Raw genomic sequence first — 48758 nt, forward strand, 5'->3', positions numbered from 1 at the left:
ACCTTGAGATCCATTTTTGCATTTTGTCTCCCAGAAACATTTTCGGATCGAGAAAGGCGGCGAGCCGCAAGATACCCTGCGGTGACCAGGATGATTCCAATGAAAGCCATTGGAGCCCGCCAGCGCGCCGTCCACCGTTTGGGCGAAGGACCCGGAGCCGTTTCCGACATCCCTTCCGGTTCGGTGAGAAGTTCTTCGTCCCAGAGCAAGGTTTCGGTCTCGTGAGAGCGAATTCCCAACACACGTTGGACGTGCGTCGAAAGTTGCGCCGCCAATTGAGGATGAACTTCCGCAGGCACGATGGGTTCGAGGGCCTTCAAAAACTCTGTTGCCGTCTGGAATCGCTCATTTCGATTCACTCTGAGACTTCGGATTACCGTATCTCTCAACAGCTGGGCCTTGTCCTCCCGGAAATTGAGGGCTTCGAAGAAATCTTCAAGCAGCAACAGGTCGAGGAACTCCTCTCGCGTGGTGGTTTCTGTGATGAAGCGCTGCGACAGGAGATAAAGCAGAAGCGCGCCAAGGGAAAAAAGATCGGATCTCCGGTCGATGACCCCGCCTTTAAGCTGTTCCGGAGAGACAAAAAACGAATCTCCTTTTGGCAAATTCGCCGAACCCAACGAGGGAGCATCCAGGAAAACGCGCGAGAGCCCATAGTCCGTCACCTTGATTTTTCCGTCCATCGTTACAAGGACATTCGATGGCTTGATCCCCTGGTGCAAAATCGGTGTGTGCTCGCCCTCAACATCGACCCAGCCGTGGGCATACGTTAGTGTCGCTAAGACTTCCTGGACAATGTAAACCGAAAGTTGCGCCATCAGCTTGTCCGAATGTTCGACCTGCCGCCGAAGAAGGTGACTGAAATCGACCCCGATGACGTACTCCGTGGCTGTGAAATACGACCCCTCCACTTCGCCAAAATCATGGAGACGGGCGATATTCGGATGCTGGAGATTTCTCGCGAGTCGGGCGCGGCGAATGAAATTGTGAACCAGATCGCTCTGTTTCGGTACTTTCGCCCGGAATCTTTTGACGACCAGATTTCGTTCGCGTGCGGGACCGAGCCGTTTGGCCTCAAAGAGCTCGGCACGTTCCCCGGACGCAATCTTCCGAACCAACAAATAAAAGCCAAACCGGATCGGTTCCACGGCGGCGATTATGTCCGGAATCGAATCCTAACGCCAAAAGCAGGCGGCGGATCTCTCTGAATCAATCGTCATCCTGACCCGGCCGAATTTTTCGGCGATCGGACTTCTTCGTCGTCCGTTTCTTTTTCGACCGCAAGCGCGTTTCGCGAGATGCCCGCGACGGCTTGGTACCGATCCTCGGCACGGGTTTACGCATCCGGGCTTTAAGCTTTTCCTGAAGCCGTTTGAGTGCCGCCTGAAGATTTAGGTCTTGGGAGCGACGTTCCGTGGCCAGAACGACGATTCCCGTCGGAAGATGCGTGATGCGAATTCCAGTTTCTCTGCGGTTTCGGTGTTGCCCGCCGGGGCCGGAGCGGCGAAGTCTCTCAACGATGAGATCTCTTTCGTAGATTTGAACCACGCTCCAAATATGAACATTTTCATCGTAAAAACAAGGGGTTGGAGAACAATGCGGAGAAGAATGTGGAATAATCTCTTGAAATCCAGTGAGCTTGTTGCTAGTTACCATTAAACAGGACTAAACTAGTACTGTTTAATATGGTCCGCTTAAGTCGATTAACCGATTACGGAATTGTTTTGATGACGCACTTTGCCGGTCATACCGAACGTCTAACGCACACCGCTCGCGACCTGGCGGCGGAGACCCATATTCCTCTGCCCACCGTGAGCAAACTGTTGAAACTGCTCGCACGCCAGGGCCTGTTGCTCTCGCATCGGGGCATGCGCGGCGGCTATAGCCTCGCGAAAAAGCCCGAGGAGATCTCCGTGGCCCATATCGTGGGCGCTTTGGACGGTCCTGTCGGATTGACCGATTGTACGGTCCATCCGGGAAAATGCGGCCAGGAAGAGACCTGCCCTTCCCGCAGCCATCTTCAATTGATCAGCAGTGTGGTGCACGGCGCTCTCGACCAAATCGTCCTTTCGACAATGACCCGGCCCGCCGCAAAACCGATTCCGCTGGGGATGTGGAACCGATAGTTCCGAGGAGAGAAGTGAATGCCCGACGATTCAAACACGCAGACGCTCGAAAATCTCGCCAACCGGGAATACAAGTACGGTTTCGTCTCCGCGATTGAATCGGAAGCTTTCCCGAAAGGGTTGAGCGAAGAGATCATCCGCGCGATCTCCGCGAAAAAGAACGAACCGGAATTCATGCTCGATTGGCGCCTTCGTGCTTACCGCCACTGGCTGACGATGAAGGAGCCGAATTGGGCCAACGTTCACTACCCGGCCATCAACTATCAGGACATCATTTACTATTCGGCTCCGAAATCGAAAAAGGAAGGCCCCAAAAGCCTCGATGAGGTCGATCCCGAGCTTCTGGCCATTTACGACAAACTCGGAGTTCCGCTCAAAGAGCGGGAGGCGCTCGCCGGCATCGCCGTCGACGCCGTTTTCGACAGTGTTTCCGTGGCCACGACCTTTAAAGAACAGCTTAACAAGCTTGGAATCATTTTTTGCGCATTCTCCGAAGCGGTTCAAAACCACCCCGATCTCGTTCAAAGATATCTCGGCTCGGTCGTGCCTTACACGGATAACTTTTTCGCCACCCTTAATTCGGCGGTCTTTTCCGACGGCTCGTTTTGCTACGTTCCCAAAGGGGTCCGTTGCCCGATGGAATTGTCGACGTATTTTCGAATCAATGCGGCCAACACCGGGCAATTCGAACGAACTCTGATCGTGGCGGAGGAAGGGGCGTACGTGAGTTACCTCGAAGGCTGTACGGCGCCGATGCGGGATGAAAATCAATTGCACGCGGCCGTGGTTGAATTGGTGGCCCTCGATAACGCCCAGATCAAGTATTCGACGGTGCAGAACTGGTATCCGGGAGACAAGAACGGAAAGGGCGGCATTTTCAATTTTGTGACCAAGCGTGGAAAGTGCGTCGGCATAAACTCGAAAATTTCGTGGACCCAGGTGGAGACCGGCTCGGCCATCACCTGGAAATACCCGAGCTGCATTCTGCAAGGCGACAACTCGGTCGGCGAATTCTATTCCGTCGCTTTGACGAACAACTACCAACAGGCCGACACCGGAACGAAGATGATTCATATCGGAAAAAACACACGAAGCACGATCATCTCGAAAGGTATCTCCGCCGGACACGGCCAGAATTCCTATCGCGGCCTCGTGAAAATTCTCAAGGGCGCTTCGAACGCGCGCAACTATTCGCAATGCGACTCGCTTCTCATGGGCGACAAGTGCGGCGCGCACACGTTTCCGTACGTGGAAGTGAGCAACAGCTCTTCTCGGATGGAACATGAAGCGACGACGTCCAAAATCGGCGACGACCAGCTCTTTTATTGCCGCCAACGGGGGATGTCGGAAGAGGATGCCGTGACGATGATTGTGAATGGGTTCTGCAAAGAAGTGTTTCGCGAGTTGCCGATGGAGTTCGCCGTGGAAGCGCAGAAATTGCTCGGAGTGAGCCTGGAAGGAGCCGTAGGATAATGCTGGAGATCAAGAATTTACACGCGCAGGTGGAAGGGAAAAAGATCCTCAAAGGGATCAATCTGACGATTTTACCGGGGGAAGTTCACGCCATCATGGGCCCGAACGCCTCGGGCAAAAGTACGCTCGCCAACGTTCTGGCCGGCCGGGAAACGTTCGAGGTCACGGCCGGTGAAGTCATATACTTAGGCAGGAACCTCCTCGCCATGTCTCCCGAAGATCGAGCGCGGGAAGGCGTATTCCTCGCGTTTCAATATCCCGTGGAGATCCCCGGCGTGAACAATCTTTATTTCCTAAAAGCGGCCGTCAACGCCGTCCGCAAGCATCGAGGCCAGCCGGAACTCGACGCCATGGATTTTCTCACTCTGGCAAAAGAGAAAATGAAGTTCGTGGAACTCGACGAGAGTCTTCTCAACCGGCCCGTGAACGAGGGGTTCTCCGGAGGAGAAAAGAAACGGAACGAGATTTTTCACATGGCCGTGTTGGACCCGAAATTCGCGATCCTTGACGAAACCGATTCGGGACTGGATATCGATGCGCTTCGCGTCGTGGCGAACGGAGTGAACAGGCTTCGCAATCCCCAGCGGGGCATTCTTTTGGTGACGCACTATCAGCGGCTGCTCAACTACATTGTCCCCGATAAAGTGCACGTTCTCGTGGACGGGCAGATCGTCCTGTCGGGAGATAAGAGTTTGGCGCTCGAGCTCGAAAAAAAGGGTTACGGCTGGATCGTCCAGGAAAATCACGGCAAGCCGGAACGGATGTCGGCATAACGATGACCATGGAACGCGACCATTATCGGGCTGAATTCGAATCCCAGGCGTTCGCGCCCGGACCGGCGTGGTTGAAGCCGATCCGGCGAAAAGCCATGGACCGTTTTCTCGACCTCGGCTTTCCCACAACGCGAGATGAAGAATGGAAATACACCAATGTCGCCCCGATCGCCCGCCTCCCCTTTCGATACGCGGCGAATGGTTCGAACCAAGTAACGAAAGATGTTCTTTTTCACTTTACGTTCGGCGATGCGGTGCCGAACCAGCTGGTGTTCATCAACGGCCGCCTCTCGAAGCAATGGTCGAAGCTCGGAAACCTGCCCTCGGGCGTGCAAGCGACATCCCTTTCCGAAACATGGGAGAGCGAGCGCAAGGTTCTGGAAGACCACTTTCAGGATTCCGCCGGAACCGACGCGTTTTATGATCTCAATACTTCCTTCTTTGAGGATGCGGCTTTGGTCGTACTTCCGAAGGGAACCGTCTTGAGCGAACCGATTCATCTTATGTTCGTGTCGGCGCCGGGCCAAAATGAGACGGTCTCCTACCCTCGAATTTTCTTGTGCCTGGAAGAAGGATCCAAAGCGACGGTGATTGAGAGTTACTTTGGCCTGGATCATCAGATCTATTTCACAAACAGTGTTACCGAGAGTTTTCTGGAAAACGGAGCCGCTCTCGACCATTACAAGATTCAACGGGAGAGCGAGACGGCGTATCACGTCTCGAGTCACCGGGTTCGGCAGGAACGGAACAGCCTCTTCTCCTCGCATTCGATTTCCTTGGGGGCGGCTATTACGCGAAATGACATTACGTCGGTTCTTGCGGCGGAAGGGGCCGATTGCACGCTGAACGGTCTCTATATGGTATCGGGGAAGCAATTGGTCGATAACCACACGACGATCGACCACGCCAAACCGCATGGGACGAGCCGGGAATTGTACAAAGGGATCCTGGACGAAGAGGCGCGCGGCGTTTTCAACGGCAAGATTTTGGTCCGAAAGGACGCCCAAAAAACCAACGCTCAACAGACCAATCGAAATTTACTTTTGTCCGAGCATGCGTTGGTCGACACCAAACCCCAGCTTGAAATTCACGCCGACGATGTAAAATGCGCTCACGGCGCCACGATCGGCCAGCTGGACGAAGAAGCGCTTTACTATCTTCGTGCCCGGGGAGTCGGCTTGGAAGCGGCCCGAAATCTTTTGACCTACGCCTTTGGAAATGAATTGGTTCACGATATCCCCGTGGCGCCGGTGAGGGTCAACCTCGAGTGCCTTCTCGCCTCCCGCTTCGCCCAAACGCATCACAAATCCGCGGCATGAGATCAGCTCCACAAATGAGTTCGGTTATCTCCAAAACAGGTATCGGGCGCGCGCTGGATGTGGAACGAATTCGGCGCGATTTTCCGATTCTCCATCAAAAAGTCAGGGGAAAACCGCTGGTTTATTTGGACAGCGCCGCCAGCGCCCAAAAACCGCAGGTCGTCATCGATGCCGAAACGAACTTTTACGAAACCTATTATTCGAATATTCATCGCGGCCTTCACACACTGAGTGAAAAGGCCACCAAGGCTTACGAAGACACCCGCGCGACGTGCCAACGGTTTCTGAATGTAGCGGACGAAAGGCAAATCGTTTTTGTCCGAAGTACGACGGAAGGTATCAACCTTGTAGCGCAAACCTTCGGGCGACAGCGGATTCAAGCCGGAGACGAAGTGTTGATCACGGCGATGGAACATCATTCCAACATCGTTCCGTGGCAGATGCTCTGCGAGGAAAAGAAAGCCCATTTGAAAATCGCGCCGATCAACGATGACGGCGAGATTCTCTTGGACGAATTCGTAAAGCTCCTGTGTCCACGAACCAAAATCGTTTCCATCGTGCATGTTTCCAACACGCTCGGCACGATTAATCCCGTCAGAGAGATGATCCAAGCGGCACATCGAAAAGGGATTCCCGTCCTCGTCGACGGCGCTCAGGCGGTCCCTCACCTTGCCGTCGACGTCCGGGATCTCGATTGCGATTTTTATGTTTTTTCCGGTCATAAACTTTTCGGCCCGACCGGTTCGGGCGTCCTTTATGGAAAGACCGAACATTTGGAAGCCATGCCGCCGTATCAAGGCGGAGGCGACATGATCCTTTCCGTCTCGTTCGAAAAAACCATTTACAAAGTCCCGCCCGGGAAGTTCGAAGCCGGCACGCCGAACATTGCCGGCGTGATCGGATTGGGAGCCGCAATCGATTATGTAGCGCAAATTGGGTACGAAGCGATCGGGGCCCATGAACGCGAACTTCTTCAGTACGCCGTCAAACGGCTTTCCGGCATTCGCGAGTTGCGGCTCATCGGAACGGCCAAGGAGAAAAGCGGAATACTCTCGTTCGTTTTGAAAGGAATTCATCCGCACGACATCGGCACCATTCTGGATCAGGAAGGGGTCGCCATTCGCGCCGGACATCATTGCACGGAACCGCTGATGAAACGCTTTCAAGTGCCGGCCACGGCGCGCGCATCGCTTTCCATCTACAACACAAAAGCGGACATTGATGCGTTGGTGGCGGCGGTTCAAAAAACCATTGAGGTTTTCGGCGCATGACGGACGCGCGCGATCTGTATCAGGAAGTCATCCTGGATCATTACAAGCGTCCCCGGAATTTCGGCCCCTTGCCGGACGCCGATCACAAAGCCAACGGCCATAATCCATTGTGCGGGGACCGAGTCACGATTTATTTATCTTTGAAAGGCGACACGCTGCGGGAGGTTCATTTTGAAGGGAGCGGATGCGCGATTTCCACCGCTTCCGCTTCCATCATGACCGAAGCGCTCAAGGGAAAGACCCAAAAGGAAGCGGAGAAGCTTTTTGATACGTTTCACAATCTCGTCACAGGTAAACCGGCGGAATCGTCCAATCTTGGGAAACTCGCGGCGTTCTCCGGCGTAAGTGAATATCCCGCGCGGGTGAAATGCGCCAGCCTCGCGTGGCATACACTGAAAGCGGCTCTCGAAAACAAGAACGCAACCGTCACAACCGAAAAAGAGATTTGAACCCACTCTGCCGATCGCTCGATAGCGCCCCATTTTACTTCCGTTTGGCCTTCTGCGAACCTATGAACCTTCATGGCCGAAAGGGGAGATAAGATCCCGCATCTTAATTACGGCGCCATTGGGAACGGCCGCGTACTCGCTTTGGTCTCCCCGGAAGCGAGTATCGACTGGCTCTGCCTGCCGCGATTTGACAGTCCATCGATCTTTGCCCGCCTATTGGATCAAGACAAAGGCGGCTCCTTCAAGATCGAAAGCGCGGGGGAAGCAAAAAGCTCGCGAACCGATTACATCCAAAATACCAACGTACTTCGCACGCGGATCGAATGTGCGGACGGGAGTTTCGACGTCATCGATTTTTGTCCTCGTGTGAATCGGGGCTTGACGATGGAGGTTCCACTCGAGCTCCATCGTCTTGTCGTACCGCGAGAAGGAAGTCCTCCACTCCGAGTCCATTTCGACCCTCGGCCCGATTACGCCAGATCCCCGTTTGAAGTGATTCCGGGCCAGGGGGTGATCGAGCTCCGTAACGGATCGGCTCGCTTTTATCTGCATACCAATGCGCCGGTCACTTATGTGCGGAATCGCCAACCGTTTCAGCTTTCAGAACCGACCTATTTCGTTCTCGCGTATGGCGCCCCCAGTAGCATCAACTCGTCGGCCGCAGTTCAACAGCTGCTCGATCTCACAATCGCCACTTGGCGGACCTGGGTGAAGACCTGCGCGTTACCCTCATTTGCCGCCGAAACAGTCTTGCGCTCCGCCCTCTGCCTCAAACTGCACATTTTTGAAGATACGGGTGCCATCATTGCAGCCGCCACGACAAGCATTCCCGAAGCTTTGGGAACGGAGAGGACGTGGGACTATCGCTATTGTTGGCTTCGTGACGCGGCTTTTGTCGTGGAGGCACTCCGGCGTTTGAGCCATCTCGCAGAAGGAGAAGCCTTTGTAAGATTCCTTCTGGAGGTTGCGCAAGAGGGTCCGCTCCAACCGGTGTACGGGATCGGAGGGGAAAAAGTCTTGCCCGAAGAACGGCTGGATCACCTGCACGGCTTTGCGGGTTGCAAACCGGTTCGGATCGGCAATGCAGCCTACCTTCAGAAGCAACACGATCTGATGGGAGAAATTATTCTCTGTCTTGAAACACTCATGACCGACGAGCGCATTGTGCATGAAAAGACCGACAGGCTGATGCGGCTGGTGGAAAGGTTGGTGGAGGAATCGATTAAGCTTGCACCCTTGAAAGATACGGGCCCTTGGGAATTTCGAACCTTGGAGCAGGATCATACGTTTTCCAAAGTCATGTGTTGGGTTGCGGCTCATCGAGGAGCGGAGCTCGCGGCGCGGTTTGGAAACCCGGCTACGGTCGAGCGATGGTCATCGTGGGCCAAGGCCTTTGGAGAGGAGATTCTTCGGCGGGGATACAACCCGCGGCTTGGCTTTTTCACACAGATCTTGGACGGAGAAAATCCCGATGCATCGAATCTCCTCCTCCCGACATTGGGGATCATCGATCCGCGCGATCCACGTTTCCAGTCGACCGTCGAAGCATACGAACGCCTACTTGTCCGGAACGGCTGGATGCTTCGTTACAAGAACCGGGACGATTTCGGCGAAACCACGAGTGCTTTCTCGATCTGTTCCTTTTGGTGGGCGGAAGCTTTGGCGCTGGCCGGCCATCTCGACCGGGCAGTGGAACTTTTCCAACGTCTCGTTACGTACGCCAATCCGCTCGGCCTTTTCTCGGAGGATGTTGATCCGACGACGGGTAAACTGCTGGGAAATTTTCCGCAGGCCTATACTCACGTCGGTCTGATCCATGCTGCCATTACGATCGGTGAGCTTCTCGAAGCTAGAGACGCAAAGTTCCGTGCCTGGACTTAAATTACGTGAGTTGAGAAAGTTCATTCAAGATCTCGAGCACCTCGTCCGAACGTCTCAAATTAAAACGGGCGCGGGTTGGAGCAACGCCGACACGGCAAGTCCACGTGGTTGGGGGTAAGGCCTCGAACATCTCCTCATCCGATTGATCATCTCCCATCGCGAGGACGAAAGAAGACGTGGTGTCCACCTCTTCCCAGATGTGGCGAATGAGCAAACCCTTGTTGATGCCCACCGGCCGAACCTCGACCACTTTATTGGCCTGCATTACGGTCACCGGAAGATTGGTTAATGTCTCTTCCAAATGAATCTTAAGTTCCAAGGCCTGCCATTCGCCGAATTTTTCGTTCACGGCCCGGTAATGCCAGGCCAAACCCGTTTTCTTTTCCTCCACAAATGAGCCCGGGATGCGGTCCGCGTGGTCTTTTAAGATTTTTGCGACCTGTTCCTTCCATTCGGTTACGAGGGAAGTGAGCGTTTTCCACTCGCCGGATCCCATCTTCCTCAAAAACATTCCATGTTCCGCGGCCAGACCGGTTTGGGATTGGCCAAACCATTTGTCGAGGTCCTCGGTGGTTCGGCCACTGATGACATAAACCAGATTCTTGGGATTCCCCGACAGACGGCCGAGAATGGCGAGAAGCTCTTTGGGCGGCTTGGCATCCTTGGGGTCCATGGCGAATGGGACCAGCGTTCCATCGTAGTCGAGAAGAATGAACCGTTTCGCCGCCCGTACGTAATCGATCTTCAAATTGAGAAAGTGCGCCCGTAGATCCTCGGTTTCAGAGATGATCGAAATGACCTTAGTCCGCAGATCACCGAGGAATCGTGTCGCCCATCCCTTGGCACTAAACGTTTTTGCGTACTGGTAATTTTCGGCCGCCCGTTTCGCCCGCTCCGGCTCCTCCATGGCGAGTGCCTGATGAATCGCGTTGGCCACACCTTGCGTCTCCCAAGGATTAATGAGCAGCGCGCCCGACAGGGAACGTGCGGCACCCGCAAACTCGCTTAGGACTAGAACACCGTGACGCTTCCTCTGACATACAGAGTATTCGAGACATACCAAATTCATACCGTCCCGAATCGAAGTTACGAGCAAAACGTCGGCTCGTTCATACAGTGCGCAGAGTTCCTCGAAAGAGAAATCGCGGACAAAGTACTGGATCGGCGTATATCCCGGTGCGCCGAACCTGCCGTTGATTCGGCCGACCAATTGATCGAGTTCATCCTTCTGGCGTTGGTACTCGCGAACGTCCGTGCGCGACGGAACAGCCACTTGGAGTAATACGACCTTTCCCTTCCATTCCGGATGTAATTCCAGAAATCGTTCAAATCCTCTCAGTTTGTGGGGTAGCCCCTTGCTGTAGTCCGACCGGTCCACGCCCAGCACCAATTTCACGCTGGAATATCGTTCGTTGAGTTCCGTGCGCAAGGGGCTCTCCCTTTTTCGATCGATTTCCTTGCCGAAGATCTTCGGATCAATGCCGATGGGATAAGTTCCGTAAAGAATTTTTCGGTCTCCGTAGCGCAGTTCCGTCGGATGGATTTCCAGTCCTAAAATCCGCGAACATGTGACGGCGAAGTAACGAGCGTAGTCGTGGGTTTGAAAACCAATCAGGTCGCTTCCCAAAACCCCTTCCAGAAGCTCCCGCCTCACCGGAAGCAGGCGATAGAGTTCGGACGAAGGAAAAGGAATATGAAGAAAAAAGCCGATTCGCAACTTTGGGCGCGCTTCGCGAAGAAGCTTGGGAAGCAATAGGAGGTGATAGTCGTGAACCCACACCAAGGTGTCGTCCTTGCATGCGTCGAGGACGACCGCGGCGAACTTCTCGTTTCCTTTCTTGTATTCATCCCAGAAAGGGAGAGAGAAATCGACTCGCTCCGGAAAATAGTGGAAGAGAGGCCAGAGGACCGAATTTGAAAATCCATTATAAAACTTTTCCACTTCTTCGTTGGAAAGAAAAACCGGCTGGTAAGCGGAGGAACGATTGAACATTTCTCTCACCGACGGCTGTTCGTTTTCCGGAACGGCGGCTCCGGCCCAACCGATCCAAAGGAACTTCATCTCTTGCTTCAAAGGGTCCAAGGCCGAAACAAGTCCGCCCGAGCTCGGCGAAGACATCCAATCGGATTCGCGTTTCTCCAAATGGATCGGAAGCCGGTTCGATACGATGATGAGTTTGGGGTCCATCCCGCTCACGTCCCGGAAGTCGTCTTTAGAATCCTAGAGCGAGGCGCGCGGACTCGGACATTTTCTCCGGCGTCCAGGGGGGGTCGAACACGAGATCGATCTTGGCCTCTTTGACCCCGGGTACCGCCTTGGTTTTCATCTGCACTTCTGAAGGCAGCTGTTCCGCGGCGGGGCAATTCGGCGCCGTCAGTGTCATCCGCACGGTCACTTGATTGTCCGAACCGATAACGACGTCGTAAATCAGGCCGAGGTCGTAAATATTGACCATGGGGATTTCAGGATCGAAAACCGTTTTGATGGCGTCCAAAATATTCGCCTTCAGTTCTTCGGGCGTGCTCGGAGGAATCGGACTGTTCGGATTGAGAACGGAAAATCCGGTCTTCCCCGCCTCTTCTTTCCAATCGACCGTGGCCCCGTTCAGGCATTTCGCACTCTCCGGATCGATGCGGGTGACGAATCCCCCATCCCGAATCAGGGCATCGTTGGGTTTCTCGGCATCGTAATCTTCCAACGAGAAATTGTACGTAAAACCAGCCCCACTGGGGTGGGCAATAATCCTCAACGCCGCACCCGGTTTGTTGTTCGCGGCCATGAACGCCGTGACTTTGGCTCTCGCTTTTTCCGTGAATGTGATCATCAACGTCCTACAGGACATAGTTGAGCCCAAAACCCATGCGCCAGTCAAATCGCTTGTCGGAGGTCACGGGCATTTCGCCCCGGAGCTGGAGCCACAGTTGCCTCGTAATTCCAAGATAAAGCTCCGGTAAGACTGACAAATACGTCGTGCCGCGCTCCTCGGCTTCCAAAACCGTCTGGCCCTGAAGGGCGAAAGCTGCCGACAGCCGATCAAAAAATGGCACCACCGTTCCGGCCCTATATACGAACTCATTCCCAGAATGCGGATCCAGCACCGAACCGTGCAGGAGATGAGAGGATTCCGGTGCCGTCGGGCCAGCGGAACGACTGCCGTCGTCTCCGCTGAAAGAGATACGCCAACCGCTTTGCACGTAATGCATCGTTTGGCCGGTCATGACGTGAACCGCGGCATAAGGCAACCATTCATAATGTCCTGCCCCCAAATGAGCGTCCTCGTCGCCCGTGGGAAACTCGATTTGAGAACCGACGAGGATCTTGCTCTGGTTCTGATTCCAACGAAAAGGGAGGAACGTGGTCTCCATGGCGATATCGGAAAGACCGAACGTGGATTCATTGTTCTCCGTTACCATTCCAAAGGGGATCACCAGAGAGCTTCGAAACCAAGGGGTCAAGACCGCCTCGCCGCGGACGTGCGAGGACCAATAATCGATCTTGTCCCGGTCCTCGGCAACCGATCCGTAGACGGTCGAAGCGTCCAAAAGGCCGTGCACCTCTTCGTTGCGGCTCGCCTCATGCCCATCGATCGGGCAGCCGTTCAGGCCGCATGTAGCCCAAGCTGAATCCGATATCGCTGGAATCGCCAGGGACAATAAAATCCCCGCTCGGAAAGATCGTCTTAGTCCATTCATAATAAAAAACGGGCGCACCTTACCAAAATAGGGCCAACTGTAAAGACAGGGCCCGAATCGCCACTCAATCCGTTTTCGGCTTCCTTTCCTCGTCGGTGGCGGCGTCATCATCGTCAAATTTTGCGCGTGCTAAATCTTCAAACTGCTCCCGGCGATAGCCGCAAGCCTGCTCGTAGTGGTCTGTCAGGCGTTTCATGTTTTGTTTATCGAGGTCATCGAGTCCATATCGGGAGGGCAGACTTTCCCCGGTCGTGAGAAGTTCCAGCCCTTCCTGCACCTTGGCCGGTTTCTTCTTATCGATCCCGTAACATATGGTTGTGGCGGCCAACTCCAGAATGCCGGCCGGTTCCTTGGCCACTATTCCCACGACACCCTCCTTCGCCCATCGGTAGGCCCGTTCCTTATTCCCTCGGATCCCGGCGAAAAAACGAAACCAGAATGAATCCGGAAGAATTCGGTGAAGCGCCCCGCGAAAAACCGCGGCGTACTGCCTCGTGGTGTACCCGTCCGGATGATGGAAGTCCGACGGAAGCTCCATCGCCTTTTCCCACGCCAAATCCATCGGCTTTGCGATGCGAAGACTCTTGAGCTTCGCTCCCCACGTGGACGCCTGCATGGAGTAACAGGCTCCCTTCACGAGGTAACATTCGGGGTTCTTGGGGGCCAGCCGAACGCACTCATCCGCATGCCGATGACAATCGCCGGCCAGTTCCAATTTACGCCTCGTGTATTGGTTGCGTGTTTCCGGCGTTTCCAAAAGGTAGAGTTCTTCCTTGCGCCAAAACGCGCATCGCCCCCTTGCCCAGTGCAGGTAAGGTTCGTTCGAACCGATCTGCTCCAATCGATCCAAAACGCTTTCGACTCGATCGATATGATCGGGAACGGAAAACGCATAAAACCAATGTTCGGCTTCCTCCACCAAGGCGGAAGTCGAAGCGACGTCCTGTCCGTATGCGCAACAGCTGCTCCACGACCAGATCGTCATCGCGGGTACCAGGACTCGGGCACTTCCGTTCATCCATTTAAATATCGGGCGCATTCGGTCTCGCAACAATCCCTTGACATTGTACCGATACAGCGATACAAAACCCCGCCACAATCGAATATGCACGCGGAAATCATAACCCCAAAAACCAGAAGCCATAAAGGCACTTATCCCTTGAAATCGTATGTAAAACAACTGAGAAGGATCTTCACCTGTCCGAAATCACCGGAGGAAATGGAGGACTTTATCGAAGATTTTATGTCCCCTTCGGAGGTCCGGCAGTTCGTGGAACGATGGCTTATCGCAGAGCTGCTTCTGAGAGGCCAGAGCCAGAGGAAGGTAAAGCAGAATCTGGGGGTCAGCATCTCTAAGGTTTCCCGGTGCGCCAACGTCGTCAATTATGGAAACGGCGCGTTCCGGCGGACGTTTCTTCGCCTCCACCCTAAAACGACTCCAACAACATAAACCGAAGTTTTTCGTTGACAGTGTATCGCCGTACCGATACGTACGTATATAGCGTATGGTTGTACCAGTACGTTTTTCCGGGTAGGCGAAAAACGGAGGTGCACGATGCTCGAGGTCCTTCTCTCTCTCCTCGGAGGGGTCCTTCACGGAGCAATTCTGGCTGCGTTCCGCTGCGAGAAATCGCTTCGCCGGTTCGACCGGCTTCTTCTGCCGAGCCTCTTCATCTTCCTTTTTTTTATCGGGTACTCCGTCGGTTGTGATGCGAAGGTGATCGCCAAATTTGGAGCGCTCGGATTTAACGCCACGATCCTCGCCCTCAGCGGAATCTTGGGAAGCCTTGCCACCGCTCCCTTGGCCAAGCGAATCGTTCTCAGCAACAAACGCCTCTCTCACATGATTTCCGAACGGAGGATCTCACGGAAAACGGAGGCTCCTTTCGCCGGTCTCCGGTCCTCGGCATCGATCATGATTTCTTTCATCGTCGGTCTCGCACTGGGCGCCAGGATTCCCTTCGGCGCGAGTTCATGCACGATCAGCGCCCTCACCGTATGGTCTCTTTATCTTCTGATGTGGGTGGCGGGCGTCACCACCGGAGGCGATCGGAACGCGATGAGAACGCTGAAAACCACGCATCCACTCACCCTCGTCGTTCCTCTTTTGATCATGGTAGGGACCCTGGCCGGTACGGGAATCGTCGCGCATGTCCTCCCTAATGTCTCCCCAAGCCAGGCCATGGGCGTGGGCGCGGGAATGGGCTACTACAGCCTTTCCTGCGCCCTCATCACGAACAAGGTCGGTCCCATGTTGGGAGTCACGGCCTTGTTGGTGAATCTCATACGGGAAGTGGTGACGATCGGCTTCGCTCCGATCATCGTTCGTTTTTTCGGCCCCTTTGGTTTGCTGGCCGTCGGGGCTACGACTACCGCCACGTCTTCCCTGGCCTCGGTCAGTATTTGCGCAGGACGAATCTATGTTTTTCTAGCCGTAATAAACGGGCTCGTTCTGACCGTGGCTGTTCCGTTCCTCATTACGATGATCCTTCAGGTGGGCGGATAACATCTTCCGGGATCATGATGCCCCTCAAGTTCTTATAAAGCTCCGCACGTAGAAATCGACAGTCCGAAAAAAGATACGTAGTTTTGTGTTTCATGACATCGAAAGGGTCTTCTCCGTCTCCACAAGACAACAGGTCCAAAAAACCTCCGGATCTTCGGGAATTCACGCCTCGTTCGGTGATCGTCGGAATTCTGGTGGCGGTCCTCATGGGAACATCCTATCCCTACGTCGTCTTGAAGCTCGGTTTTGGGCCGAATATTTCCGTCGTTTCGGCGTTTTTTGGGTTCTTGGCGCTTGGGTTTGTCTTCAAAGATTACAACCGCTGGGAGAACAATATCGTTCAAACGGCTGGCACTTCCGCGGGACAACTGGCGTTCATGTGCGTCCTTCTCGCTGCATTCGACATGTTGCGCGCCAGCAAAACAGTGCATTTCGATATGGAATTGACGTGGCTTCAGTCGTTCCTCTGGCTCATGACCGCCGGCCTGCTGGGTGTGTTTTTATCCGTCCCGATGCGGCGCCATTTTGTCGTGGACGAAAATCTTCCCTATCCGGACGGCACGGCTGCCGGCACGACGCTCATCGTCTTGGACCAACGCGGGTCCACGGCCAAGCGAACCACGCAAGCGATGTTGTTCGGTTTGGCGGCTTCCGCCTTCCTCATGTTGATGACGGAGGACGCGTATGTATTGAATTGGTTCCCGTCCGTTCTTCCCCTCGGGACCGTCCTGATGCAGACGATGGGGGTCGGTGTGAATTGGAGCTTACTATCCGTCGGTTCCGGAATGCTGGTGGGACTTCGAATTGACGTCAGCATGTTGATTGGAGGCACGCTTTCATGGGTGATCGCACCCTATCTCCTTTCCCGCTATGGATTGCTGCCGGAGGTCAAGCGAAACAACGTTCTTTTTTGGGTCATGTGGCCCGCAACGGGGATGTTGGTCGCGGGCGGAATTACGGCGCTCTTTTTGCGTTGGAACATTCTGGTTCGTACGTTCAAGAATCTTTCGTCTCCGACGGTCGCAGGGCACGAATTCCCCCTGCGCTGGGTTTGGACCGGTGCAACCCTCTCGGCCATTGCCTTGGTGATCGTGCAAAAGGTTTTTCTCGGCCTCGAGGTGTGGGCAACGGTGGTTGCCATACTTCTTTCGGTCCCGCTCATGCTTGTTTGTCTTCGAGTGCTCGGCGAAACGAACTGGGCGCCCATCAGCGCGCTCTCGAACATGATGCAGGGGATCTTCGGCGTTCTTGCACCGGGGCACATCCAGGCCAATATGCTCGCCAGCGGAACCACGGGAACGATCGCCGCCGGATCCGAGGCTTTGATGCAGGACTATAAAGCCGGCGAACTGATCGGTTCGACCCCCAGATACTTGACGTACATGCAGATCATCGGCACGCCGATCGGCGCCGCCGCCGTTTCCTTCATATATCCGATTCTCCGAAACACGTACGGGATCGTCGGAGAACATGCCGGCCTCACCTCGCCGATTTCCCGAAAGTGGGCCGGCTTTGCGGAAATCCTCTCGCGAGGTTTTGAGGCGCTGCCGCCCGGCTCGCTCGTCGCCTTGGCGATCGGGATCGGTTTGGGAATCCTTCTGCCGATTCTCGAAGGCCGTTTCGACAAGAATTGGGTTCCGTCGCCCACAGGCCTCGGAATCGGAATGTTGGTCCCATTTTCCGTCATTTTCATGATGTTCGTCGGCGGATTTCTGGATATCCTATGGAAAAAAGCCGCGCCAAAAGCGCACGGGGTGTTATCCACACCGCTTGCATCTGGTTTGATCGCAGGGGAAGCCATTGTCGCCGTGGTAGTTCCACTACTGGTGCTTTTGGGGATCGTCCATGCGTCATAGGTAATTTTACGAGGAGGCTTGAATGAATCAATTTCGAATTCTATTTCTTTCTCTGGTACTTATCGCACTTCCCACGGCGTCGCTCGCGTATATCGGCGCCGGAATCGGCGTCGTGGATGAGGACCACTTCGGCTATGCCCTGGTGTTTGGAGCGCAGCTCCCCCTCAACTTCGGTCTCGACTTCCAGGTCGTCAGTTTCGCCGATACCGGAACGCCCGATAATTATTGGGTCCAGGGAAACGCGGATCTTTCGTACGATTTCAATTCGTACTGGAAGAAAGTCAGTGAGACCATCGAGCTCCACCCCTATGTAAAGGGAGGATTCACGTACGGCGCATCGTTGTTGGACAGCAGCGGTATCGATATTCAGGCGAGCCACGGCCCGGGATTTAATTTCGGCGGCGGTGTGGATTGGAAAATTCTTGGTTTCATCACCGTCGGTGTCGATTTCACGGAAACGATCGCACATCTCGACGGAATATCGGTCGCCGGTATCACGCTTCCCGACAAAACAGCCAAGGTTTTCACTGTTCTCGGCCTCGTAAAATTTTTCGCTTACTAAGGACCCGTGACAGCGGCCTTGAACTCCGGCATGAGGGCTTGGGACGTCATGCCGGGAACGAAGAGTGTTTTGTTTTTATTTTTCGCGCCTGCGACAATTCGAATGAACGTCTTCGGAACGTGAAATCGATCGGCCAGAATTTCAATCAATCTCCTGTTCGCGGCTCCCTGGACGGGACGCGTGTTCAGACGAACCTGGAGGATTCCGTTTTTCATCCCCGCAATCTCCTCCCGCTTGGCTCTTGGCTGCACACGAACGGGAATATAGACTCCACCGTCCGCCTCTCGGATCTGCGATGTCACAATCGCGAACCGGGTTGGGGCTCAGGATTCTGTGTGGCCATTTGAAGCGGCATTCTGCACAACGGATCTTTCCAATCCTCGGGGATATTCGAGCCGCCTCGCGCCACGAATGTGCTCTGCAGAATCTTCTTCAAAACATTCGTAATGTCCGAGCGATATTTTAAGGACGGCCGCAAGCTGTATCACGTTTATCTCCTTCGGACGCCTGCGGCAAATGCTCGCGATCTATACCGGCGTGCCGCCTGCCGTAACCGGAGGTGTGTTCGCCCTGTGGCTGTCCACTAATGACGATGGCGATGGTGGATGTCGGGTAGATGGGGATGGGAATGAGTCAGCGGCTGATGAACATGAAAGTGTTCATGCGGCTCGGGTCCTTCCGTTCCATCATGCTCATGTTGATGATGTTCATCACGAACATGGCGATGACTGTGACCCGCGGATTCGTGCGTGTGCCCATGTTCGTGGCGTTCTCGATAAAGTGCCCAGACACCCGCAGCCATCAAAAGGGAGGCCATCCATTGATACGTCGCCGGATGATCTCCCAGAAGGAGAACGGAAAGAACCATTCCCATGAAAGGGCCGCTCGCAAAGTAGGTACTTGTACGCGCTGAGCCGATGATCCTCAGAGCTTGCACAAAAAGCACGAGACTCAGGCCAAAACTTACGGCTCCAATTCCCAGGACTCCCGCCAGGCGCCAGCCTAAGGCTGCAGTTCCACCGAACATCCATCCGAGTGTCGTGTTGAATATTCCGGCGCCCAAACCTTTGACGCCGGCAAGCACAATCGGTGGAAGATCTTCAATATCTCGCGTGAGATTGTTGTCGATCCCCCAGAACAGGCAGGCGCTCAAAATCCAAAGAGCCGCGAGGGAAACCCGTGAGGAGCTGAATTGAACACTGACGATCACGGCTCCCGCCACAACCAGAGCTTTTCCAATCCAGACTCGCCGACCGACATGTTCATGAAATACGAGCCACGCTATGAATGTGGTGGCGACGGTTTCAAGGTTCAACAGTGCGGACACTTCAAAAGCAGAACCGTAGGAGATCCCCATCGTGAGACATACGGGAGCTACGATACCTCCCGAAATAATGGCTCCGATCAACCGCTTCTGCTGTCGTGGGTTGAGATTTTTCAGTGGAGCCAGTATGGGTTTTCGCAAAGCGAATCCGAGTCCCAGCAATCCAATGCCCGATCCGATGTAGAGGAGGCCCGCCATCAGGAGCGGAGGTACTTCGCCGATCATTATTTTGATTAGGACCGGCGAAATTCCAAAAAGCGCCGCGGAAAGAAGCGCTAGGAACGGGCCACGATTCATCATGATGGCAGTATAATTACTTCAGAATGACTAGAATATGAACGGTCTCACCTGCGGGACGATTAGCTTGCGCTCAATTCGCCCGCTTTTTCCGTGGCCTGCGCTGCGAGAGCTAAAAAACCGGGAATCCGACGCCGGTCCGAACACGTGTCGCCTATTTGTCCGGAGGAAGCTGAACTTTTACGGCTGTTGGAGATTCTCCTTCGTTATAGTAAACCACAGCACGGGCACCGACTTTCACGTCGGATAAAGTCGCGGGCTTGGAGTCCTTGACGAAATGGGTCTCTTTGGCAAGTTGAGCGGAGAAGAGTTTTCCCTCCGTCGTTTTCAATTCAACATGCGCGGAATCGATGGCTGTAACGCTCCCCATAACATGATGTTTTGCTTCATGCGCATAGGCGCCGGATACGAGCATGAATGACAACAGAAGGATTGCTTTATACATCTTTCTCTCCTTTCAATGTTGATGTTTGCGTGTTTCGGGAGCCTTCTTTCCCTCTCCCAAAAATTTTAAGATCTCTTCGTTCTCTTTGAACTCCTCAAAGCTTTTTGGATTCAGGTTTTCCATCTCCTCCGTCTCTTCCTGAGAAAGATTCGGGAGATGCCGGATGAAATGAACGAGATGCCACGATTGGACGTCCGATTCGGGAGTGTCGTCTCCCCACGCCGGCATTCCGGTCAGGCGAATTCCATTCTTGATCGTGTAGAACAGTTCGCCGTCCGAAAGGGACTGAGTGGGAGACTTTCGCATGTCCGGCGCCTTGGGATACATATTTCGTCCCATCTCGGTCCCACCACCTCCATCGTTGGCATGACACGAGGCGCAGTGATCCGCGAAGTGAGCCATTCCGGACTTTACGACTTCGGGTGTCGCGGGGACCGGATTTTTCATCTCTCTTGCTGCGCGCGGCACGGCCCAACGGCGAAACTGTCTGGCCATGAATTTCTCGATCTTTGTCGGCTGATCTTTCGCGCTGAACCCGTAAACTACGATGTGCACGAAGGCCGCCGAACCACCCAAGACCATCAAAATAAGAACGGCCAACCCTATTTTCGTCCGGAGTTTCATTTACTAGGCGGCGGGAGGGGGACCACCGTTCCCTCGCGCATCTCGAACTTCCATTTCCAAATCGAGTACAAAACAGGGTAGACCAGAAGCTCCAGTGTGAAAGAGGTAAAGAGTCCGCCGACCATGGGTGCGGCGATCCGTTTCATCATGTCGGCCCCCGTGCCGATCGACCACATGATCGGCAAGAGCCCCATAAACGCCGCCATGACCGTCATCATCTTGGGCCGGATTCTCCGGACGGCGCCGTGGAGGATCGAATCCTCCAAATCCTTGTATGTTCGCATCTCCCCTTTCCGCACTTTTTCCTCGTACGCGAGATCCAGAAACAGCAACATGAAGACCCCGGTCTCGGCATCCAGCCCCATGAGGGCAATCATCCCGACCCACGCGGCGATCGAAAGGTTGTAGCCGAGAAGATACATGAGCCAAATGGCGCCGATGAGGGAGAAGGGAACGGCCAGCATCACGATGCCGGCCTTCACCATCGACTTCGTGTTCATAAAGAGAAGAAGGGCAATCAGAAAAATGGTCAGCGGCAGAACGACTTTAAGCCGCTCGCGCACACGCGCCATGTTTTCGTACTGGCCGCTCCATACGAGGTAATACCCCTTGGGCAGCTCGAGCTTTTTCTTGACGGCAGCTTTCGCTTCATTGACATAGCCGCCGATGTCCCGCCCGGTCATATCGACATATACATACCCCGCAAGTTGGCCGTTCTCGTTACGGATCATGGCGGGGCCTTCCATCATCTTGATGTCCGCGATCTGAGCGAGAGGGATTTGCGCCCCCGAAGGCGTGGGGACGAGGACCCGTTTCAATCGCGGAATGCTGTCCCGGAATTCCCGGGCGTAGCGGACGTTGACGGAATAGCGTTCGCGTCCTTCCACGGTGGTCGTGATGTTTTCACCCCCGATCGCCGACATGATGATCGTTTGCGCGTCCTCCACGGCCAGGCCGTAACGGGCCAATTCGTCCCGGTTCAAGACGAAATCGAGGTAATAGCCTCCGGCCGTCCGCTCGGCGAGGATGTTCCGCGTCCCTGAAACTTCCCGGAGAATCCCCTCCAGATCTTCGCCGATCTTCTGGATGACTTTGAGATCCGCCCCCAGGACTTTGATTCCGATCGGCGTTCGCACGCCGGTCGAAAGCATGTCGATCCGGTTCTTGATCGGCATCGTCCAAATATTGGGAATCCCGGGAAGCTTGAGCTTGGCGTCCATCTCGTTCTGAAGTTCCTCGAACGTAATGTGGTCGGGCGTGATCCGGGAAAAAACGGATTGGAGAAAACCGGGCATCCACGAATACCAGCGCTTTACCTTCCGCCATTCAGCCGGCGGTTTTAAAATGACCGTCGTTTCGACCATCGAGAACGGCGCGGGATCGGTCGGCGAGTTGAATCGCCCCGATTTTCCGAACACCCGCTCCACTTCGGGAAAGGTCCGGAGGATTCGATCCTGAATTTGGAGAATCCGTTGAGCTTCGGTCACCGACATTCCGGGGAGCGCCGTCGGCATATAAAGGAAGGCCCCTTCGTTGAGCGGAGGCATGAACTCCGAGCCGAGTTTCAAATAGACGGGAACCGTGGACGCCATCAGGAGCCCCGTGATGACCAACGTCTTCCATCGGTGTTCCAAAACCCATCGGCAAACCGGTTCGTAGACTTTGAACAGAATCCGGCTGATCGGGTGTTTTTCCTCCGGGTAATACCGGCCCACGGTCACGGTATTGACGATCCACGAAAGCCAGCGCGGCTTCCAATGAACGTAATCCATTCTCGTGAACATCATCCGCATCGCGGGATCGAGTGTGATCGCAAGAAGCGCGGCGATCGCCATCGCGAGATTCTTCGACCAGGCGAGCGGTTTGAACAAACGCCCTTCCTGATCGATCAGCGTGAATACGGGCACGAACGCCACGGCGATCACCAGAAGGGAGAAGAAGACGGACGGGCCCACCTCCTTGAGAGCCTGGAGACGAATGAGATGAAAATCCCCCTTGCGACCTCCGGCAATCCACTGTTCGAGGCGCTTGTACGCGTTTTCGACCTCCACGATCGCCCCATCCACGAGAACACCGATGGAGATCGCGATCCCGGCCAAAGACATAATGTTGCTCGTCAGTCCCATCAAGTAGAGCGGAATGAACGCCAACAATACGGACACGGGTATGGTGACGATCGGAATGATCGCGGAAGGGACATGCCACAAGAAAAGCAGGATCACGAGGCTGACGATGATCATCTCCTCCTTGAGGGAATGAATCAGCGTTTCGATGGAATGCCGGATCAATTCCGATCGATCGTACGTCGTGACGATCTCGACCCCTTCCGGCAACGTGGGTTTGAGTTCTTCGAGTTTGGCTTTCACGCGGTTGATGATGGTCAAGGCGTTTTCGCCATGGCGCATGACGATGACTCCGCCGACCGTATCGCCGATGCCGTCGAGATCCGCCACGCCACGGCGAATATCGGGACCCAGCGCCACATTCGCCACGTGCTTGAGCAAGATCGGCGTGCCTGAAGCGTGGTCCACGGCGACGACGATCTTGTCGATGTCTTCCACCGATTTCGCGTACCCGCGCCCCCGCACCATATATTCCGTGCCGGCGAACTCCAGAAGGCGCCCGCCCACCTCCTGGTTTCCTTTGCGGACGGAATCGATGACCTGTGTGAGAGGAATATTGTAGGCAAGGAGCAAATTCGGATCGACGTTGACCTGATATTGCTTAACAAAGCCGCCGATGGCGGCCACCTCCGATACGCCGGGAACGGCCTGCAGATGGTACCGAAGGTACCAATCTTGAAGTGTTCGCAGTTGCGCGAGGTTGTTCTTCCCCGATCGGTCCACCAAGGCATATTGGTAAACCCAGCCAACGCTGGTGGCGTCCGGGCCGATTTCCGTTTTCACTCCCTCGGGAAGGGTAGGAAGGATCTTGCTTAAATATTCAACAACGCGGGAACGGGCCCAATAAATGTCGGTCCCATCCTGGAAAATGACATAGACGTAGGAGTAACCGAAATCGGAAAAGCCCCGAATCGCCTTGATCTTAGGGGCGCCGAGAAGCGCGGCGACGATGGGATACGTGACCTGATCTTCCAAAATGTCGGGGGAGCGGTCCCAACGAGAATAGACAATGACCTGGGTATCGGAGAGATCGGGGATCGCATCGAGCGGAATGTTTTTGACGCACCAAAGCGCTCCGAGCATCGCCGCGATCACGAAAATCATGACGAGCGCTCTGTTCTTCGCGGAAAATTCGATGATCTTCTCAACCATGATCGCGTCCTTTAGTGTCCGGCATGTGGGGAGGTGGCCGGAGGGGTGGCTGACGGGCTTTTCTTCAAAAACGCATTGAGCGCTGCTTTGAAACGGGATTCGGAGTCAATGAGGAAGTTCGCGGAGGTCACCACCTCCTCCCCTTCCGAAAGGCCGTTCATGACTTCGTAATACCCGACCGCTTCGCGGCCCAGGACGACCGGTCTCGGCTCAAACTCTCCCTCCCCCTTTTTCACGAAGACGATCTGGGTCTCCCCGGTGCTGAGAATCGAGCTGTCGGAAACCGCCACGACGTTCCCCAGCGGGATTCGGATTTTGATGTGAACGAAGGTCTCGGGCCGGAGACGCTCGTCCGGTGTTTTGATTTCGGCGCGCACCTTCACCGTCCGGGTCATGGCGTTCAAGACCGGATCGATCGCCCTAATACTCCCCCGAAACGTGCGACCCGGAATTGAGGGACTCGTGACAACGACCTCTTGCCCGGAACGAAGGAGGTCGACTTCGTACTCATAAACTTGCGCGTAGACCCAGACCGTTTTCCCGGGCAACAAGAGATTGAGCGATTCCGAAGCACCGCCGGCAATCTGGCGGATCTGTGAATCCGAAAGACCCAGGAGGCGGAGCTTGAGCGCCGCGGCCTTGATGAGGTTCTCCGCCTCCTCGCGGGCCGTGGGCCAGGGGCTATTCTTGATTCGCTCCTTGGCCGCCACCGCCTCGCGGTATTCGGCCATCGCGTTGTACAGTTCCGGATCGAACGCCACACGGCCCACGGTGCGAATTTCCAAATCGAGCGGCCGCCGCGTCACCGTTTCGGTCGTGACACCGATCAACTGCTGTCGCTCCGTCGGAATAGTCACCGCCGCGTGCCCTCCGACCGACCCGCCTCCTCCCGTTGCTTCATCCTCGTACACGGGAATGAAATCCATCCCCATCTCGTCTTTGGATGGCGTGGGAGAGGTCACATCGAGGCGCATCGGGTGGCGGTAGAAAAGGATTTTCCGCTCCCCTGGTTCCAGTTGAGATTGCACGGGCGCTTGAGAGGGAGGAGCGATCTCGTCGACCGCCTGGAGCGGCATCTGGCAGATGGGGCAATTGCCCGGCGTATCCGAAACAATTCCGGGATGCATCGAGCACTGATAACGCTTTTTGATTTGGGCGGTTGCCGCGGTTTCTCGGCTTAGCCTCCATGCCCACCACGTAACCGTTCCGGCCACGAAAAGGACAAGCAAACCACCCGCCGCAATCACGACTCGCTTTTTCAAGGCCGGCCTCCTGTAAATTCGTCCGAATCAACTCCCAGGACCCGCTCCAGATGCGCCGTGCCCCGGCCGTATTCGGCGAGGTAACGGTAGTATTCCAGCCGGAAATCGATGAGTGTCCGGTCCGAGTCGAGAAGGTTCAAAAAATCCACTCGATCCGACTGATACGCGGCTTCGGCCACGCGGAGAGACTGCTCCGCTTGAGGCAAAAGGGTGGTCAGATAGAGTTCGACGAGTCTTCTCGCCGTATCCACATGCACGAAAAACTCCTGAATCTCCGATCGGGTTGCGGCCTGCGCGCCGCGCAGCATCTCCGCCGCCCGCTGCCGTTCGCTCTGTGCCGAGCTCACCTGCGACTTTTGCCGCCAAAACCAGAGGGGGACATTCAACTTAAAAAGAACGGAGGAATCATTTTGCGCCTGGAGGGATCCCCCGTAATCCCGCCATCCGTATTCGATCTGAAGGTCCGGCAAAAACTCGCTCTTCATGGCGCCGACCTCAGCTTGCATTTTTTCCAACTCTCGTTGGGCGCCGCGGATTTCGGGTCGCTCCTTGAGCGCGATCGATTCCATCTCCGCATAGGTCTTGTTCAGGGGGAGAACCCGGGGCTCTTCCAGTGGACCGAACGGATCATTCGGCTTTCGGTCGAGAAGCGCGTTGAGCCTGGCTTGAACGGTTTGAAGTTCCTGCTCGAGAGTCACGACCATGTTGTTGGCCTTCGATAGCTCCACCTGCGCGCGCAAGACATCGGACTGGGAGGTCTTTCCGACGCCGTAGCGACTGGCGGCAATCCGCGTGAACTTACGAAGGATCTCGACGTTCTCCTTCGAGATCTGCACCGACCGATCCGCGAACATGAGCGCGTAGTACGACTCCTTCACTCGGGCAAACACGTCCCGTTCCGCGGTTCGATACGCCGCCTCTTCTCTTTGAGCCGCAAAAGACGCGGCTCGTCCTTTGTAAACAAGCTTCGAGGGAAAAGGAATTGTCTGCCCGACGCGGTACCAGGTCTCCATGGCCGAGCCGAAGTCAAACGTATTTTGGTTGATCCCCTCGTATTCGACGCCGAACTCAAGATCGGGAATCGACCGCGCCACGGAGATTTGGGCGCGCGCGCTCTCCCATCGCTTTTGGGCCGCCGCGATCTCCGGATTTCGCTGCTTCGCGATTTCAAGGACGTCGCGAAGAGCGGCCGGCGGCGGGGCGTCCGCGTTCGCGTCGGCAGATGGCCCTAGGGAAAGCATCGGAACCCCCACCCACACAAACAGAGACAAAAGTGCTCCCTTCATCCGCTTGCGTTTCGAGGAATGCCTGAAGGGACGCGGCTGTTTTCTCTGTTGGATGAAGATCACCACTCCTGCCAGCACTAGCGCGGTGTCCATGGCAACCTCCCGATATCGTTCATTTGCCGCATCACCGTAAATCCTTGTTGGGCCATCTAAAAGGAATTACGTTGCAAATCCCCCGTTTGTGACACTGTCACAAAATCCGGTCGGGCGACGTATTCCTTTATGAAGAGAATTGAAGCAACAGAATGCAAGCCTGAGGAGGCGCAAGCCGACGAGGAACTGATGTCCGCGTATCAAAAAGGACAGGAGGAAGCATTTCGGATTCTTTACGACCGCTACTCCGGCCGAGTCTATGGCTACCTCCGCGTCAAACTGAGAAACCGTGACGTGGTGGATGACGCGTTCCAGACCGTTTTCTTGAAACTCCATCGGTTTCGAAGCAGGTATCTCGCAACGCTTCCCTTCGCCCCGTGGCTGTTCACGATCTGTCGGAACGTCATGTCGGATATCGGTCGTAGCCGGGCTCGCACCCGAGAGGACGTGGATGCGGTGGCGATCGAAAAGGCGACGGCCAACGAACTTGTCCCGCCAGCCGGGCTGCCCGACCTTTCGGCACTCGCTCCGGATCGGCAAATGGCTCTCAAGCTCCGGTTTGGGGAGGATCTTTCCTATGAAGAGATCGCCGAGCGGCTTGAGACCTCTCCGGCGAATGTCCGGCAACTCGTGAGCCGCGCCGTCCGGCAGCTTAAGAAAGTCTTGAAATCTGGGGAGGAAAAACCATGACCGGTCTTTCATCCACAGAAAAATGGTTCAAGGAGTTCCAGGAATTCATGACAGCGGAATCGATGGACCCGCCGAGGGGGCTCACGGAAAGCCTTTTAGTAAAAGTGCGGGCCGATTTAAATCCGCCGGCCTGGAAGGTCTTCTTCAAGTTGGGCGGGATTCATACGATCGTCGGCTCGTTGACGCTCCTCATCTGCCCTCAGTTCGGACTTGGCCCGAGCCTGGGCCTTATGAAATACCTGATGAAATTGGGACCGCACGCCTGCATGTTCGGATGCGGAATCCTGTTCCTCGGCGCCTCCGCTCTCGTCGCAAGCCTCGTGTTGAGACTGGAGGAGATCCGCGTGCTTCGGAAAACGGTTCTTCTCCAATTCGCCCTTCTCGGACTTGCCTCGATCGGCGTGTTTCTCTGTCTGGGCGCTGACGTAATTTTGGACTTGGGACTGGTCTGGATCTTGGGATCCATCCTCGGGGGGATCGCGACCCTTGAGTTGGGATGGCTGATTCGTTCGGGATTCCGCAAGGTGGATTCGTATGGCTTTTAGGAAAGTCCTGATCCCGGTCATGGTACGGAGACCATACTGCGCGCAATAAATACAAAAAGGAGATGCTGACATGAATCTATTTAAACTTGTTTCGATGGGTTGGCTGGCGTTCGCGGTAAGTCCATTCCTCGGAGGCTGTTCGGGTCATGACGAAATGGGAACGATGGGCCAGCTGTCCTCTCAGATGCAGACGCGGGAGAGCGCTTACCACGATGCCGTAGCAAGTCTTTCCGACGCGGACCAGGTCCGCGAGGAGACGAATCAATACGCGACGGACATGAACGATATGCTGTCCCAAATGGAGAGTACCTGCTCGGAGAAGATGACGGAGCATAACGGCATGATGGGAAACACCGACGTCTCTCAACTTTGCGGCATGCAGGATGACATGATGATGGCGGTCAGCGACCACCAGGAACGAATCAACGGGATGACCGACGTCGCCACCATGAAGGCGGAGTGTGGCGAACACTATCAAACGATGCAGGGAATGCTGGACACGATGGACTCGATGATGTCCGGCGACATGATGTGAAGGAACGTGATGCCAAAGGAAGAACTCTCAAAACCGGGCCATCCTCGGACAGAAGGTGGATTGAGCAAGCAAAAACTCCTCGCTCAATTCAGCGACATTGTAACGCGCTGTCCGTTTGGCCCGGCATTTTTTCTCACGAGCCTGGGAGGCCTTGTCCGGGACCGGTGTCCGGATCCCTCCGAACACCTTTCCATCGTTGAACTCCGGCTGCATAGCGGTGAGGTCCTCGATCTCTGCCATGTGATCGGCATAAGCCCTCAATGGGAAGCGCTGGCGGTCAGAGAAAAGCATGAAACAACGCACGGACGGCGCGCCATGCGCACCGATGAAGCGGCCCTGTGGGCCGTGGCTTGTCACCAGCCTAAGAGCTGACGATCGAGATCGGGACTGAAAAAACGATTCATCTGTTGTCGATTCCTAAGGAAGAACGTTGCGTTGAATCGATCTCGGTTCCTGATTTGACCTTGGATGATTTCCGCCCGCGTTTCTTTAGAAGTTCGCATTTCGCGTACATTACGTGGCGATGGCCGACCTCGGAGAATTTGAGTCGCTTGAGGATGGTCTCTTGGTGCACTTCGATACTGTCGTCATGAAATTCAATGATGTGATGGCAGTCGACGCAGACGATGTGGTCGTGGTGGTAAACGGTGGCTAACTCATAAAGGATCTGGCCTTTTTCGTTCGTAAGGCTCTCCCGCAGAATACCTGCGGCTACAAAAATCGGGAGGTTCCGGTAAACGGTCGCCGGGCCGACCGACGGATTTTTAGCCTGGACCTTTTTGGAAAGCTCTAAGGCGGTGAAGTGGCGGTCCATGGCCAGGATGACATTGAGGATCATCTCCCGGGCCGAGCTTCGGTTTAACTGATGGGTCACCTCGTAGTCGGAAAGACGCGTGGAGTAACGGTCGGCTCGCGAAGTGCCATGCTGCGCCTCTGACCGATCGATCGTCCGGCCGCAGGGCAATGTCTTCTTTATTTCCACGAAACCCTGTTTATCCCGTCCGCGGATCCTTTTCCAGAACGAACGCTTGACACCGGACTGAATTGAAATTAAGAATCATTCTTGTTTTATGGATCCGGTAACGAAAGCACGTTAATGGACAACGCGGAACATCGCCTCTCTTGGAGCGTGGGAGTCTGCTCCGGTGGTTGCGTTCACCTCACGTTCGGCTGCACCGTGGTTCATTTGTCGAGGGAGACCTTCTTGGAAATCGCCGCAAGAATGTCCGACGTCCGGGCCTTCTTGCTTCAGGATGAAAACGTCGAGCGAAAGGAGCCCGCCCATGTTCACTAAGGATTCGATCGCATCTGCCAAGGAAAATCTCCTCGGAGTTTTATTCGTGGGCTTCGCGATTTTGGCGGGACCGGGGAACGACGTGTACGCGGAGAGGGGCCCTTTCCATCTCCCTCTCAAGAAAACCGAACGAACTGGGTCGGAGTGATTGGTGCTCTCTCCAAAAAAATACCCGTTATTTCCTCAGAGATGGCTCGCAATTGGGGCGGTGCTTCTTGGAATCGGTTTCCTGGCGGCTCCCGCCCGAGCCGGGAACTACGGCTATTTCGTAACCTACAATTCGGAAGTGGAGGCCGGCGAATTGGAACTCATGTTCATGAACGATCTCACGCAGCCCTCCCGCTTTCGGAGGGAAGAGGGCTTCGGAGACTATCTCTCGCACATGGTCGAGCTGGAATATGAAGTGACCAGCCAGTTTGCGACGGAATTCATGATCGAATGGTTTGAGGATCTGGATACCGGCGATCACGCCTTCACGGGATTCCGCTGGGAAAATCGCTATCGCCTCATCAAGAAACGAGTTCCCGCGAACCCGATGGTTTATGTTGAATACGAGGATCTCGATCCGGCGACTCGGTACAAGATGGAGGTATCGGGATGGGTACGGTCGCCCTACGAGGAAAATGGTGAGGAGCCCGACCGCGAGCGAATAATGGAGACCCGTTTGATTCTCTCGGAGGATGTCGGGCCGGTAAATGTTGCGTTCAATTGGATCAATGAAACGGACGTCACCTCGGGAACAACGGCTTTCGGATATTCATCCGGTCTCTTCTGGATGGCGCACCAGGGCTACGACAAAGCTTCGACGAAGAAGGAGGATTCGCCGGATCGTGACGAATACCGGTGCCCTATGCACTCGGATGTCGTTCAAAACACACCGGGAAACTGCCCGAAATGCGGCATGGCGTTGAAACACGATTCGCATAGCGATGACGAAACGGAAAAAGATGGAGGCGTGGGGATCGGACTTGAACTTTATGGAGCGCTCGGGGACACGAAATCATTCGGATTGGCGGCCTCGCGACAGGAACATTATTTGGGGCCGATCCTGATGTACCACTTTGCCGACCATTGGATGTTTCACACGCAACTCGCGATCGGTTTGACGAAGGCGAGCGACAACCTCGTCCGCCTGAATTTCGGATACCAATTTTGAGGGAGGATCCCGTCATGAGAGGCAGAACTAGAAACACTAGAACGGTGATCCGATGCGCAACCAGTTTCCTTTTCAGCGCGACTCTAATCGCTGCGCACGCCGACGACGCGAGTTTGAAGGAGACCTTGCAGGATCGTTTTAATCGGGCCAATAGCGAGAGGTCGGTATGTAACGGCGTCGACGGCGAGTACAAATTGGCTCAGAAAAAAGCGTGGTTTTGGGAGGTTCTTGAGCACACGCTACGGGTGGACACCGGAAGACGCGCAATCGACCTTCATTTGGATGGATTCTTGGTATCCGGATACTCCAAAGTGGACTTCGACCTCCTTACGGTGGCGGCGGGCGATAACGAAGGCAGGCGCCGCCCATTATGCTTGACGTGCACTGAAGAGCAGTCGGGGCGAAAATGCGCCGCCCAAGTCAGACTCATGATCGGGTGGTTGCAAGATATTCGCGGCAGCCTGCTTCCCGAAAGCGAAGAGGCCAAAACCGAAAGCGAGCGGGCCATCGACTGCGCCTTAGCGTGGCTTCAAAGTTTTCCAGAAGTAGGCGATTCTCGCGTCCGATTCAATTAAACGAGCCAAGACCAAGGAAAGGAGGAAAGCCCTCGAACTGCTCGATAACAATACCAAAAAGGCCCGACAAAAGTCGGGCCTTTTTGGTAGCGGGGCTAGGATTTGAACCTAGGACCTTCGGGTTATGAGCCCGACGAGCTACCAGACTGCTCCACCCCGCATCAAGGGGCCAGATATATATAGATACGCCGATCTACCGTCAAATCACCGATTGGCGAGCGCGACCGGTGTCCGGGCACCCGCTACGGGGGGTTCGGGGCAAGTTTTTGCCGCGTAGTTGCCGCACCGTTCAAGATAGGCCTTCAGGACCTGCATCGATACCGTCAGCGCTGGGTCCCCGACCGCCCCTCTCGGTTCCAACCGTACTCCAGGGGGCAATGAAGCGATCAGAGGCGCCATCGGATTCGGTTCGACGGTTCCGCCGAGAAATTCGCGCTGTTCTTGAATCAGAGGCCTGACCGGCGGAAGCGCGAACGGGTAATCGGCTTCCCGCATGGGTTGCACGGCAGCCCCGTGAAATACCATTAACTTCCGTTCCTCCAGAATCTGCTCCACATAAACGTCCCGCGACTCGATGTCTGGTTTGACACCAACGGCTTGAGGCGAAACGCCCGACATCGTGTGGTACATGTATTCCGTAAGAACGAGATAACGATTCTTGAAAAGTGGATAGACGATAGCCATCGAACCCTTTCCCCACGTCGTCCTGCCCACGACGATTCCACGACCGTAATCTTTAAACGATTGAGCCACCAGCTCCGAAGCAGAGCCGGAAAAGTCATTGACCAGTACCACGACCGGAACGTTTGTGATCACTCCTGGATTGTGGGCGAAGAGCGCCAAATTCCGCGGTGTCTTCCCCACACGGTTCCAAGGCGAAGCAACGATTCCCTGATCCACGAAGAGATCGACAACGTCACCTGCGACATCCACGCGACCCCCTGGATTAAAGCGAAGATCAAGGATGATTCCTTTTAGATACGGTCGCTTCACGATCTCGGCCTCCAATTGTTGGGCTGCGCCCAGACCGAACGATGTGAGATGAAGGTACAGTAGATTCCCAGGGAGATCCTGAGCAGAGACGAAACGGACTTCGACGGGGCCTGGAGTCACGAAAGCCCGTATCGATCCTCCTCCCTTCTTGTTGATTTCGAGTTCAATCGACTGCCCGACATGGGTGGCAAAAATCCGTTTGACGTCCGTTATGCTGATTTCCCGGACCGGAGATCTACGGCCATCGACAATCACAGCGACAATTTCATCTCCCGCGCCGATCCCGGCCAGATGCGCCGGTGACCCGTCGGTAACGTTTGAAATGAACGTACCTCCGCTGTTCCGCTCGAATTCAACGCCGATGCCGATCGCTTTTCCGCTGACCATCTCGTCGAATTCGTCTCCGGCTTGAGGGTGCACGACGTAAGAATGTGGATCCATTTCAGACAGCAGCGCATTCAGAAAGGCGTCCCATACCTCGACTGCGCTGACTTCCGAACCGAAGTTTTCGGCTAAGCGATGAAACGCCTGGCAATCGAATTGAAAACCATTATTTTCCAGAGTGACGATCGGGCCATCCCGGGAAAGATCGGCCAAAACCGTCTCAATGTCCTCGTCTTTCATGACTGGAAGGAAGAGGAACTGCTTTCTCATTGCCTTCTGCCACCTTGCCTCGATTTCCGCAAATGGCATGAAGTTACGGTAGTGGTGCGAAAAGATGTACGTAATGATTTTGTCCCCCTCGTCGCATGGATCGACTTCCCCATTTTCGTTTCTCTGGGTTTCGTTGGGAAGGCTCCCAGTCTGTGCAAATAGAAGTGCGGAATATCGCGAATAGTCCCCCGCCTCGACGTCTGCCGTCCCCAAGGCACACGCCATCGCACCGAGAAGGTAGACCCTTCCCGGGCACAGCAAAACTTGCATGGATCCCCCCTTCTGAGAGCCTTGCGAGATTGACGCTATCGAAGTAACGCGATGATGTCAATAATTAATGCGAGCGCGTTATCGGGAGTATTGATAGTGTTCGTCTCGTTCTGACTGAACCTCCCCCCAAGATCAAACTCGGCCGCGCCGCGAGCACCGTAAGCCTCAGCATTTTTGCCAGCCGAATTTTTGGACTGATCCGCGATCAGCTCTTCGCCGCTCTGCTCGGCGCGGGCTTTTTTGCCGATTCGTTCATCGTCGCTTTTCGAATTCCCAACTTGTTGCGGGATCTGTTCGCCGAAGGGGCGCTCTCCAGCGCTTTCGTCCCCACGTTCACGGAATATGAAGTTCGTCGTTCCAAAGAGGAGGCTTGGGCACTGGCCAATCTCGTCATCGGTACGCTCCTTCTCATCGTGGGTTCGTTGACCGTTTTGGGGATGCTGTTCGCCCCACAGGTTGTCGCGGTCATCGCGCCGGGATTCGAAGGCATCGCCGGCAAATCCGATCTCACGATTCTTTTGACCCGCATTATGTTTCCGTTTCTTCCGCTGGTGGCGCTCTCCGCCCTCTTCATGGGGATGCTCAACGTCCGCGGCGTATTCGCCCTCCCCGCTTTCGCGCCGGTTCTGTTTAATCTCGTTTCGATTGCTTTTGGTCTGGCGCTCTGGACGTATGGAACCAGCGGCCGGTCCGCGGTCATCGGTTGGTCGGTAGGAACGTTGTGCGGTGGATTCGCTCAAGCCTTTGTGCAGCTTCCGAGGCTCCGCCGCCTAGGTTGGGAATTTCGACCCACGTTGCGCGCCTGGCGGGAGAGCGAGGGCCTCCGTCAAATCGGCCGCCTCATGCTTCCCGCCGTCATCGGTCTTTCGGCCACGCAGATCAATATATTGGTGAACACGATCCTCGCTTCGTTATTGGAACAGGGGAGTCCATCCTGGCTCAATTACGCTTTCCGTTTGATGCAGCTTCCGATCGGCGTGTTCGGCGTCGGCATCGGCATCGTCACTCTGCCGCTCGTCTCCCGCGACGCCGCGAACGATTCTCGAGAGGGGTTCGTGAACAACATCACCCGTTCGCTCAATCTCGTCCTTCTTCTCACACTTCCCTGCGCGGTCGGGCTCTGGGTGATGGGTATTCCGATCATCCGTCTGATTTACAAGCACGGGATCTTTCATTCGGCCGATACGATCGCCACCGCCACGGCGCTAGCCTGTTACGCCGTCGGACTTCCGGCTTATGCGGCGGTCAAAGTCCTCGCGCCGGCGTTTTACGCTCTCAAAGACGCACGAATTCCGATGATCGCAAGCGTCTCCGCCGTTGGAGTTAACTTGATTTTTAACTTGCTGTCATATCAAACGCTTCGTCATGGCGGTCTGGCTCTCGGCACATCGCTGGCAGCGCTTACGAATCTATTTGTTCTGATCGTCACTTTTCAACGCCGCCATGCGCCTCTTCCGTTGGCGATGATCTTTCATCGCCTTTGGCGGATTGTTTTGGCCACCGTGCTCATGGCGTTTGTGGCTCTTTACTTGTATCGAGCGCTGGACGGTAGATGGCCCGGCCTTCTTGGCCGTCTCGTCGACACGCTGGTTCCGATCTCCGTTGCGGGGTCGTTCTACTTCTTGATGTTGTTCTGGCTTCGCGTCCCGGAAATGCAGTTGGTAAAAGAAATAGGATTCCGGTTGATCAAAAATTTCGTCCGACGTTGAAAACCGTTCGGGCGTTACGCATACGGCGGCCGTTTGAAAGGTTCATTCAGGAATCGAATGTTCGAAAAACGCTTCCCCACGCGCTCGAAAATAGCTCCCAACAGTTCGTCCTTCATGAGGGAAAGATGCTGCGCCCACGCGGCGTTTTCCACGGAGATGACGAGCGTGCTCCCGCGAATAAGCTTCGGAAAAGTTCGCTCATAAAGTTCGTACCCTACGACGGCTTCCCACGCCCTTTGGATGCGATAGAGGTCGACTAATGTAGCCCCTCGTTTTCCAAGGAGGTTCCCGCCTGCCAGGACGCTCCCTATCGCGATGGGTGCTTTAAGTGGGGGGCGCCGCACAAACTCTGTAGTTATCCGACCCGCCGCACCTTGACAAAGAACTGTGCTGAATCGTATCATTAACAGCGTAACCTACGAAAAATACAGCGGTTTTCCCTTCTCCAACCGCCGTAGAGGATCCTTCGGAGCTTCATGATTAATTGCGCCATGTGCGGTCTCAAGCTGGACGATACGGATCTCACGCGCCATTACCTCAAAGATCCGCGGCTCGTTCAGTTCATCCAGCAAACCCACCAGACCTGGACACCGGACCAGGGAGCCTGTTCCCGCTGCCTTGAGAATTTCGCCCGCGAGCTGAGCACGCCGAGCGCCGCCCGCGAAGAGATCACCGACGAGCAAACGGTGATCACCGCCGCGGAGGAGTTCATCCGAGACGTGCCGGAGGAAGGAGGCGCTTCGCTCATCACGATTCACGGCGTGGACCTGGGAAAGAAATTCGATCTTCCCGACGGCGACATGATCATCGGGAGGGGCGATTCATCCCACGTACGCGTAAATGAAGAGAATGTCTCCCGCCAACATGCCAAACTGTTCAAACAGGGAACCGAAGTCATCATCGAAGATCTTCATTCCACCAACGGCACGTTCGTAAACACAAAGAAAATCACGTCTCACCCCTTAAAAGATGGAGATCTTATCTTGGTCGGCAACACGATCCTGAAATTCGTCTCCGGCTCTCATGTGGAAAGCCAATACCACGAGGAGATTTATCGTCTGGCGACGATCGACGGTCTGACCCGGATCTTCAACAAGAACTTCTTCCTGGACAAAGTGACGCATGAGTTCGGACGCTCCAAGCGATACCGCCGTGAACTCACGCTCATTCTTTTCGACTTCGATCATTTTAAGAAGATCAACGACACCTATGGCCACCCGTGCGGCGATTTCGTCCTTCAAAAAACAGGCTCGATCATCATGAAGAACATGCGAAAAGAAGATGTCTGCGGCCGCTACGGCGGGGAAGAGTTCGGAATTCTGCTGCCCGAAACATCGCTTCAGAGCGCTTTGCGACTCGCCGACAAGATTCGAAAGCTGGTGGAAGGAACCGTCTTTGATTTCGCCGGCGCGACGCTCAAGTCGACGATCAGCGTCGGCGTCGCTTCGTTAACCCAGGACGTTCGCACGAGCGAGCAATTCATCGCCCGAGCCGACGAAGCTCTTTATCGGGCCAAACGCGATGGACGCAATTGCGTCCGTTCGTAACTCCGAACTTAAATTCCCACCTACGTCTAAGCTTTCACAATGTTGGGCTAAATGCCCTGACTAGTTGATTTTTTCGCACTTATAAGATAGCGGTTTTGAAGATGGAAGTACGTCCCTTGCCGCCCCCCGTGCGTCGCCCGATTCGCGTCTTGCCGGAATCGATCGTCCTTAAAATCGCGGCCGGCGAAGTCATTGAACGACCCGCCTCCATCGTCAAGGAACTGGTGGAAAACTCGATCGACGCCGGCGCCCAGCGCATCGAAATTCGGATCGGCGACGGCGGCCGAAAACTGATTTCCGTGACCGACGACGGGATCGGCATGGCACCGGACGAAGCTCGCCTCGCGTTAAAGCGTCATGCCACGTCGAAACTCGAAACCGCGGAAGATTTGGATCGAATTCAAACGCTCGGGTTTCGAGGAGAAGCCCTGGCCAGCATCGCCGCAGTTTCGCACCTGGATCTTCTCACGCGCACGGAAACGGAACCCGCCGGGACGCGGATCCATTGTGAGGGCGGAGAAATCCGCTCCGCAGAGCCGATCGGAACGCCGCCGGGCACCACCGTGGCGGTTTCCAATCTCTTTTACAATGTCCCGGCGCGGAAAAAGTTTTTGCGTTCCGTGGCCACGGAGTTGGGGCACATCGACGACATCGTTCGCCGAATCGCCCTCTCCCATCTGGACCACACCCTTTTGCTCGAAAGCAACGGCGAAATTCTTTTGAATCTCCCCGCTGCGGAAGATCTCTTCCAAAGAATTCGCCAGCTTTACGGCACCGACGTAAGCCGCCAATTGTATGACTTTGAAGGTTCCGACGGATCGTCCAGGGCCTACGGGTGGATTTCCGGCTCCAGGCTGATGTTCTCGCGGCCGACGGAGGTGGCGCTTTACGTCAATCACCGTCCGGTCCGCGACCGTCTCCTTCAAGCCGCCGTCATGGAGGGCTTCCGGACCGCAGTGATGGAGAGACGATATCCGCTCGCCGTAGTCATGCTCGAGATCCCGGCCGATCGCGTAGACGTGAACGTACATCCGACCAAAGCCGAAGTCCGTTTCGTCGATCCTCAGGCTTGTTATCGCTTGATATCGACGGCGATCGCGCAGGCGCTTCGGAAGAGGACATTGCCCTCGCATTCCGATCTACCGCTCGCAGCGCTCGACCGCCAGACACCTCCGTCCCCAGGCTTCGAACGTTCTTCTATGCCCGGATCGATCGGCACGCCCGCCGAGCTTCCATGGGTATCGATGGCGAAAACGCCCCCCGCATCTTACGCCGGAGAGATAAAAGAAACGCAGGGTTATTTTGAGCGCTTCGATTATTTGGGATCGCTCGATCACACGTACCTGGTTTGCCGCGCGGTGGATTCTTTGTTCGTCATTGATCAACACGCAGCGCACGAACGGATCCTCTTCGAAAATCTTCAGACCGGCGCAAACGTCGGGCGCATCGACGTTCAAAATCTTCTCATGCCGATCACGCTCGAGATATCCCAGGAACGGGCCGCGGCTCTCGACCAACTGCTTCCATTTTTGGTGAAGATTGGATTTGCGATTGAACCGTTCGGAGAGCGAACGTTCGTCGTCAAGAGCGTACCGGCGGTCTTGGGACAACACGATCCACGCCCGCTGCTCTTTGATCTCATGGACGACCGAAGCGCGTTCGAAGGAGAGGCGGCGTGGCAGGATCGTGTGGATGACGTGTTCAGCCGGATCGCCTGTCATAGCGCGGTTCGCGCTCACGATCCGTTGACCGCTGACGAAATACGCTCCCTTCTGCATCAGATGGATCAGATCGGCGTTTCCACTCATTGTCCGCACGGCCGGCCGACGTTCCTAAAATTCGGCCTGAACGATCTCGAACGACTTTTCGGACGAAAATGAAATCTCCCGTCTTCGTCCTCACCGGTCCCACCGGCGTCGGAAAGACTCTCGTGGCTCTCGAACTCGCCGAGCATTTTAGTTTTGAAATCATCGGCGCCGACAGCCTTCAGATTTTTCGCCATCTCGATGTCGGCACCGCCAAGCCTTCCGTGGAACTCCGGAAAAACATTCCGCACCACCTGATCGACGCCCTCGATCCCGATGAGGAAGCCAACGCGTTTTGGTATGCTCGCGAAGCCCAAGCACTCGTGAGAGAGATTCACGCGCGCAAGAAATTCCCGCTCGTCGTGGGCGGAGCGGGATTTTATCTTCGCGCTCTCGAACACCCGCCCGTCGCGCCTCCTCATCACACGATTGAAATCGAATCGCTCGCGGAAGCTCATGCTCGAATTCAACTTGAAGATCCCGAAAGTGCGGCTCGCATCCATCCCAACGATCGATACCGCATTTCGCGGGCCATCTCGCTCTTAACGGCCGGCCAAAAGCCAAGTGAGATTTGGAAAGAGACTTTGGAGCAGGAATCTCCGTTCGATTTTGTCTGGCTGGGAATTCAAATGGATCGACCTCTGCTCTACGAGGCGATCAACACGAGGCTCGACGAAATGTTTGCGTCGGGGTTACTCGATGAAACCGATCGCGTTCGAAGAACCTACCCCAAAGCCCTTCCGCGCCTTCAAAAGGCGATCGGCTATCGCCAGGCGTTAGGCATCTTAACCAATGAGATACCTTTGGCCCGAGGCATTGAAGTTGCCAAACAGGCCAGTCGAAACTACGCTAAACGGCAGCTCACCTGGCTCCGCCGGGACCCAAGAATCCAGTGGGTTCCGCGCGGCGGGGCGGTAACAAAAATGATCGAATCCATTCAACGGGCTTTGCCAGCATGAAACTCTTCCTCGATTTCGAAAAGCCGATCGTCGAGCTGGAGCGAAAAATTTCCGAGCTTCAGGAATTTTCCAAAGAGGAAAACGTCGATATCATGGAAGAGGTCCGCAAGCTTCAGAAGAAAACCAAAAAACTCGTAGACGATATTTTTTCGAAACTGACTCCGTGGCAGCGCACACAGCTCTCGCGGCACGCGGAGCGTCCCTACATGCTCGATTACGTCGATGCCCTCTTTACGGACTTCACGGAGTTGTTCGGCGACCGAAATTACGCCGACGACCCCTCTATTATTGGCGGCGTCGCCCGTTTCAACGGGGAGTCGGTGATGGTCATCGGCCACCAGAAAGGGCGCTCTACAAAAGAGAAAATCCGAAGGAATTTCGGGATGCCGCGCCCCGAAGGTTACCGGAAAGCGCTGCGCCTGATGAGCATGGCGGAGCGCTTTCGAATCCCGATCGTCACGTTTATCGATACGCCGGGAGCGTACCCCGGAATCGGCGCGGAAGAACGGGGACAAGCGGAAGCCATTGCGAAGAATATTCTCGTCATGTCGGTTCTTAAGGTCCCGATTATTTCCATCGTGATCGGTGAAGGCGGTTCCGGCGGAGCGCTAGCCATAGGCGTCGCCGACCGGATTTTGATGCTGGAATACTCCATTTATTCGGTGATCTCGCCGGAATCGTGCGCCGCGATCTTGTGGCGCGATTCCGCGAAGGCCGAGCTGGCCGCGAAGGCACTTCGGTTGACGGCCCCGGAAATGCTTACGCTTGGGATCGCCGACGAACTTCTCCCCGAGCCTGAAGGGGGCGCGCACCGAAACTTTCAAGGGGCCGCCGGCGAACTTCGCGCCGCATTGGCGCGCCATCTGGACCAGCTCAAGAAACTTTCCCCTGAGGAACTGGTTCAGGAGCGCTATAAGAAATTCCGAAAGATGGGTTCTTTTTCCAACGGATCGGCGGGAGCACCTATATACGCTTGATTTAAGGGGCCGGGATTACGTTCCCGTGAGCTGAGGATTCTCGGGTGACGTCCATCGGATGATCCTTGGCGAACTTTTTAATCCGCGACTCGAAGAGCTTGTAATCCTCCTTTCCAATGAGGGACACGCACGCGCGCACCGCTTCCTTGCGGCTGCTGCATGCAATCGTGAGCGCCGTGGCGGAAATCCCATAATATAAGAGCCCGCCCACCAACTCGGCTCCGGTCATTCCGGGGTAGGCAAACGTGAAGAAGAACCCGTCGGCCAGCGGCTCCCCCACATCCTCGGCGTAAACGAGATGAAAACCATTCGACAGAAAAATACTCTTGAGTACTTTTGCGCGCTCGGAATACTCCGAAACATTCTGGATAAAATTGAATTCGCCTTTGTTGGCCTTGGCCAAAAATCCAGCCAGTCCGTATTGCGGCGTGTGCGCCACGCCGGTCGTCGTGCAATAAAGGCCACTCATCACATAGGCGTCAAAAAACCTCGTTTCTCCGAACCACGTTTCAAGCCCGGGAAATTCCCGCTTAACGAGTGAAGGCGAAAGGTAGGCCAACGCTACCCGTTGGCCCGCGTAACTGAAGATCTTTGAACCGGAGAGGAGAAACACATAATTCGGCGTGTGCCGGGCGACGGTCGGCGGATAAGGCGGTTGTCGGGGCACGGAATAATCCTTTCGCATATCCATGCCGAAATAGGCCTGATCTTCGATGGCTATGACGTCGTATTTAGTGCAGATCTCCCCTAACCTTTGAAGCTCGTTTTCCGTGAGAATGACCCAGGTCGGATTGTTGGGCGTGGAATAGATCACCGCCGCTACGTCGCCCTTGGCACAGATGGCTTCCGCTCGATCGAGCCATTGGGTGCGGTCATAGAGATCGACCGAAGCCTCCTTGAGTCCGAGAAATCTCCGCTGCATTCGATGCACCGAAAAACAGGGATCTATATAGAGGATACGATCCCGTTTCGGATCGCAGCGCCCGGCCACGGCTTGAGCCAAAAACCCACCCTGCATGGACCCTGTGGTTGGAATCACGCAATCGGCCGGAATGTCGATATCCAGGAAATTCTTGAAGAACTTCGCCCCTTCCTCTTTGAGAATCGGAAGGCCCGCGATCGGCGCATACATTCCGGGAACCTTGGAACGCCGGAGCGCCCCGATCTCACTTTCCGGGCCGATCGGAATCGGATCGAAGCCGGGGATCCCGAATTCCATCCGGAGATAGCGGCAGGAAAGCCGTTTCTCGATCTCGCTGACGGCGGCGACCATCTGGCGGATCGAGGCGCGCTCGAAATCGATCCGATGGTCCTGGATGACCGTGTCGACGACGTCGCGGCGGAACGGAACGTCGAGTTCTTTGGACCCCTTGGCCATGCGGCTTAATGCGCTATATATATGTCGAAATCCAACGTCACAAACATTAATCTCTACGCATGAGGCTTTCCGTCCGAACAAGGATCCTGGGAACGTACGTGGTTCTTGTCGGTCTTTTCTTGGTGGTCCTCTTCACCGGATTTCACCGGCTGGAACGGATCGGCCTACGCCTGAACGTGATTCGAGAAGGCTACCTCCCCATCATTAAGATGGTGAACACGTTTTTTAATTTCTATCACATCGACGAGACGTTCGACGTTCAAAAATTGGTGGCCAACCGGCAAAACCGCCTCTTTCTTGAAGCGGTGAGCGTTCACAACCCCCGCCTTTTGGAAAACGGTCTGCGCCGGGGTCTTGAGGACGCCCGAAAGGCATTTGTCACATATCCGATCGGGGATGAACAGCGATGGTTCGGCCGTATCGCGACACTTATTGATGAAGTGGTCGATCAGCACACCCACTACACCGAAATGGTCCGAGGCATCATCGGCCAAGTCGAATCGAACGACATCGAAGCCGCCCTGGCGCAAAACGAAGCGCTCGTGCGCCAAAAACGGCTTCTGCGCGCGCGAATCGATTTCCTTTCCCGCCGTTTGGACGAACGAATCCAATCGGGAATCGAGGCGACCGTCCAGGAAGAGCGTCGTGCGGCGGTTTTGACATTGATTTTTTCCAGCGTCATTCTGGCCTGCACGCTCCTTATCGGCCTGGTCGCCATTCTCGCCTTTCGCCCGTTGCGATTGCTGAAAACGGCGGCGCGGGAAATCGCCGCCGGAGACCTCGGACAAAGAGTGCACATCCAAACGAACGACGAAGTCGGCGACCTCGCGCACGAGTTCAATCGAATGGCGGACGCGATTCAACAACGAGACGAGACGCTAAGGAAACAGCAGGAGCAGTTAATTCAAAGTGAAAAAATGGCGGTCATCGGTCGCATGGCTTCCAAGATCAGCCACGAAGTCCGCAATCCTCTCAATGCTTTGGGCCTTAACGTCGAAATGTTGGAGGACCGCGTTACGGAACCGGATGCCAAAGCACGCCTTCACGCGATGGCGTCGGAAATCGATCGCCTCAATCGGGTTGCCGAAAGTTACCTTACGTTGGTTCGAAAACCGGAGCGAAGCGTCCAGCCGGTCGACCCGAAGGCGTTCCTCGAACATCTCGAAACGTTGGTCCGGCCGGAATGCGCGAAGCGAGGTATCCGGATGAGTCTCGATGTGAGCGATGCGCTTCCCCGGGTCCGAATGGATGGGAATCGTCTTCAACAAGCTCTTCTCAATTTGGTGCGCAACGCCATGGAGGCTGTCGGAGATAAAGGAGAGTTCGGCATACGAGCGCAGACGGAAAACGGCCATCTTTTGATTCAGGTCTGGGACAAGGGCCCCGGCATTCCCGCCCATCAGCTTTCCAGAATCTTCGAACCTTTTTACACAACTAAAGACAAGGGCACCGGCTTGGGACTTTCCATCAGCAACGAAATCGTCCACGAACAGGGGGGAAGCATGGAATGCAAGAGTGAGCCCGGCCAAGGGGCTCTTTTTACGATTCGCCTCCCTATATCCACCCGTGACGTTTGAAGAGACAGAAGCGTACCTCATCGGTTTAGGCGAGCACCGAATACGGCTCGATCTGGAGCCGATGCGCCAGCTCCTCGCAATGTTCGGCCGCCCCGACCGAAAACTTACCTCCGTCATCGTCGGAGGCACGAACGGAAAAGGATCTACCTGCGCTTATCTCACGGCCATCGGGTTGGAGGCCGGATTGCGCGTCGGAACGTTCACCTCTCCACACCTGGAGTCGGTTACCGAACGCATCGCAATGAACGGCAACCCGATCGAGAAGAACTTTTTTGCTCAACTCGCCACGGACACAGAGCAACGTCTGCGCAATGCTGATTTTCCATCCGTGACGTATTTTGAGTTTCTGACTCTCCTTGCCGTCCGCGTATTTGTCGAACAAAGAACGGAACTGGCGATTTTCGAAGTTGGTTTGGGAGGTCGTCTTGATACGACCAACGCTCTTGAGCGGGCGGTTACGATTCTCACGCCGATAGCTTTGGATCACACGGAGATTCTCGGGTCAACGATTGAAAAGATCGCGGCGGAAAAGGGAGCGATCCTTCGCCAAGGCATCCCCGCCGTGACCGGTAAACAGCCTAAAAATGCTTTGGCCGTCCTGCGAGAATTCGCAAAGCAAGTGGACGCAAAACTCCAGATCGCGGATCTTGATTATTCCGTGGCCGGCACACCCGAAGACTTTCGATATGAAAACAACAACGAACGAATGGACCACCTGGCCGTTCGACTGCGCGGGGACCACCAGATGGACAACGCAGCCTGCGCTATTGCCGCCCTTCGAAACGTCTCGAACGGCCGATTTACCTTTTCGGACCGGGCGATCCGTCAGGGACTTCTCAATGCATCCGCTCCTGCCCGATTGGAGCGATGGATTTCAAAGGAGGGTCAGGAGATCTGGCTCGATGTCGCTCACAATCCGGACGCGGCCCGTACGATTGCACACTACTTTGAACTTCATTATCTTTCTCCGGTCGATATCGTCCTCGGAATGCTCAAAGACAAGGACTGGCGGAGCGTCGTCGATATTCTCACGCCGATCGCCGGTTCCTTCACGTTTTGCCGGCCCGCGTCTCCCCGGGCGTGGGATCTCACGGAAGTCCAAGAAGACGCCCCCACATCCATCCCATGGTCCGTCCGCCGAGACCCTTTAGATGCCCTGTCGTTCGCGCTCGATCGCTCCGATCGTGTTCTTTGTACCGGCTCTTTTTATATATTGGGCGCAATTCGGGCGGAGCTGCCAAAACGCAATTTTGAGCCGAGCTGATCTGCGAGTTAATACGAAGTGGATGAAGGCGGACGGACTTCGGCAAACGGATTGCCGGCGATCGAAACGGGCTCTTTTTTCCGGCGAGGTTTCGTGGTCGTGGAACTCGCATTGTTCGCGTCCGCTTGATCGACGGACGTCACTCGAGCCTTTGATCTGCGAGGCATTCTTCGGCTCAATACGTCCTCTTCCGAAGGCGTGGTCGCCGGTTGGCTCTCCTCGGGCTTGTCGTAGTCAAATCGTTTTTTCTCATGATTCAATTCCCGCCTTGAACTCGGAGGAGGCGGAGCCATGTTCAAGCCTTTGTCGAGATCGTAATCATAGAGCGCCTTGTTCTCACCGATCCCTTGCGTCTTGTTGAACCGGCGGCGTTCGTTGTTTTTCTTCACGGCTACGCGCGACAAATCCATCGGATCGTGAACCACGTGCGGTGTTAAGAAAATGATGAGGTTGACCTTTTCTTTGACCACCGAAGTGTTTCGGAACAGATATCCCAGAAGCGGAATGTCCCCCAACAGCGGAACCTTGCTGACCGCCTTTGAATCCTTGTCCTTGATCAAACCTCCGATGACGATGGTTTGACTGTTTTGGGCCACAACCGTGGTTTTTGCGGCGCGTTCACTGGTGACCAGATCTTTAAACTGCGAATCGCTGGGTCGCGGTTCGACCTCCTCGATTTTCTGCTCGATCTCCAACGTCACTTCATCCCCTTCGTTAATCTGCGGCGTCACCGACAGTTGAATACCGACTTTTTTTCGGTCGAAGTTCGTCACCGGCTTCCCATCCGCGCCCGTGAAATTGCTGGTCATAAAAGGGACTTCGTTGCCGACCAGAATTTCCGCCTTCTTATTATCGCTGGTCAGAATATTCGGAGCCGATAAGATGTTCAGTGCCGTATTCGCTTGAAGGGCGCGAAAGAGCGCGCCGTTCATCGGAATCTTCACGTTCGTTCCCGGAATCTTGAATTCCCGGGGACTGATGCCGCCCAAAACCAATCCGCTGGCCAAAGACCCGGCGGCGGTTGCGGCATCTCCCTGGTTTTTGATCCCGGATAAGGCAAGCGGGCTAAGTCCCAGATTCGACATTCCGAGTAGCGCCAAGTTATCGCTTGGTTTCGCCGTTCCATATCCCGAGACCCCCACGTCAACGTTCTTGCGTACGGAAACTTCCATGATCAGCGCTTCAACGAATACCTGCGGACGGCGCACGTCGAGTTGCTCGATGACCGGCAGCAAAGCTTCGTAATCACTCGGCGAAGCCGTGATCACCAAGGCGTTGGTCGAATTGTCGGCGGCGATCCGGACTTCATCCTCGAACATGCCCCCCTTCTTGACGATGGCGCTGGTCCCACTCGATGGTTCCGCGGGCTGTTCCTCGGTTTCCTCCGTCGTTGTCGGGGCGGTGCTCTCCCACGGCATCGGTTGTTTCTTCAACTGTTCTTTCTTCGCCGCGGCGGCATCTTTTTTCTTTTTCTTCGCCGGCGTCGCGCCCGACAACAAGCCTTGCATGACGGACGCAAGTTCCTCCGCGTCCGCATGTTGCAGGTATTTCACATGAATTCTTCCCCGATCGATGGCGATCTCCACCTGCCGGTCCAGCTCGGCCACGAGATCCAGGACACGGCCCAGACCCTCGCGCGTGGCCATGACAATGAGGGAGTTGGTCCGGTCGTCGGACATAATTCTTGAGATCTCGTCCCCGCGTTCCACGTCGCCCCGCCGGGTCCGGGCGCCCTTTCCCTTTTCTTTCTCGAAGATGTTGAGGAGTTTTTCCGCGATGTCTCCAGCGCCGGCGTATTTAATCGGGATGACCTGAACGGATTGCTGAAATCCTTCTTTGTCGAGCTTTTGAATGATCTTCATCAGCCGGCGAATGTTGGAGGCCGAATCGGTCACGATCAAAGTGTTCGTGGGCCCGTACGCGACGATGCCGCCGGACCGGGAAACGAGATTGTTTAACGCTTCGCGAATTTCATTCGCACTGATGAACTGAAGCGGAATAAGTTGTGTGACCAATTCATCGCCGTACGCTCCGGCTTGGTCCGTCACGGTCCGAATGGCCCCCTCCTTCGCCGTTCGCCTCGGAACGATCTTCGTCACCTTGCCAACGTCGATGGCCGTTAAGTTCTTGACTTCCAATGCGGATAAAAAGGCTTGATAGGCCTCTTCAATCGAAACCGGGGCCGGCGAAATAATCGTGATCTTCCCGCGAACTTTGTCGTCCAAAACAAAGTTCTTGCCGGTAATTTCACTGATCGACTTCGCGATGTCCTGAATGTCGACATCGTGAAAGTCCAAAGAAACCAACCCTTCCCTCGGAATCCGGGCCTGAGCGAGAGCCAAGCTCGAAATCAAGACCATAAACAGGGCGAAGCTAACGGCAAACTTATTCATGCAAGAGCTAATGGAGCAAGGACAATGCCGGAGCGATCGGGAGTAACTCATTGTAACTACGATGCTTTATCTGACGCCAGGCCTCTTTTGTCCTGCTGAAATACCGCCCATGGGACAGGACATTCCGAGCCATGACCTTCCTCCCCGTGGATGTAAAGCACTGGCCTGGAACGCTTCGGCGAGCAAGAGTTTCGCTTTCACTCTTTGCTTCCCTGTATCGCCTCCACCATCCGTGCAACCCGAATGGTCGCGAGAACATCGTGTGTCCGAAGAATCGAGGCGCCCCTTTCGATCGCGAGCGCGCTCGCCGCAAGCCCCCCTTCCAATCGTTGATCGGATTCTACGTTCAAGATTTTCCCGATAAATGATTTGCGCGAAACACCAACCAGAATCGGGTAACCCAACGACCGGAACTCGGTCAACCGCCGGACGATCTCGAGATTGTGACCCACGCTTTTTCCAAAACCGATTCCGGGATCCAAGATCACATTCTCGGTTAAGCCGGTTTCCGCGAGACGGCCACGAAAAAATTCCAAGATATCTTCCACGACGTTCTTGTAGGCATATTCCTTCTGCATGGTCTCGGGCGTACCGAACATGTGCATAAGAATCACCGGCGCCCTGAAATCCCGGACCACCTCCACCATTTTCGAATTTCGGAGCCCCTCGATGTCGTTTACGAACTGAATCAGTTCCGAGCCGAGCGCTCGCCTGGCAATTTCCGGTTTTCGCGAATCAAGGGAAATCGGAAGCGGGTAGTTGGACTCCTTGAGCGATTCAAGAACCGGAAAGAGTCTGGACTCTTCTGTTTCTAAACTGATCCCGTCGGCGCCGGGCCGTGTGCTTTCGGCGCCGATGTCCAGAATATCCGCTCCTTCTTCTTTTATCTTCCATGCGCGTTCGGCGGCCCCTCTCGGCTCAAAATACTTTCCGCCGTCCGAAAAGGAATCGGGCGTGACGTTAAGGACGCCCATAATCCGGCATCGGTCGAGCTTGAGCTCTCCCCCGCGCCATCGAAGAATATGCGGAGAGTTCGACATCGCGTTTCGTATACCTTTTCCCTCCGCGTCAATCCAGGGTAAGCTTGCGGCGTGGGGACTCTTCCGCAACACACGATCCTCCTCGTCGAGGACGATGATTCGAACCGTGAATCGGTAGCCAAGATTCTGGAGGCCGAGAATTATCGCGTGATCGAGGCGGCGGATGGGCGGCAGGCTCTCGACCTTTTGCGAAAAGAAGAGGTCGATCTCATTCTGACCGATTTCAAAATGCCCGCGATGGACGGCATGGATCTTCTCAAGGCGGCCAAGGTCGTTAAGCCGCACGTGGACGTCGTCCTGATGACGGCATTCGGTACGATTGAAATGGCGGTCGAAGCGATCAAGGAGGGGGCCTACGATTTCGTTCCCAAACCGTTCAAGCGGGCAACGCTTCTCCGGGTCCTCGAGAAAAATCTCGAGAAGCGCGCCCTGGTCCGGGAGAATCTCGCGCTTCGCGGTGAGCTGGAGAAATATTACGCGCAGCGAGTCATCATCGGCCAAAGCAGTGCTATCCGCCATGTTCTGGAAATGGTGGGCCAAGTCGCGCCGAGTTCGGCGACGGTCCTCCTTCAGGGAGAAAGCGGCACAGGGAAAGAAGTCGTGGCCCGGGCGATCCATCAACAGAGCAACCGGGCCCGCGAGTCTTTCGTTAAGATGAGTTGCGCGGCGATTCCCGAATCGCTGCTCGAAGCGGAGCTTTTCGGCTACGAGCGCGGGGCCTTTACCGGCGCTATTTCGCGCAAGGAAGGGAGATTCGAGCTGGCCCACGGCGGCACTCTCTTCCTCGATGAAATCGGCGAAGTTTCTCCGGGCGTTCAGGTCAAGCTTCTGCGCGTCATTCAAGAAGGGGAATTTGAACGGTTGGGGAGCAACACGACGATC

The 48758-nt window shown here is 55.3% G+C and carries 45 protein-coding genes and 1 tRNA gene; 26 read left to right on the forward strand and 20 right to left on the reverse strand.

The window, feature by feature from the left end; all coding sequences use genetic code 11:
• Both VI895_03235 and VI895_03240 read right to left on the reverse strand, forming a co-directional pair.
• Positions 1–1148 (reverse strand): serine/threonine-protein kinase (locus tag VI895_03235; protein ID HLG18817.1); only part of this gene is annotated, 1148 nt, incomplete at its 3' end.
• Positions 1149–1209: 61 nt separating this feature from the next.
• Positions 1210–1548 carry a peptide chain release factor-like protein gene (locus tag VI895_03240; GenBank protein ID HLG18818.1) on the reverse strand — a complete coding sequence of 113 codons (339 nt, stop codon included), beginning with the start codon at positions 1546–1548 and terminating at the stop codon, positions 1210–1212.
• Positions 1549–1685: 137 nt separating this feature from the next.
• Between VI895_03240 and VI895_03245 the strand changes: the two genes are divergently transcribed.
• From VI895_03245 to VI895_03275, 7 genes are all read left to right on the forward strand, one after another.
• The gene (locus VI895_03245) at positions 1686–2126 is read left to right on the forward strand and encodes an SUF system Fe-S cluster assembly regulator (protein HLG18819.1); all 441 of its coding nucleotides are present in this window, start codon (positions 1686–1688) and stop codon (positions 2124–2126) included.
• 18 nt (positions 2127–2144) lie between these two features.
• On the forward strand, positions 2145–3599 hold the full coding sequence (gene sufB, locus VI895_03250; GenBank protein HLG18820.1) for a Fe-S cluster assembly protein SufB: 1455 nt from the start codon (positions 2145–2147) through the stop codon (positions 3597–3599).
• Positions 3599–4372 carry a Fe-S cluster assembly ATPase SufC gene (gene sufC, locus VI895_03255; GenBank protein HLG18821.1) on the forward strand — a complete coding sequence of 258 codons (774 nt, stop codon included), beginning with the start codon at positions 3599–3601 and terminating at the stop codon, positions 4370–4372. Before sufB ends, sufC begins: the two co-directional genes overlap by 1 nt.
• Before the next feature lie 2 nt (positions 4373–4374).
• Complete coding sequence (gene sufD, locus VI895_03260) at positions 4375–5691, forward strand: Fe-S cluster assembly protein SufD (GenBank protein HLG18822.1); 1317 nt, start codon at positions 4375–4377, stop codon at positions 5689–5691.
• 14 nt (positions 5692–5705) lie between these two features.
• The gene (locus VI895_03265; protein HLG18823.1) at positions 5706–6962 is read left to right on the forward strand and encodes a cysteine desulfurase; all 1257 of its coding nucleotides are present in this window, start codon (positions 5706–5708) and stop codon (positions 6960–6962) included.
• Entirely contained in the window at positions 6959–7411 is a 453-nt protein-coding gene (locus tag VI895_03270; protein ID HLG18824.1) for an SUF system NifU family Fe-S cluster assembly protein, read from the forward strand. Before VI895_03265 ends, VI895_03270 begins: the two co-directional genes overlap by 4 nt.
• Before the next feature lie 72 nt (positions 7412–7483).
• Entirely contained in the window at positions 7484–9292 is a 1809-nt protein-coding gene (locus VI895_03275) for a glycoside hydrolase family 15 protein (protein ID HLG18825.1), read from the forward strand.
• A 1-nt stretch (position 9293) separates the two neighbouring features.
• On the opposite strand, the gene VI895_03280 is transcribed toward VI895_03275, so the two are convergent.
• The 4 genes from VI895_03280 to VI895_03295 form a co-directional block, all read right to left on the reverse strand.
• Positions 9294–11480, reverse strand: coding sequence for a bifunctional alpha,alpha-trehalose-phosphate synthase (UDP-forming)/trehalose-phosphatase (locus VI895_03280; GenBank protein ID HLG18826.1), 2187 nt, complete (start codon positions 11478–11480; stop codon positions 9294–9296).
• 25 nt (positions 11481–11505) lie between these two features.
• Positions 11506–12117: an iron-sulfur cluster assembly protein gene (locus VI895_03285; GenBank protein ID HLG18827.1), complete on the reverse strand. Its 612-nt coding sequence runs from the start codon at positions 12115–12117 to the stop codon at positions 11506–11508.
• 7 nt (positions 12118–12124) lie between these two features.
• Positions 12125–12946, reverse strand: a complete 822-nt coding sequence (locus tag VI895_03290) for a hypothetical protein (GenBank protein HLG18828.1) — start codon at positions 12944–12946, stop codon at positions 12125–12127.
• A 103-nt stretch (positions 12947–13049) separates the two neighbouring features.
• Positions 13050–14024: a hypothetical protein gene (locus VI895_03295; GenBank protein ID HLG18829.1), complete on the reverse strand. Its 975-nt coding sequence runs from the start codon at positions 14022–14024 to the stop codon at positions 13050–13052.
• Positions 14025–14144: 120 nt separating this feature from the next.
• Between VI895_03295 and VI895_03300 the strand changes: the two genes are divergently transcribed.
• The 4 genes from VI895_03300 (at position 14145) to VI895_03315 (ending at position 17909) form a co-directional block, all read left to right on the forward strand.
• A complete protein-coding gene (locus VI895_03300) occupies positions 14145–14435 on the forward strand; it encodes a Trp family transcriptional regulator (protein HLG18830.1) in 291 nt (96 codons plus the stop codon).
• Positions 14436–14540: 105 nt separating this feature from the next.
• The gene (locus tag VI895_03305; protein HLG18831.1) at positions 14541–15491 is read left to right on the forward strand and encodes a lysine exporter LysO family protein; all 951 of its coding nucleotides are present in this window, start codon (positions 14541–14543) and stop codon (positions 15489–15491) included.
• Positions 15492–15583: 92 nt separating this feature from the next.
• Positions 15584–17347, forward strand: coding sequence for an OPT family oligopeptide transporter (locus tag VI895_03310; GenBank protein ID HLG18832.1), 1764 nt, complete (start codon positions 15584–15586; stop codon positions 17345–17347).
• A 22-nt stretch (positions 17348–17369) separates the two neighbouring features.
• On the forward strand, positions 17370–17909 hold the full coding sequence (locus VI895_03315) for a hypothetical protein (protein ID HLG18833.1): 540 nt from the start codon (positions 17370–17372) through the stop codon (positions 17907–17909).
• Here VI895_03315 and VI895_03320 read toward each other — a convergent pair.
• The 7 genes from VI895_03320 to VI895_03350 all read right to left on the reverse strand — a co-directional run bounded on the left by VI895_03320 (position 17906) and on the right by VI895_03350 (position 26515).
• On the reverse strand, positions 17906–18211 hold the full coding sequence (locus tag VI895_03320; protein HLG18834.1) for a DUF167 domain-containing protein: 306 nt from the start codon (positions 18209–18211) through the stop codon (positions 17906–17908). The genes VI895_03315 and VI895_03320 overlap by 4 nt on opposite strands.
• Positions 18212–18492: 281 nt before the next feature.
• Complete coding sequence (locus tag VI895_03325) at positions 18493–19533, reverse strand: EamA family transporter (GenBank protein HLG18835.1); 1041 nt, start codon at positions 19531–19533, stop codon at positions 18493–18495.
• A 151-nt stretch (positions 19534–19684) separates the two neighbouring features.
• Positions 19685–19975, reverse strand: a complete 291-nt coding sequence (locus tag VI895_03330) for a hypothetical protein (GenBank protein ID HLG18836.1) — start codon at positions 19973–19975, stop codon at positions 19685–19687.
• A gap of 12 nt (positions 19976–19987) precedes the next feature.
• On the reverse strand, positions 19988–20599 hold the full coding sequence (locus tag VI895_03335; GenBank protein HLG18837.1) for a cytochrome c: 612 nt from the start codon (positions 20597–20599) through the stop codon (positions 19988–19990).
• Positions 20596–23874 (reverse strand): CusA/CzcA family heavy metal efflux RND transporter, encoded by a 3279-nt coding sequence (locus tag VI895_03340; protein ID HLG18838.1) that lies wholly within the window; start codon positions 23872–23874, stop codon positions 20596–20598. Before VI895_03340 ends, VI895_03335 begins: the two co-directional genes overlap by 4 nt.
• A gap of 11 nt (positions 23875–23885) precedes the next feature.
• On the reverse strand, positions 23886–25136 hold the full coding sequence (locus VI895_03345) for an efflux RND transporter periplasmic adaptor subunit (protein ID HLG18839.1): 1251 nt from the start codon (positions 25134–25136) through the stop codon (positions 23886–23888).
• A complete protein-coding gene (locus tag VI895_03350; GenBank protein ID HLG18840.1) occupies positions 25133–26515 on the reverse strand; it encodes a TolC family protein in 1383 nt (460 codons plus the stop codon). Before VI895_03350 ends, VI895_03345 begins: the two co-directional genes overlap by 4 nt.
• Positions 26516–26644: 129 nt before the next feature.
• Here VI895_03350 and VI895_03355 point away from each other — a divergent pair, with 129 nt between their 5' ends.
• The 4 genes from VI895_03355 (at position 26645) to VI895_03370 (ending at position 28657) form a co-directional block, all read left to right on the forward strand.
• Positions 26645–27205 (forward strand): sigma-70 family RNA polymerase sigma factor, encoded by a 561-nt coding sequence (locus VI895_03355; GenBank protein ID HLG18841.1) that lies wholly within the window; start codon positions 26645–26647, stop codon positions 27203–27205.
• Positions 27202–27750, forward strand: a complete 549-nt coding sequence (locus VI895_03360) for a hypothetical protein (GenBank protein HLG18842.1) — start codon at positions 27202–27204, stop codon at positions 27748–27750. The genes VI895_03355 and VI895_03360 overlap by 4 nt, the downstream gene beginning before the upstream one ends.
• A 70-nt stretch (positions 27751–27820) precedes the next feature.
• A complete protein-coding gene (locus VI895_03365) occupies positions 27821–28285 on the forward strand; it encodes a hypothetical protein (protein HLG18843.1) in 465 nt (154 codons plus the stop codon).
• 9 nt (positions 28286–28294) lie between these two features.
• Positions 28295–28657, forward strand: a complete 363-nt coding sequence (locus tag VI895_03370; protein ID HLG18844.1) for a hypothetical protein — start codon at positions 28295–28297, stop codon at positions 28655–28657.
• Between the two features lie 28 nt (positions 28658–28685).
• Here the strand turns inward: VI895_03370 and VI895_03375 are convergent, their stop codons facing one another.
• Positions 28686–29267 (reverse strand): transcriptional repressor, encoded by a 582-nt coding sequence (locus VI895_03375; GenBank protein HLG18845.1) that lies wholly within the window; start codon positions 29265–29267, stop codon positions 28686–28688.
• A 114-nt stretch (positions 29268–29381) separates the two neighbouring features.
• Here VI895_03375 and VI895_03380 point away from each other — a divergent pair, with 114 nt between their 5' ends.
• The 3 genes from VI895_03380 to VI895_03390 all read left to right on the forward strand — a co-directional run bounded on the left by VI895_03380 (position 29382) and on the right by VI895_03390 (position 31310).
• On the forward strand, positions 29382–29579 hold the full coding sequence (locus VI895_03380; GenBank protein ID HLG18846.1) for a hypothetical protein: 198 nt from the start codon (positions 29382–29384) through the stop codon (positions 29577–29579).
• Between the two features lie 151 nt (positions 29580–29730).
• On the forward strand, positions 29731–30735 hold the full coding sequence (locus VI895_03385) for a heavy metal-binding domain-containing protein (protein ID HLG18847.1): 1005 nt from the start codon (positions 29731–29733) through the stop codon (positions 30733–30735).
• A 44-nt stretch (positions 30736–30779) separates the two neighbouring features.
• A complete protein-coding gene (locus VI895_03390; GenBank protein HLG18848.1) occupies positions 30780–31310 on the forward strand; it encodes a hypothetical protein in 531 nt (176 codons plus the stop codon).
• Positions 31311–31394: 84 nt separating this feature from the next.
• Here VI895_03390 and VI895_03395 read toward each other — a convergent pair.
• Both VI895_03395 and VI895_03400 read right to left on the reverse strand, forming a co-directional pair.
• Positions 31395–31471, reverse strand: a tRNA-Met gene (locus tag VI895_03395).
• Between the two features lie 43 nt (positions 31472–31514).
• Positions 31515–33227: a S41 family peptidase gene (locus tag VI895_03400; protein HLG18849.1), complete on the reverse strand. Its 1713-nt coding sequence runs from the start codon at positions 33225–33227 to the stop codon at positions 31515–31517.
• Between the two features lie 131 nt (positions 33228–33358).
• Here VI895_03400 and murJ point away from each other — a divergent pair, with 131 nt between their 5' ends.
• Complete coding sequence (gene murJ, locus VI895_03405) at positions 33359–34936, forward strand: murein biosynthesis integral membrane protein MurJ (protein ID HLG18850.1); 1578 nt, start codon at positions 33359–33361, stop codon at positions 34934–34936.
• Positions 34937–34950: 14 nt separating this feature from the next.
• Here murJ and VI895_03410 read toward each other — a convergent pair whose 3' ends face one another.
• Positions 34951–35280: a DUF721 domain-containing protein gene (locus VI895_03410; protein ID HLG18851.1), complete on the reverse strand. Its 330-nt coding sequence runs from the start codon at positions 35278–35280 to the stop codon at positions 34951–34953.
• A 132-nt stretch (positions 35281–35412) separates the two neighbouring features.
• Between VI895_03410 and VI895_03415 the strand changes: the two genes are divergently transcribed.
• From VI895_03415 to VI895_03430, 4 genes are all read left to right on the forward strand, one after another.
• A complete protein-coding gene (locus VI895_03415) occupies positions 35413–36483 on the forward strand; it encodes a GGDEF domain-containing protein (protein HLG18852.1) in 1071 nt (356 codons plus the stop codon).
• A 101-nt stretch (positions 36484–36584) separates the two neighbouring features.
• Positions 36585–38363: a DNA mismatch repair endonuclease MutL gene (gene mutL / locus VI895_03420; protein ID HLG18853.1), complete on the forward strand. Its 1779-nt coding sequence runs from the start codon at positions 36585–36587 to the stop codon at positions 38361–38363.
• Positions 38360–39247 (forward strand): tRNA (adenosine(37)-N6)-dimethylallyltransferase MiaA, encoded by an 888-nt coding sequence (gene miaA / locus VI895_03425; GenBank protein ID HLG18854.1) that lies wholly within the window; start codon positions 38360–38362, stop codon positions 39245–39247. Before mutL ends, miaA begins: the two co-directional genes overlap by 4 nt.
• On the forward strand, positions 39244–40224 hold the full coding sequence (locus VI895_03430) for an acetyl-CoA carboxylase carboxyltransferase subunit alpha (GenBank protein ID HLG18855.1): 981 nt from the start codon (positions 39244–39246) through the stop codon (positions 40222–40224). Before miaA ends, VI895_03430 begins: the two co-directional genes overlap by 4 nt.
• Before the next feature lies 1 nt (position 40225).
• On the opposite strand, the gene VI895_03435 is transcribed toward VI895_03430, so the two are convergent.
• Positions 40226–41602, reverse strand: a complete 1377-nt coding sequence (locus VI895_03435; GenBank protein HLG18856.1) for a pyridoxal phosphate-dependent aminotransferase — start codon at positions 41600–41602, stop codon at positions 40226–40228.
• Between the two features lie 59 nt (positions 41603–41661).
• Between VI895_03435 and VI895_03440 the strand changes: the two genes are divergently transcribed.
• Positions 41662–43179 (forward strand): HAMP domain-containing sensor histidine kinase, encoded by a 1518-nt coding sequence (locus VI895_03440; protein ID HLG18857.1) that lies wholly within the window; start codon positions 41662–41664, stop codon positions 43177–43179.
• The gene (locus tag VI895_03445; protein HLG18858.1) at positions 43169–44443 is read left to right on the forward strand and encodes a folylpolyglutamate synthase/dihydrofolate synthase family protein; all 1275 of its coding nucleotides are present in this window, start codon (positions 43169–43171) and stop codon (positions 44441–44443) included. Before VI895_03440 ends, VI895_03445 begins: the two co-directional genes overlap by 11 nt.
• Positions 44444–44451: 8 nt before the next feature.
• Here VI895_03445 and gspD read toward each other — a convergent pair whose 3' ends face one another.
• Both gspD and folP read right to left on the reverse strand, forming a co-directional pair.
• Positions 44452–46836: a type II secretion system secretin GspD gene (gspD, locus tag VI895_03450; protein ID HLG18859.1), complete on the reverse strand. Its 2385-nt coding sequence runs from the start codon at positions 46834–46836 to the stop codon at positions 44452–44454.
• 197 nt (positions 46837–47033) lie between these two features.
• Positions 47034–47876 carry a dihydropteroate synthase gene (folP, locus tag VI895_03455; protein HLG18860.1) on the reverse strand — a complete coding sequence of 281 codons (843 nt, stop codon included), beginning with the start codon at positions 47874–47876 and terminating at the stop codon, positions 47034–47036.
• 51 nt (positions 47877–47927) lie between these two features.
• Here folP and VI895_03460 point away from each other — a divergent pair.
• The coding region (locus VI895_03460) for a sigma-54 dependent transcriptional regulator (GenBank protein ID HLG18861.1) at positions 47928–48758 on the forward strand (831 nt) is incomplete at its 3' end.

Source organism: Bdellovibrionota bacterium (genome assembly GCA_035292885.1).
GTDB lineage: Bacteria > Bdellovibrionota_G > JALEGL01 > JALEGL01 > DATDPG01 > DATDPG01.

What these genes read in the sequence shown, in the direction of transcription:
- VI895_03245 (HLG18819.1), top strand. Translation starts at nt 1,686, where the DNA reads ATGGTCCGCTTAAGTCGATTAACCGATTACGGAATTGTTTTGATGACG.
- sufB (HLG18820.1), top strand. Translation starts at nt 2,145, where the DNA reads ATGCCCGACGATTCAAACACGCAGACGCTCGAAAATCTCGCCAACCGG.
- sufC (HLG18821.1), top strand. Translation starts at nt 3,599, where the DNA reads ATGCTGGAGATCAAGAATTTACACGCGCAGGTGGAAGGGAAAAAGATC.
- sufD (HLG18822.1), top strand. Translation starts at nt 4,375, where the DNA reads ATGACCATGGAACGCGACCATTATCGGGCTGAATTCGAATCCCAGGCG.
- VI895_03265 (HLG18823.1), top strand. Translation starts at nt 5,706, where the DNA reads ATGAGTTCGGTTATCTCCAAAACAGGTATCGGGCGCGCGCTGGATGTG.
- VI895_03270 (HLG18824.1), top strand. Translation starts at nt 6,959, where the DNA reads ATGACGGACGCGCGCGATCTGTATCAGGAAGTCATCCTGGATCATTAC.
- VI895_03275 (HLG18825.1), top strand. Translation starts at nt 7,484, where the DNA reads ATGGCCGAAAGGGGAGATAAGATCCCGCATCTTAATTACGGCGCCATT.
- VI895_03280 (HLG18826.1), bottom strand. Translation starts at nt 11,480, where the DNA reads ATGGACCCCAAACTCATCATCGTATCGAACCGGCTTCCGATCCATTTG.
- VI895_03285 (HLG18827.1), bottom strand. Translation starts at nt 12,117, where the DNA reads ATGATCACATTCACGGAAAAAGCGAGAGCCAAAGTCACGGCGTTCATG.
- VI895_03295 (HLG18829.1), bottom strand. Translation starts at nt 14,024, where the DNA reads ATGCGCCCGATATTTAAATGGATGAACGGAAGTGCCCGAGTCCTGGTA.
- VI895_03305 (HLG18831.1), top strand. Translation starts at nt 14,541, where the DNA reads ATGCTCGAGGTCCTTCTCTCTCTCCTCGGAGGGGTCCTTCACGGAGCA.
- VI895_03310 (HLG18832.1), top strand. Translation starts at nt 15,584, where the DNA reads ATGACATCGAAAGGGTCTTCTCCGTCTCCACAAGACAACAGGTCCAAA.
- VI895_03315 (HLG18833.1), top strand. Translation starts at nt 17,370, where the DNA reads ATGAATCAATTTCGAATTCTATTTCTTTCTCTGGTACTTATCGCACTT.
- VI895_03325 (HLG18835.1), bottom strand. Translation starts at nt 19,533, where the DNA reads ATGATGAATCGTGGCCCGTTCCTAGCGCTTCTTTCCGCGGCGCTTTTT.
- VI895_03330 (HLG18836.1), bottom strand. Translation starts at nt 19,975, where the DNA reads ATGTATAAAGCAATCCTTCTGTTGTCATTCATGCTCGTATCCGGCGCC.
- VI895_03335 (HLG18837.1), bottom strand. Translation starts at nt 20,599, where the DNA reads ATGAAACTCCGGACGAAAATAGGGTTGGCCGTTCTTATTTTGATGGTC.
- VI895_03340 (HLG18838.1), bottom strand. Translation starts at nt 23,874, where the DNA reads ATGGTTGAGAAGATCATCGAATTTTCCGCGAAGAACAGAGCGCTCGTC.
- VI895_03350 (HLG18840.1), bottom strand. Translation starts at nt 26,515, where the DNA reads ATGGACACCGCGCTAGTGCTGGCAGGAGTGGTGATCTTCATCCAACAG.
- VI895_03355 (HLG18841.1), top strand. Translation starts at nt 26,645, where the DNA reads ATGAAGAGAATTGAAGCAACAGAATGCAAGCCTGAGGAGGCGCAAGCC.
- VI895_03360 (HLG18842.1), top strand. Translation starts at nt 27,202, where the DNA reads ATGACCGGTCTTTCATCCACAGAAAAATGGTTCAAGGAGTTCCAGGAA.
- VI895_03365 (HLG18843.1), top strand. Translation starts at nt 27,821, where the DNA reads ATGAATCTATTTAAACTTGTTTCGATGGGTTGGCTGGCGTTCGCGGTA.
- VI895_03370 (HLG18844.1), top strand. Translation starts at nt 28,295, where the DNA reads ATGCCAAAGGAAGAACTCTCAAAACCGGGCCATCCTCGGACAGAAGGT.
- VI895_03380 (HLG18846.1), top strand. Translation starts at nt 29,382, where the DNA reads ATGGACAACGCGGAACATCGCCTCTCTTGGAGCGTGGGAGTCTGCTCC.
- VI895_03400 (HLG18849.1), bottom strand. Translation starts at nt 33,227, where the DNA reads ATGCAAGTTTTGCTGTGCCCGGGAAGGGTCTACCTTCTCGGTGCGATG.
- VI895_03415 (HLG18852.1), top strand. Translation starts at nt 35,413, where the DNA reads ATGATTAATTGCGCCATGTGCGGTCTCAAGCTGGACGATACGGATCTC.
- mutL (HLG18853.1), top strand. Translation starts at nt 36,585, where the DNA reads ATGGAAGTACGTCCCTTGCCGCCCCCCGTGCGTCGCCCGATTCGCGTC.
- miaA (HLG18854.1), top strand. Translation starts at nt 38,360, where the DNA reads ATGAAATCTCCCGTCTTCGTCCTCACCGGTCCCACCGGCGTCGGAAAG.
- VI895_03430 (HLG18855.1), top strand. Translation starts at nt 39,244, where the DNA reads ATGAAACTCTTCCTCGATTTCGAAAAGCCGATCGTCGAGCTGGAGCGA.
- VI895_03435 (HLG18856.1), bottom strand. Translation starts at nt 41,602, where the DNA reads ATGGCCAAGGGGTCCAAAGAACTCGACGTTCCGTTCCGCCGCGACGTC.
- VI895_03440 (HLG18857.1), top strand. Translation starts at nt 41,662, where the DNA reads ATGAGGCTTTCCGTCCGAACAAGGATCCTGGGAACGTACGTGGTTCTT.
- gspD (HLG18859.1), bottom strand. Translation starts at nt 46,836, where the DNA reads ATGAATAAGTTTGCCGTTAGCTTCGCCCTGTTTATGGTCTTGATTTCG.
- folP (HLG18860.1), bottom strand. Translation starts at nt 47,876, where the DNA reads ATGTCGAACTCTCCGCATATTCTTCGATGGCGCGGGGGAGAGCTCAAG.